Origin of the sequence: Bradyrhizobium genosp. A, assembly GCF_049949275.1 — a bacterium.
Classification (GTDB): domain Bacteria; phylum Pseudomonadota; class Alphaproteobacteria; order Rhizobiales; family Xanthobacteraceae; genus Bradyrhizobium.
Genome location: NZ_CP188196.1, coordinates 2753044 through 2810215, shown reverse-complemented (window position 1 = coordinate 2810215; position 57172 = coordinate 2753044). Strand labels below are relative to the sequence as shown.

The 57172-nt window shown below is 64.2% G+C and carries 54 protein-coding genes (2 of these 54 running past the window's edge); 24 read left to right on the top strand and 30 right to left on the bottom strand.

What is annotated here, in order from left to right:
• Positions 1-1296 carry the 3' portion of an amidase gene (locus ACP2YP_RS13030; protein ID WP_426424572.1) on the top strand. It extends 123 nt beyond the left edge of the window, so only the last 1296 of its 1419 coding nucleotides appear in the window; its start codon lies beyond the left edge, outside the window; it ends in the stop codon at positions 1294-1296.
• 345 nt (positions 1297-1641) lie between these two features.
• Here ACP2YP_RS13030 and ACP2YP_RS13025 read toward each other — a convergent pair whose 3' ends face one another.
• On the bottom strand, positions 1642-2748 hold the full coding sequence (locus tag ACP2YP_RS13025) for an amino acid ABC transporter permease (protein WP_426424571.1): 1107 nt from the start codon (positions 2746-2748) through the stop codon (positions 1642-1644).
• Positions 2749-2750: 2 nt separating this feature from the next.
• Positions 2751-3938 (bottom strand): amino acid ABC transporter permease, encoded by a 1188-nt coding sequence (locus tag ACP2YP_RS13020; RefSeq protein ID WP_426424570.1) that lies wholly within the window; start codon positions 3936-3938, stop codon positions 2751-2753.
• An 87-nt stretch (positions 3939-4025) separates the two neighbouring features.
• Between ACP2YP_RS13020 and ACP2YP_RS13015 the strand changes: the two genes are divergently transcribed.
• The 4 genes from ACP2YP_RS13015 (at position 4026) to ACP2YP_RS13000 (ending at position 8075) form a co-directional block, all read left to right on the top strand.
• Entirely contained in the window at positions 4026-4898 is an 873-nt protein-coding gene (locus ACP2YP_RS13015) for a MurR/RpiR family transcriptional regulator (protein WP_426424569.1), read from the top strand.
• 3 nt (positions 4899-4901) lie between these two features.
• Positions 4902-6251 carry an aspartate aminotransferase family protein gene (locus ACP2YP_RS13010; protein WP_426424568.1) on the top strand — a complete coding sequence of 450 codons (1350 nt, stop codon included), beginning with the start codon at positions 4902-4904 and terminating at the stop codon, positions 6249-6251.
• Positions 6252-6263: 12 nt separating this feature from the next.
• A complete protein-coding gene (locus ACP2YP_RS13005; RefSeq protein WP_426424566.1) occupies positions 6264-7277 on the top strand; it encodes an amino acid ABC transporter substrate-binding protein in 1014 nt (337 codons plus the stop codon).
• A 159-nt stretch (positions 7278-7436) separates the two neighbouring features.
• Positions 7437-8075, top strand: coding sequence for an aspartate/glutamate racemase family protein (locus ACP2YP_RS13000; RefSeq protein WP_426424565.1), 639 nt, complete (start codon positions 7437-7439; stop codon positions 8073-8075).
• Here the strand turns inward: ACP2YP_RS13000 and ACP2YP_RS12995 are convergent.
• The gene (locus ACP2YP_RS12995; RefSeq protein ID WP_426424564.1) at positions 8072-8719 is read right to left on the bottom strand and encodes a TetR/AcrR family transcriptional regulator; all 648 of its coding nucleotides are present in this window, start codon (positions 8717-8719) and stop codon (positions 8072-8074) included. The genes ACP2YP_RS13000 and ACP2YP_RS12995 overlap by 4 nt on opposite strands.
• A 154-nt stretch (positions 8720-8873) precedes the next feature.
• Between ACP2YP_RS12995 and ACP2YP_RS12990 the strand changes: the two genes are divergently transcribed.
• From ACP2YP_RS12990 to ACP2YP_RS12970, 5 genes are all read left to right on the top strand, one after another.
• Entirely contained in the window at positions 8874-9083 is a 210-nt protein-coding gene (locus tag ACP2YP_RS12990) for a ferredoxin (protein WP_426424563.1), read from the top strand.
• A 74-nt stretch (positions 9084-9157) separates the two neighbouring features.
• Positions 9158-10378 (top strand): cytochrome P450, encoded by a 1221-nt coding sequence (locus tag ACP2YP_RS12985; RefSeq protein ID WP_426424562.1) that lies wholly within the window; start codon positions 9158-9160, stop codon positions 10376-10378.
• 33 nt (positions 10379-10411) lie between these two features.
• The gene (locus ACP2YP_RS12980; RefSeq protein WP_426424561.1) at positions 10412-11734 is read left to right on the top strand and encodes an MFS transporter; all 1323 of its coding nucleotides are present in this window, start codon (positions 10412-10414) and stop codon (positions 11732-11734) included.
• Between the two features lie 3 nt (positions 11735-11737).
• A complete protein-coding gene (locus ACP2YP_RS12975; RefSeq protein ID WP_426424560.1) occupies positions 11738-12397 on the top strand; it encodes a sulfite oxidase-like oxidoreductase in 660 nt (219 codons plus the stop codon).
• A 26-nt stretch (positions 12398-12423) separates the two neighbouring features.
• Positions 12424-13647: an alpha/beta fold hydrolase gene (locus ACP2YP_RS12970; protein ID WP_426424559.1), complete on the top strand. Its 1224-nt coding sequence runs from the start codon at positions 12424-12426 to the stop codon at positions 13645-13647.
• A gap of 4 nt (positions 13648-13651) precedes the next feature.
• Here ACP2YP_RS12970 and ACP2YP_RS12965 read toward each other — a convergent pair whose 3' ends face one another.
• On the bottom strand, positions 13652-15082 hold the full coding sequence (locus ACP2YP_RS12965; protein WP_426426132.1) for a PLP-dependent aminotransferase family protein: 1431 nt from the start codon (positions 15080-15082) through the stop codon (positions 13652-13654).
• A 100-nt stretch (positions 15083-15182) separates the two neighbouring features.
• On the opposite strand from ACP2YP_RS12965, the gene ACP2YP_RS12960 reads away from it, so the two are divergent.
• Positions 15183-16100, top strand: coding sequence for a DMT family transporter (locus ACP2YP_RS12960; RefSeq protein WP_426424557.1), 918 nt, complete (start codon positions 15183-15185; stop codon positions 16098-16100).
• Here ACP2YP_RS12960 and ACP2YP_RS12955 read toward each other — a convergent pair.
• From ACP2YP_RS12955 to ACP2YP_RS12880, 16 genes are all read right to left on the bottom strand, one after another.
• Positions 16079-17137, bottom strand: coding sequence for a YeeE/YedE family protein (locus tag ACP2YP_RS12955; RefSeq protein WP_426426131.1), 1059 nt, complete (start codon positions 17135-17137; stop codon positions 16079-16081). The two genes, ACP2YP_RS12960 and ACP2YP_RS12955, sit on opposite strands and share 22 nt — an antisense overlap.
• Positions 17138-17139: 2 nt before the next feature.
• Complete coding sequence (locus tag ACP2YP_RS12950; protein ID WP_426424556.1) at positions 17140-18144, bottom strand: quinone oxidoreductase family protein; 1005 nt, start codon at positions 18142-18144, stop codon at positions 17140-17142.
• A 51-nt stretch (positions 18145-18195) separates the two neighbouring features.
• Complete coding sequence (gene paaK / locus ACP2YP_RS12945) at positions 18196-19527, bottom strand: phenylacetate--CoA ligase PaaK (protein ID WP_426424555.1); 1332 nt, start codon at positions 19525-19527, stop codon at positions 18196-18198.
• Positions 19528-19559: 32 nt separating this feature from the next.
• Positions 19560-20009 carry a hydroxyphenylacetyl-CoA thioesterase PaaI gene (gene paaI, locus ACP2YP_RS12940; RefSeq protein ID WP_426426130.1) on the bottom strand — a complete coding sequence of 150 codons (450 nt, stop codon included), beginning with the start codon at positions 20007-20009 and terminating at the stop codon, positions 19560-19562.
• A 55-nt stretch (positions 20010-20064) separates the two neighbouring features.
• Positions 20065-21147, bottom strand: a complete 1083-nt coding sequence (gene paaE / locus ACP2YP_RS12935; protein WP_426424554.1) for a 1,2-phenylacetyl-CoA epoxidase subunit PaaE — start codon at positions 21145-21147, stop codon at positions 20065-20067.
• Between the two features lie 2 nt (positions 21148-21149).
• Positions 21150-21653, bottom strand: a complete 504-nt coding sequence (gene paaD / locus ACP2YP_RS12930) for a 1,2-phenylacetyl-CoA epoxidase subunit PaaD (protein ID WP_426424553.1) — start codon at positions 21651-21653, stop codon at positions 21150-21152.
• Complete coding sequence (gene paaC / locus ACP2YP_RS12925; RefSeq protein ID WP_426424552.1) at positions 21647-22423, bottom strand: 1,2-phenylacetyl-CoA epoxidase subunit PaaC; 777 nt, start codon at positions 22421-22423, stop codon at positions 21647-21649. Before paaC ends, paaD begins: the two co-directional genes overlap by 7 nt.
• The gene (paaB, locus tag ACP2YP_RS12920) at positions 22423-22710 is read right to left on the bottom strand and encodes a 1,2-phenylacetyl-CoA epoxidase subunit PaaB (RefSeq protein WP_008136594.1); all 288 of its coding nucleotides are present in this window, start codon (positions 22708-22710) and stop codon (positions 22423-22425) included. Before paaB ends, paaC begins: the two co-directional genes overlap by 1 nt.
• A gap of 11 nt (positions 22711-22721) precedes the next feature.
• Positions 22722-23714, bottom strand: coding sequence for a 1,2-phenylacetyl-CoA epoxidase subunit PaaA (paaA, locus tag ACP2YP_RS12915; RefSeq protein WP_426424551.1), 993 nt, complete (start codon positions 23712-23714; stop codon positions 22722-22724).
• 76 nt (positions 23715-23790) lie between these two features.
• Positions 23791-24657, bottom strand: a complete 867-nt coding sequence (gene paaX / locus ACP2YP_RS12910) for a phenylacetic acid degradation operon negative regulatory protein PaaX (RefSeq protein ID WP_426426129.1) — start codon at positions 24655-24657, stop codon at positions 23791-23793.
• A 261-nt stretch (positions 24658-24918) separates the two neighbouring features.
• The gene (locus tag ACP2YP_RS12905; protein ID WP_426424549.1) at positions 24919-25689 is read right to left on the bottom strand and encodes an esterase/lipase family protein; all 771 of its coding nucleotides are present in this window, start codon (positions 25687-25689) and stop codon (positions 24919-24921) included.
• A gap of 203 nt (positions 25690-25892) precedes the next feature.
• Complete coding sequence (locus ACP2YP_RS12900) at positions 25893-27179, bottom strand: DUF445 domain-containing protein (protein ID WP_426424548.1); 1287 nt, start codon at positions 27177-27179, stop codon at positions 25893-25895.
• A gap of 113 nt (positions 27180-27292) precedes the next feature.
• Positions 27293-27748 carry a phasin gene (locus ACP2YP_RS12895; protein WP_426424547.1) on the bottom strand — a complete coding sequence of 152 codons (456 nt, stop codon included), beginning with the start codon at positions 27746-27748 and terminating at the stop codon, positions 27293-27295.
• A gap of 225 nt (positions 27749-27973) precedes the next feature.
• On the bottom strand, positions 27974-28567 hold the full coding sequence (locus tag ACP2YP_RS12890; RefSeq protein WP_426424546.1) for an N-acetyltransferase family protein: 594 nt from the start codon (positions 28565-28567) through the stop codon (positions 27974-27976).
• Positions 28564-29646, bottom strand: coding sequence for an alpha/beta fold hydrolase (locus tag ACP2YP_RS12885; protein WP_426424545.1), 1083 nt, complete (start codon positions 29644-29646; stop codon positions 28564-28566). The genes ACP2YP_RS12890 and ACP2YP_RS12885 overlap by 4 nt, the downstream gene beginning before the upstream one ends.
• Entirely contained in the window at positions 29643-30023 is a 381-nt protein-coding gene (locus tag ACP2YP_RS12880; RefSeq protein WP_426424544.1) for a hypothetical protein, read from the bottom strand. The genes ACP2YP_RS12885 and ACP2YP_RS12880 overlap by 4 nt, the downstream gene beginning before the upstream one ends.
• Positions 30024-30184: 161 nt before the next feature.
• Here ACP2YP_RS12880 and ACP2YP_RS12875 point away from each other — a divergent pair, with 161 nt between their 5' ends.
• Positions 30185-31105, top strand: a complete 921-nt coding sequence (locus tag ACP2YP_RS12875; RefSeq protein WP_426424543.1) for an alpha/beta fold hydrolase — start codon at positions 30185-30187, stop codon at positions 31103-31105.
• Here the strand turns inward: ACP2YP_RS12875 and ACP2YP_RS12870 are convergent.
• From ACP2YP_RS12870 to ACP2YP_RS12845, 6 genes are read right to left on the bottom strand one after another with little or no spacing between them, the layout of a single operon-like run.
• Positions 31102-31776 (bottom strand): spermidine synthase, encoded by a 675-nt coding sequence (locus ACP2YP_RS12870; RefSeq protein ID WP_426424542.1) that lies wholly within the window; start codon positions 31774-31776, stop codon positions 31102-31104. The genes ACP2YP_RS12875 and ACP2YP_RS12870 overlap by 4 nt on opposite strands.
• Positions 31777-31806: 30 nt before the next feature.
• Complete coding sequence (locus tag ACP2YP_RS12865; protein WP_426424541.1) at positions 31807-35043, bottom strand: bifunctional cytochrome P450/NADPH--P450 reductase; 3237 nt, start codon at positions 35041-35043, stop codon at positions 31807-31809.
• 30 nt (positions 35044-35073) lie between these two features.
• Positions 35074-36069, bottom strand: coding sequence for an alpha/beta fold hydrolase (locus tag ACP2YP_RS12860; RefSeq protein WP_426424539.1), 996 nt, complete (start codon positions 36067-36069; stop codon positions 35074-35076).
• Between the two features lie 10 nt (positions 36070-36079).
• Complete coding sequence (locus tag ACP2YP_RS12855) at positions 36080-37630, bottom strand: wax ester/triacylglycerol synthase family O-acyltransferase (protein ID WP_426424538.1); 1551 nt, start codon at positions 37628-37630, stop codon at positions 36080-36082.
• 56 nt (positions 37631-37686) lie between these two features.
• The gene (locus ACP2YP_RS12850; RefSeq protein ID WP_426424537.1) at positions 37687-38487 is read right to left on the bottom strand and encodes an esterase/lipase family protein; all 801 of its coding nucleotides are present in this window, start codon (positions 38485-38487) and stop codon (positions 37687-37689) included.
• Entirely contained in the window at positions 38487-38744 is a 258-nt protein-coding gene (locus ACP2YP_RS12845) for a DUF6489 family protein (protein ID WP_426424536.1), read from the bottom strand. Before ACP2YP_RS12845 ends, ACP2YP_RS12850 begins: the two co-directional genes overlap by 1 nt.
• Positions 38745-39119: 375 nt before the next feature.
• Here ACP2YP_RS12845 and ACP2YP_RS12840 point away from each other — a divergent pair, with 375 nt between their 5' ends.
• The 12 genes from ACP2YP_RS12840 (at position 39120) to ACP2YP_RS12785 (ending at position 52999) form a co-directional block, all read left to right on the top strand.
• Positions 39120-40718, top strand: coding sequence for an ABC transporter substrate-binding protein (locus tag ACP2YP_RS12840; RefSeq protein WP_426424535.1), 1599 nt, complete (start codon positions 39120-39122; stop codon positions 40716-40718).
• Positions 40719-40819: 101 nt separating this feature from the next.
• Entirely contained in the window at positions 40820-41800 is a 981-nt protein-coding gene (locus ACP2YP_RS12835) for an ABC transporter permease (protein WP_426424534.1), read from the top strand.
• A gap of 1 nt (position 41801) precedes the next feature.
• Positions 41802-42764 (top strand): ABC transporter permease, encoded by a 963-nt coding sequence (locus ACP2YP_RS12830; RefSeq protein ID WP_426424533.1) that lies wholly within the window; start codon positions 41802-41804, stop codon positions 42762-42764.
• Positions 42765-42777: 13 nt separating this feature from the next.
• Positions 42778-43764, top strand: coding sequence for an ABC transporter ATP-binding protein (locus ACP2YP_RS12825; protein ID WP_426424532.1), 987 nt, complete (start codon positions 42778-42780; stop codon positions 43762-43764).
• The gene (locus tag ACP2YP_RS12820; RefSeq protein ID WP_426424531.1) at positions 43761-44750 is read left to right on the top strand and encodes an ABC transporter ATP-binding protein; all 990 of its coding nucleotides are present in this window, start codon (positions 43761-43763) and stop codon (positions 44748-44750) included. The genes ACP2YP_RS12825 and ACP2YP_RS12820 overlap by 4 nt, the downstream gene beginning before the upstream one ends.
• Positions 44751-44831: 81 nt before the next feature.
• A complete protein-coding gene (locus tag ACP2YP_RS12815; protein ID WP_426424530.1) occupies positions 44832-46637 on the top strand; it encodes a gamma-glutamyltransferase family protein in 1806 nt (601 codons plus the stop codon).
• Positions 46638-46646: 9 nt separating this feature from the next.
• Positions 46647-47357 carry a DUF1028 domain-containing protein gene (locus ACP2YP_RS12810; protein ID WP_426424528.1) on the top strand — a complete coding sequence of 237 codons (711 nt, stop codon included), beginning with the start codon at positions 46647-46649 and terminating at the stop codon, positions 47355-47357.
• The gene (locus tag ACP2YP_RS12805) at positions 47354-48343 is read left to right on the top strand and encodes an ABC transporter ATP-binding protein (protein ID WP_426424527.1); all 990 of its coding nucleotides are present in this window, start codon (positions 47354-47356) and stop codon (positions 48341-48343) included. The genes ACP2YP_RS12810 and ACP2YP_RS12805 overlap by 4 nt, the downstream gene beginning before the upstream one ends.
• 175 nt (positions 48344-48518) lie before the next feature.
• Complete coding sequence (locus tag ACP2YP_RS12800) at positions 48519-49628, top strand: ABC transporter ATP-binding protein (RefSeq protein WP_426424526.1); 1110 nt, start codon at positions 48519-48521, stop codon at positions 49626-49628.
• 22 nt (positions 49629-49650) lie between these two features.
• Complete coding sequence (locus ACP2YP_RS12795; protein WP_426424525.1) at positions 49651-51159, top strand: ABC transporter substrate-binding protein; 1509 nt, start codon at positions 49651-49653, stop codon at positions 51157-51159.
• Between the two features lie 10 nt (positions 51160-51169).
• Positions 51170-52111, top strand: coding sequence for an ABC transporter permease (locus ACP2YP_RS12790; protein ID WP_426424524.1), 942 nt, complete (start codon positions 51170-51172; stop codon positions 52109-52111).
• A gap of 3 nt (positions 52112-52114) precedes the next feature.
• A complete protein-coding gene (locus ACP2YP_RS12785; RefSeq protein WP_426424523.1) occupies positions 52115-52999 on the top strand; it encodes an ABC transporter permease in 885 nt (294 codons plus the stop codon).
• Here the strand turns inward: ACP2YP_RS12785 and cnbZ are convergent.
• The 4 genes in view from cnbZ to ACP2YP_RS12765 are tightly spaced (at most 9 nt apart) and all read right to left on the bottom strand, a layout consistent with a single transcriptional unit that may run on beyond the window.
• Positions 52996-53742, bottom strand: a complete 747-nt coding sequence (gene cnbZ / locus ACP2YP_RS12780) for a 2-amino-5-chloromuconate deaminase CnbZ (protein WP_426424521.1) — start codon at positions 53740-53742, stop codon at positions 52996-52998. The genes ACP2YP_RS12785 and cnbZ overlap by 4 nt on opposite strands.
• Before the next feature lie 9 nt (positions 53743-53751).
• Entirely contained in the window at positions 53752-55002 is a 1251-nt protein-coding gene (locus ACP2YP_RS12775; protein WP_426424520.1) for an adenylate/guanylate cyclase domain-containing protein, read from the bottom strand.
• The gene (locus tag ACP2YP_RS12770; RefSeq protein WP_426424519.1) at positions 54999-55388 is read right to left on the bottom strand and encodes a response regulator; all 390 of its coding nucleotides are present in this window, start codon (positions 55386-55388) and stop codon (positions 54999-55001) included. Before ACP2YP_RS12770 ends, ACP2YP_RS12775 begins: the two co-directional genes overlap by 4 nt.
• Positions 55385-57172 carry the 3' portion of an ATP-binding protein gene (locus ACP2YP_RS12765; RefSeq protein WP_426424518.1) on the bottom strand. The gene runs 792 nt beyond the window's last position, so only the last 1788 of its 2580 coding nucleotides appear in the window; the start codon falls outside the window, past its right edge; the stop codon is at positions 55385-55387. Before ACP2YP_RS12765 ends, ACP2YP_RS12770 begins: the two co-directional genes overlap by 4 nt.

Below are 57172 nucleotides of genomic sequence, written 5' to 3'. Positions count from 1 at the left end.
GTCAACGCGTTGCCGACGCTGTGCTTCGATCGCGCGCGGACCAACGCGAAGATGCTGATGCAGAAGCCAGCCGGCGCACGTGGGCTGCTGGCCGGCCTGCCGCTGCCGATCAAGGATCTGACCGATGTCGCGGGCGTGCTGAACACCCAGGGCTCGCCGATCTACAAGGACAACATTCCCGCGGCGTCCGACCTCATGGTCGAGAACCTCGAGGCCAATGGCGCAATCGTCTACGCAAAATCCAACACGCCGGAATTCGGCGCCGGCGCCAACACCTTCAACGAAGTGTTCGGCGCGACGCTCAATCCCTGGGATACGTCGAAGTCGGCGGCCGGCTCCTCCGGCGGCGCCGCGGTGGCGCTTGCCACCGGCATGGCCTGGCTCGCGCAGGGCTCGGACATGGGTGGCTCCTTGCGCAGCCCCGCCGCTTTCTGCGGCGTCGTTGGCATGCGGCCGAGCATCGGCCGCGTCGCCCATACTCCCAAATCGGGCATCGATCGCAATCTCGGCGTCGTCGGGCCAATGGCGCGCAATGTCGAGGACCTCGCATTGCTGTTAGATGCCATGAGCGGCGACTATGCGGACGATCCGCTGTCGCTGCCAGCGCCTGCGACCTCTTTCCTGTCGGCGGCACAATCCGGCAAGAGGCCGAAGCGTATCGCCTATTCGCCCGATCTCGGCATCACGCCTGTCGATCCCGAGGTCAAGGCAATCACGCGCAAGGCGGCCCAGCGCTTCGCGGAAGCCGGCGCCATCGTCGAGGAGGCGCATCCCGATTGGCGCGAGGCACACGAATGCTTCCACGTGCTACGCGCCTTCGATTTCGCGATCACCAAGGCGAATCTGCTGCGTACCAAGCGTGACCTGCTCAAGCCCGAGGTGATCTGGAACATCGAAGAGGGCCTCAAGCTCACCGTCGAGCAGCTCGCGCGCTCCGAAGCTCAGCGCGTCGGCATGACCGCACGTGCCATCGAGTTCTTCAAGACGTACGATCTGTTGCTGACACCGACCACGATCGTGCCGCCCTTCCCGATCGAGAACCGCTATGTCGCGGAATGCGCCGGCAAGACATTTGAGAACTACATCGAATGGCTCGGCATCGTCTACGCCATCACGCTGGCCTGCTGCCCATCGCTGTCGCTGCCCTGTGGATTTACGGCCTCAGGCCTGCCGGTCGGCGTGCAGGTCGTCGGCGCACCGCGCGCGGACGCGCAGGTGATTGCGGGCGCGAAGGCGCTGGAGGATATTTTGGGCCTGCGCGGGCAGACGCCGATTGATCCGCGGGTGAAGAAGTAACGCGGCCTACAATACGAACTCCGTACCCTCTCCCCTTGCGGGCTACTTGATTCACACATCTCAGAAACCGACTCTAGATCAATAACTTAGATGACCATCGATGTTCAGATCGCGGGACACAGCGCACAAGCGCCAACGTTGAAAAGACTCACGGTTTTCTCATTGGTAATCGATGCCTGCCGAGATGTGTGCATATCGTAGCCTTGCGGGAGAGGGTGGCTCGACGCGTAGCGGCGAGACGGGTGAGGGGTATCTCTCCGCGCTTGAGCTCGCAGTGGGAGTTCGCTGAAGCAACCCCTCATCCGGCGCTTCGCGCCACCTTCTCCCACAAGGGGAGAAGGAGGTTCACCTCGCGCTCGTCGCCTCAAGGCTCCGGCTATACCTCGACATCGCGAAGCAGAAAACGAAATAGATCGCGGCGACGAAGATGTAGACCTCGACCGAAAACTGCTGCCAGGCAGGATCGATGATCGCGGTCTTGGCCGTCGTCAGCAGATCGAAGATGCCGATGATCAGGACCAGGCTGGTATCCTTGAAGAAGGCGATGAAGGTGTTGACCAGCGGCGGGATGACGTGGCGGATCGCCTGTGGCAGGACGACCAGCCGTTGCTTGCGCCAGTAGGACAGCCCCAGCGCGTCAGCGGCCTCGTATTGCCCGCGCGGCACAGCCTGGAGACCGCCGCGGATCACCTCGGCAAGATAAGCGCCCGCAAACAGGATGATCGCGATCTGCGCACGCAACAGCTTGTCGATGTTGAAGCCGGCAGGCATGAACAGCGGAAACATCACGCTCGCCATGAACAGCAGGCTGACCAGCGGCACGCCGCGGATCAGTTCGACATAGAGCACCGAGAGCGAGCGGATGGCCGGCAGTTTTGAGCGCCGGCCGAGCGCAACCAAAATACCGAGCGGGAAACCGAACGCCAATCCGAACGTCGCCAGGATCAGCGTCACCGGCAGCCCGCCCCAACGATCCTGCGAAACGAAGGACAGCCCGAACAGGCCGCCCCACATCAACACACTGATCAGCGCCAACGCGCCGACCCAGAGATAGGCCAATTCGCGCCGCCATAGCGCGCGGCGCGTGGAGAGGAAGAACAGCGCGATGAACAGGACAACCGACAGCGCCGGCCGCCATTGCTCGTCGAACGGATAGGTGCCGAACAGGATGAAGCCGTATTTTTCGGGAATGATGGCCCAACAGGCGCCGAGGCCGCGCACCGCCTTGCAGGCACTGAAATCGTTCGCCGGCGTGAGCCAGACCGCGTTCGCAATGCCCCACTGCACGAAGCTGATCACGCCTTTCGCCAGCACCGCCAGCAGAACGACCGTCAGAATGCCGTTGGGGATCGACGAGAACAGATTGGTGCGCAGCCAGCGCAGCACCGGGTTGCCGATGTGCGGGCGGCGGGCGGCACGCGGCAGGTCGGGCATGTCAGTGATCGCCGTCATGGTCAGCGCTCCGACAGCGCGATGCGCGCATTGAACCAGTTCATGAAGAAGCTGATGCCAAGACTGATGGTGAGGAACACGGCCATGATCAGTGAGATCGCCTCGATCGCCTGCCCGGTCTGGTTCAGCGTGGTGTTGGCGATCGAGACCACGTCCTGGTAGCCGATCGCGACGGCAAGCGAGGAATTCTTGGTCAAATTGAGATACTGGCTCGTCATCGGCGGCACGATCACGCGCAACGCCTGCGGCAGGATGATCTGCCGCAGCATGAAGCTGCGGCGGAGGCCCAGCGCGCTGGCAGCATCCCACTGCCCGCGCGGCACCGACTGGATGCCGCTGCGCACGATCTCGGCGATGAAGGCCGAGGTGTAGGTGACGAGCGCGATCAGCAACGCAAAGTATTCCGGCGCAAGCGTCAGCCCGCCAATGAAGTTGAAGCCGCGCAGCTCCGGCCATTCGATGGTCCAGGGCACGCCAAGCAACAGCGAGACCGCCGCCGGCAGCACGACAATGAGACCGAGCGCAAAAGGCCAGGCCGGCCGCGGCTTGCCGTCGCGCATCTGCTGAACGACCAGCCATCGCTGAATGACATAGAACGCGACGCAGCCCAGCACGGCGGTGCCGAGCACCCAGAGCTGTGGTGAACCCACCGGGATCGCCGGCAGGATCAGACCGCGGTTAGAGAGGAAGACGCCCTCGACCGGCCGCCACGCCGCACGCGCGGCCGGCAACGCCTGCATCAGCACGTACCAGAACAGCAGCTGAAGCAGCAGCGGGATGTCGCGTAGGACTTCGACATAGACGGCGGCGAGTCGTGACAGCAGCCAGTTCGCCGACAGCCTCGATATGCCGATCAGCGTGCCCAAAATGGTCGCGAGCACGACGCCGATCACGGCGACGCGCAGCGTATTGGCGACGCCGACGACGAACGCCCAGAGGTAGCTGTCTCTCGGATTGTACGCGAGCAGGCTGTCGGCGATCGGCATGCCGGCCTCGCGGCCGAGAAAGGCAAAGCCCGTGGTGATGCGGCGAGCAGAGAGGTTGGTGACGGTGTTGGACCAGAGGAAGACGATGATAGCGACCGCGATGCCGACCACCAGGACCTGCCAGAACAGGCCCTTCAATTCGTTTGGCCCGAGCGCGCCAAAAAAACTGCGGCGCGGCGGCGGTCTGGGGTCATCCGAGGTCACGGCACAAAAATCCTTCCTGAAAACAGCGATTTCCGGCGGCGCACGTCAACTGTTGCACCAATCCAAGAACCGTGCAACAAATGTTTCATGGCCGAGCCCGCGAAATCCTCGCCGCTGAGCGAACTGCGCATTGCACTGCCATCGCTTCCGATGCGGCTGCAGGAAGTCGGGCGTTTTGTCGCGGCCAATGATTACGACGCCACCACCCGCTCGATGCGCGACCTCGCGGCCGAAGCCGGCGCTGACCCCGCCGCATTCACGCGACTTGCGAAAGCGATTGGCTATTCCGGCTGGGACGAGTTGCGCGCTGCGTTAACGGAGGCACGGCGGCCGTCGCAGACCTCGCCTTTCTCGGCGCGCGCCAAAAGCCGCCGCCACGGCCCGAACGCCGATGTCGCGCTTATCTCCGACAAGCTCGAAGCCGAGGCCGCGGGCCTGCCGCGCATCTCTGCCCACGCGATTGCGGACGCGGCCCGCACCCTCCACGATGCAAAACGGATCTGGATCACGGGCTATCGCAGCTGTCGCAGCGTCGCGGAGCTGCTGAATTACGAGTTGCGGCTGTTCCGGCCCGAACAGGTGCAGATCGTCGGCGCATCAGGCCCTGACGATCTCGACCTCGGCGCGTTCCGCCCCGGCGAGGCCGTAATCGTCATCGGCTTCATGCCCTACACCAATGCCAGCGTCCGTGTTGCACAGGCCGCCTATCACGCCGGCGCGACGCTAATCGCAATCGCAGACAGCGTGGCCGCGCCGATGGCCGAGGGTGCCGACCACGTCTTGCTGTTCGAAGCCGCCTCCTCGCCGGGCTTCTTCCCGAGCCTCACCGGCGCGCTCGCGATTGCGCAGTCGCTCGCCGCGGTGACGTTTTCGCTCGGCGGCGCGGCCGCAAAGAAGCGGCTCCAGGATACCGAGGCCCGGCTCGCCGCGGCCTCCACTTACGTCTCAGAGAAAGGTTGACCCATGAGCACCCGCACCAGTCGCGTGCTGCATCGCTCGTTGCGTGAGACGCCCCCCAAGGCGATCGGCGGCGAAGGCGTCTATCTCTTTGCCGAGGACGGACGCCGTGTGATCGACGCCTCCGGCGGCGCGGCCGTCTCCTGCCTCGGCCACCAGCATCCGCGCGTGATCGCGGCGATGGCGAAGCAGGCCTCGACACTCGCCTATGCCCACACCGCCTTCTTCTCCTCCGAGCCGGCGGAAGCACTCGCCGAAACGCTGGTCGGGCATGAGCCCGGCGGTCTCGCCTACGCCTATTTCGTCAGCGGCGGATCGGAGGCGATCGAAGCCAGTATCAAGCTCGCGCGACAATATTTCATCGAGCGCGGCGAACCGCAGCGGCAGCATTTCATCGCGCGGCGGCAGAGCTATCACGGCAACACGCTCGGCGCGCTCGCCGCCGGCGGCAACGCCTGGCGCCGCGCGCCCTATGCGCCGCTGCTCTCGGCCGCATTCAGCCATGTCGCGCCGGCGTTTGCCTATCACGAGAAGCACGATAGTGAATCCGATGCGCAGTTCGTGGCGCGGCTGGCCGTAGAACTCGAGGCCGAGTTTCAGCGCCTTGGCCCCAACACCGTTGCCGCGTTCCTCGCCGAGCCCGTCGTCGGCGCCACCGCTGGTGCGGTGACGGCGCCGGACGGCTACTTCAAGGCCGTGCGCGAAATCTGCGATAAGCACGGTGCGCTGCTCATCCTCGACGAGGTCATGTGCGGCATGGGCCGCACCGGCACCACGCATGCCTGGCAGCAGGAAGGCGTCGCGCCCGACATCCAGGCGATCGCAAAAGGCCTCGGCGGCGGCTATCAGCCGATCGGCGCGATGCTCGCAAGCGGCAAGATCATCGACACCATTCGCTCAGGCTCGGGCGCGTTCCAGCACGGCCATACTTATCTCGCGCATCCCCTCGCCTGCGCGGCCGCGCTTGCGGTGCAGGACGTAATCCGGGAGGACAATCTGCTTGAGCAAGTGAAGCAGCGCGGCAAGCAGCTCGAGCAGCGACTCACCGAGCGCTTCGGCAATCACCGCCATGTCGGCGACATCAGGGGACGCGGGCTGTTCTGGGCGATCGAGCTCGTCGCTGATCGTGCCAGCCGCACCTCGTTCGATCCGGCACTCAAGCTGAACCAGAAGATCAAGGCGGAAGCGTTCGCCAACGGGCTCGGCTGCTATCCGGGCGGCGGCACCGTGGATGGTATCCGCGGCGACCATGTGCTGCTGGCGCCGCCCTATATCGCTTCGGCTGACGAGATCGATCAGATCGTCGACAAGCTCGGCACGGCCGTCGACAATGTGTTGCGTAGTGTCAATCACTGAGGGGAGAGGTGCATGATGAGGACAATGGTTATCGCGGCGGGCGTGCTCGCCGCATCGGCGGCGATCGCGCAGGCGGCGACGCTTGACACGGTCAAGAGCCGCGGCACGCTGGTGTGCGGCGTCAGCGCCGGTTTTGCCGGCTTCTCGGCACCGGACTCGCAAGGCAATTACAAGGGCCTCGACGTCGACTATTGCCGCGCCCTTGCGGCCGGCGTGCTCGGCGATCCCAACAAGGTGCGTTACGTCTCGCTGACCGCGCAGAACCGCTTCACTGCGCTGCAATCGGGCGAGATCGACGTGCTCTACCGCAACTCCACACAGACTTACTTGCGCGGCGTGACGCTGGGCTTGCGGCAGGGACCGATCAACTTCTACGACGGCCAGGGCTTTGTCGTGAAGAAGGACCTCGGCGTGAAGGAGATCAAGGACCTCAAGGGCGCCACCGTCTGCGTTGCGCAGGGCACGACCCATGAGGTGACGCTTGGCGATTACGGCCGCGCCAACGGCATCGACTGGAAGCCGCTGGTGTTCGACCGCGTCGACACCATGTACCAGACCTTCTTCGGCGGCCGCTGCGATGCCATGACCCAGGACGCCTCCGCGCTTGCCGGTGCCGTGACGACAGCGGCGCCGAACCCGGCCGACTACGTCGTGCTGCCGCAAACCATCAGCAAGGAGCCGCTCGGGCCCTTCACCCGCAACGGCGACGAGGTCTGGAGCGACATCATCACCTGGCTGCACTACGGCCTGGTCGAGGCTGAGGAGCTCGGCGTCACCCAAGCCAATGTCGACGAAATGACGAAGTCGCAGACGCCCGCGATCCAGCGCCTGCTCGGCGCCTCCGGCGATCTCGGCTCGCGGCTCGGTCTCGACAACAAATGGCTGGTCACGGCGATCAAGGCCACCGGCAATTACGGCGAGATCTACGAGCGCAATGTCGGCAAGGCGAGCCCGCTCAAGCTCGAGCGCGGTCTCAACGGCCTCTGGACCAAGGGCGGCTTGATGTACGCGGTGCCGTTCAAGTAAACGGCGTTTCACCTCTCCCCGCGTGCGGGGAGAGGTCGGATTGCGCAGCAATCCGGGTGAGGGGGACTCTCCGCGAGTTCTACTCTCACCTCCCCCGCGGAGACTCCCCCTCACCCCGCCCCTCTCCCCGCAAGCGGGGCGAGGGAGAAGAGACACGCCATGCGCATCGCCCTGATCCACGCCCTCAAGCACTCCATCGCCCCGATCGAGGCGGCATTCGCGGCGGCGTGGCCTGAGGCGCGGCTGATGAACCTGCTCGACGACAGCCTGTCGGCGGATCTCGCGCGCGCTGGCGCGCTCAACGATGCCATGACCGAGCGCTTTCTTGCGCTCGGCAATTATGCGGCAGCGACCGGGGCGAACGCGATCCTGTTTACCTGCTCAGCCTTTGGCCCCTGCATCGAGGCTGTCGTCCGGGCGCATGCGCCGATGCCGGTGCTGAAGCCGAACGAAGCCATGATCGAACGAGCCGTGACGATGGGCGGAAAGATCGGCCTGCTCTCGACCTTTCCGCCGACGCTGGTCTCGATGCCGCCGGAGTTCCCGGCCTCCGTCCAGATCGTGCCAAAGCTTGCCGAGGGTGCGCTGGCTGCACTCGACCGCGGCGACCGCGCTACGCATGACCGGCTGATCGTCGAAGCGTCAAAGGATTTGCGCGATTGCGACGTCATCGCGCTGGCCCAGTTCAGCATCGCGGCGACTGCGCCGCTGGTTGCGGAGGCGACCGGCTGCCCCGTCGTGACGACCCCGGATAGCGCAGTCGAAAAGCTGATGAAGCTGCTGAAGGCAAAGGCTTAAGCGCCCGCCTTCTTACGACGCTGCGCATCCTTGATTGCGACGGCGAGCGCCGCCTTCGTTTCGTTCACAAAGTCCTCGACCAGTTCCTCGCGCGTGGCATGTGCGGCCTCGCCGGTGAACAGACCCTGCTCGGCCAGCATCACCACGCCGTGCAGCGCCGCCCAGATCTTGAGTGCCTGCCGCTCGCGCAAATAACCGACCGCAGGCGCTTCCAGCGCTTCAATCACAAGCTCGAACGTCTCGCGCGTGGCCTCGTGCAATTCGCTGCCCTTGGCCGCGCAGGAGACAGTGCGGGACGCGAACATCAAGCGGTAGACACCGTTCCGACGCAGACCGAAGTCGAGCGTCGCCTGCGCCAATCGCGACAGTTTCGATTGCTTTGATGGCTTCGCCATCGCTTCGCGTAACATCGTGCTGAATTGCCGGAATGCCTCTGCCGTCACCGCGGCAAGCAACGCCTCGCGGTCAGCAAAATGACGGTAGGGCGCCGGCTGCGAAACCCCGAGCTGCTTTGCCAGCGCCTTGATGCTGATCGCTTCCGCCCCGCCCTGCTCCGCCTCGCGCAGCGCGGCCTTGATCAAGGCGTCGCGGAGATCGCCATGGTGATAGGTGTTCTCGGGCTTGCGAGCGAGTTGTGAACGCATGTTACGGCGAAGCCTATAAGTTTGCGCTTGACAGGGGAAGCCTGTAGCGAATGTAATAGCATATAACTTAGAATAAGCGGCAAATGCCGCAGACAAGATTGACAAGAGGAAGCGCCGCCCTTCGGGCCACGCGCATACGACCGAGGGAGCCGCAATGGCAGAACGACTGAAAGTTCACGTCGATCCCGACAAATGCCAGGGCCACGCGCGCTGCAAGGCGCTGGCGCCGGAGCTGTTCGAGCTCGACGAATACGGCAATGCCCACGAATCCGGAGACGGCACGGTTCCACCGGGCCTCGAAGACAAGGCCTGGCTTGCCAAATCCAACTGCCCGGAAATCGCGATCGATGTGATCGAGGAGTAGCGCGGCCCTGCCCGCGCCTTCGCGTGCCTTCAGCGAACACGAGCCCCAAGGGGATTTTCAAGGGATTTTCTGCCATGTCCGACGTCAGCCAGCCCGCTACCCATCCGCCCGTGACCGACTGGGTCAACGACTTCGACCACACCGATCCGCAATGGACGGATGATCCCTTCCCGATCTGGGAGGAGCTGCGCGCCGCGAGCCCGGTCGTACATACCGAGCGCTTCCTCGGCTGCTACATGCCGACGACCTATGAGGCAGTGCGCGAGATCGCCAACGACACCGAACATTTTTCGTCGCGCCGCATCATCGTCCGCAACGTGCGCCCAGAGGTCGCCAGGAATGCGGCGCCGCCGATCACCTCCGATCCGCCCGTGCACAAGCCGGCCAAGCAATTGCTGCTGCCGCCGTTCACGCCGGATGCGATGAAGAAGCTCGAGCCGCGGATGCGCGCGATCTGCAACGAGCTGATCGACGGGTTCATCGCCGACGGCAAGGTCGACGCCGCAGCGCAGTACAGCAAATATATCCCGGTTCAGGCCATCGCGCACATGCTCGGCATTCCCGAGAGCGATAGCGATCTCTTCATCAACTGGATCCACATGATCCTGGAGCTCGGCATCAAGGACGAGAATAAGCTGCTCCAAGCCGTGCAGGAGATGAGCGCCTATTTCAGGACGCATATCGAGGAGCGGAGGTCGAAGCCGACTGACGACCTGATCTCCTACCTGATGAATGCCAAGGACAAGGAAGGCCAGCCGCTGGAGGAGTCGCACGTGCTGGGCTCGCTCCGGCTGCTCCTGATCGCCGGCATCGACACCACCTGGAGCGCGATCGGCTCCTCGCTCTGGCATCTCGCCCGGACGCCGGCCGATCGCGAGCGGCTGACCACCGAGCCCGGGTTGATCCCGATCGCCGTGGAGGAACTGCTGCGCGCCTATTCGCCGGTGACCATGGCCCGCGAGGTGGTCAAGGAAACCACGGTCTCGGGCTGCCCCGTCAAGGCGGGCAATATGGTGCTGCTGTCCTTCCCGGCCGCCAACCGCGATCCCAAAATGTTTCCGGACGCTGACAAGGTCGTGATCGACCGGCGGGAGAATCGCCATGCCGCCTTTGGCCTCGGCATTCATCGCTGCGTCGGTTCCAACCTCGCACGCATGGAGATGCAGGTTGCGCTGGAGGAGTGGCTGAAGCGGATTCCGGACTTCCGGCTCGATCCGGCAGGCACCGTGACCTGGTCGCAGGGTACGGTACGAGGTCCCCGCCAGTTGCCATTTTTGCTTGGAAAGGCGATGTAGGCTCCCAGATATAGGATTTCTGGGAGGCCGGACGTGACAGAGCAGGCAATCAAACCGGCCTCCGAGCATTTTGACGTCGCCGACGCCGAGCGCCGGATCAAGGCGATCCTGATCGGCTCGATCGGCAACCTCGTCGAATGGTACGACTTCTACGCCTATACGGCGTTCGCGCTCTATTTCGCTCCGGCCTTCTTTCCCGGCAGCGATCCGGTCGTGCAGCAATTGAACGTGGCCGTGGTGTTCGCGGCGACTTTTCTGATGCGACCGCTGGGCGGCTGGTTGTTCGGCTATATCGCCGACCATTTCGGGCGGCGGATCTCGCTGACGCTTTCGGTCGTCTTCATGTGCTTCGGTTCGTTGATCATCGCGCTGACGCCGACCTATGCGACGATCGGCCTTGCCGCCCCGGTGATCCTGGCGCTGGCCCGCGTGATCGAAGGTCTGAGCCTCGGCGGCGAATATGGCGCCAGCGCCACCTACCTGAGCGAAGTCGCCGATCCCAAGCATCGCGGCTTCTATTCGAGCTTTCAATACGTCACGCTGATCGGCGGCCAGCTCACCGCGATCATCGTGCTGCTGCTCCTGCAAAAGGTCTTCCTCACGCCCGACGAGCTCAAAGCCTGGGGCTGGCGCATCCCGTTCGCGATCGGCGCGGCGCTCGCGATCTTTGCCGCAGTGATGCGGCGCAATCTGCAAGAGACCGAGGCGTTCGAGGAAGCCAAGAAGATCGTGAAGCCGACCGGCTCAATCACCAATTTGCTGCGCTATCCGCGCGAGCTGCTTTTGGTGGTCGGCCTCACCGCCGGCGGTACCGCGGCGTTCTACACCTTCACCACCTACATGCAGACCTTTGTCAAACTGTCGGTCGGGCTGACTGAAGACCAGACCACCTTCGTGATCTTCGGCACGCTGATCTTCGCGACCATCCTACAGCCGATCTATGGCGCGATCTCCGACAGGATCGGCCGCAAGCCTCTGTTGATCTTCTTCGGCGTCGCCGGCACGCTCGCGACCGTGCCGCTTTTGATGACGCTGAAAGAGACCAAATCACCTTTCATGGCGTTCATCCTGATCTGCGCCGCGTGGCTGTTCGTCGCCGGCTACACCTCGATCAACGCGGTGGTGAAGGCCGAGCTGTTCCCGACCAATGTCCGCGCCCTCGGCGTCGGCCTGCCCTATGCGATCACGGTCTCGATCTTCGGCGGCACGGCGCCGGCGATCGCGCTCTATTTCAAGAGCATCGGGCATGAGGAATGGTTTTACTATTATCTCGCCGGCGTCATCTGCTTGTCGCTGATCATCTATTCTACCATGCGCGACACCAAGCATGCCTCCGCGATGCACCGCCACGAGTAGCTCATGGCCGACGAGACACCATCAGACAGCAAGCTGACGCGCACCAAGGAGAAATGGGCGCGCGAAGGCCGCTTCCTCACCGGCAAGATCACGCGTCCGGAAGACCAACGCCTACCGCCGGGCCAGCACCTGACCAAGGATTGGCCGGTGCTCGATCTCGGCGTCATGCCGCCCGTGTCGCGCGATCGCTGGCGGCTCGACGTCTACGGCGCAATCGAGAACCCCGTGTTCTGGACTTTTGCGGAGTTCGCAGCGCAGAAGCAGGACCAGTTCACCTCCGACATCCATTGCGTGACGACATGGTCGCGTTACGACAATGAGTGGGAAGGGCTCGCGACGCGCGAGCTGCTAGCGGCCTGCCAGCCGCGTGACGATGCGCGCTTCGTCGTGCTGCACTCCTATGACGGCTACACCACCAACCTCGCGCTCGAAGACTTTGCCGCAGAGGATGCGCTGCTCGCCCATAGCTGGTCAGGCCAGCCACTATCGGACGAGCATGGCGGCCCTGTGCGACTTGTCGTGCCGCATCTCTATTTCTGGAAGAGCGCAAAGTGGCTGCAGGCCATCGAATTTGTGACCAAGGACGCGCCGGGCTTTTGGGAAGTCCGCGGTTATCATAACCGCGGCGATCCCTGGGCCGAGCAGCGCTATTCAGCCGATTAGGTTCAAGCAAGGACGGGGGGAAGCCCATGCCGACGGAACGTTTTCAGTTTACGGGCGAAGGCGGACACCAACTCGCGGCTGCGTTGGAGCTGCCGGACGGCGAGCCCGCGGCTTTCGCGCTGTTCGCGCACTGCTTCACCTGCGGCAAGGACACGCTGGCCGCCAAGCGGATTTCCGTTGCACTTGCCGCCAAGGGCATCGCGGTGCTGCGCTTCGACTTCACCGGGCTTGGCTCCAGCGGAGGCGATTTCGCCAATTCGACGTTCTCCTCCAACGTCGCAGATCTCGTGCATGCCGCCAATCATCTGCGTGCGACCCGCAAGGCGCCATCAGTCCTGATCGGCCACAGCCTTGGCGGCGCGGCGATCCTGGCGGCGGCTGGAAAGATTCCGGAAGCCAAGGCGGTTGCAACCATCGCGGCGCCATCCGATCCGGCCCACGTCACCGGCCTCTTTAGTGAGCATCTCGACGACATCCGCGCACAAGGCGAGGTCGAAGTTTCGCTCGCGGGCCGCCCGTTCCGGATCAAGCGCGAATTCCTCGACGACATTGTCGAGCACGAGCTGATGAAGGACGTCACCGGTCTCCATAAGGCGCTGCTGGTGATGCATTCGCCTGTCGACGATACCGTCGGCATCGACAATGCAACCAAGATCTTCGTTGCGGCGAAGCACCCCAAGAGCTTCGTCTCGCTCGACCATGCCGATCATCTCCTGACGAAACCAGCGGACGCGCTTTACGCGGCAGACGTGATTGCGGCTTGGGCCAACCGCTATGTCGACACGGCAAAGCCTGCGAAGGCGATGGATCTCGCCGAAGAACCTCGCAAGGTGGTGGTGCAGGAGACCCGCAGGAGCAAGTTCAACCAGATCGTCACCGTCGGGCCGCATCATCTCGTTGCGGACGAACCGGTCGCCGCCGGCGGTGAAGATGCCGGTCCCGGGCCCTATGACTTCCTGCTCGCCGGTCTCGGCGCCTGCACCTCCATGACCATGCGCCTCTATGCCGACCGCAAGTCGCTGCCGCTCGACCGCGTCACCGTCACGCTGAAGCATTCGAAGATCTACGCCAAGGACTGCGCTGAGTGCGAGACGCGCGACGGCATGCTCGACCAGATCGAGCGCGACATCGCGATCGACGGTGCGCTCGATGCCGAGCAACGCAAGAAGCTGATGGAGATCGCCGACAAGTGCCCGGTGCACCGGACTTTGACCTCCGAAATCCGCATCGTGACGAAGGCCGTGGACTAGCGCGCTAGAAGCACGACACCATCGCCCGCACCGCTGCGCTGATCTCGCTCTCGCGCCAGGCCGCAAAGCCGAGCAAGAGACCATGATCGCGCGGCTTTCCCAGCGCCAGGCTGGACAGAGCGCGCGTTTCAACGCCTGCGTTGACCAGCCGCTTCACCGCCGCCTGATCGGCACGACCGCGCTTGAGACGGGCGACGAGCTGGATGCCACCCGACGGCACCTCGACCGCCAGCACCTCACCGAGATGACGCTCCAGTCCCTCGACGAGGTGATCGCGGCGCGCGTGATAGAGCCGACGCATCCGGCGCAGATGCGCCAGAAAATGCCCGTCGGCGATGAACTCGGCGAGCGCTTCCTGGACGTGACTGGAGGCAATCAAGCCGATATGCCGCTGCGCGATCTCAAATGTGCTGACCAGCGCCGGCGGCACGACGAGATAGCCGAGCCGGATATCGGACGTCATCGCCTTCGAGAACGTGCCGACATAGAACACGCGGCCATGGCCATCGAGTCCTTGCAAGGCCGGCACCGGCCTGCTGTCGTAATGAAATTCACCGTCGTAATCGTCCTCGACGATCCAGGTCTTGCCGGGCCTGCTTGACCTGAGAAACTCGGTGCGGCGGGCTAGCGACATCAGCCGTCCGGTCGGATGCTGATGCGACGGCGTCATGAAGACGAGTTTGGGCACGGCCATCCCCGGCATCAGCTGCATGCCCTGCTCATCCAGCCTGATGCCGGTCACGCGCGCGCCGGACGCGCGGAAGGCGGCCGCGGCGCCGGGATAGCCGGGGTCCTCGACCCAGACATCGTCACCGGACGAGACGAGCACAGCTGCAATCAAGGTCAGCGCGGCCTGTGCACTCGGCAGGATCATGATCTGGTTCGCCGTGGCGCCGACGCCTCTGCTGGTCGCGAGATAATGCGCCACCGCCTCGCGCAGGCGTGTGCGGTTGACTGGACCAAGCTCTCGCCTGGCCGCGCGCACGGCGCTGCGGCGCAGGCAGCGCGCCCACACCTCGTTCGGAAACTCCCTGAAATCGCCATGCCCCGGACGCAACGGCTTGAGCGGGGCCTGATAGGACATCGGCCAGTCCGTCTGCTTGAGCTGCGAAGCCCAAGGCGAGAGCTGCGGCCTGGCGGAGCGAACGCGCGAAGCGACGGCGCCCGCTCCTTCGATGCGCTCGGCACCATCGACCGTCACCACAGGACGACGTCCGTGCGACGCCTCCAGATATCCCTCGGCGGCGAGTTGCTCGAACGCGTAGGTGACGGTGTTGCGCGAGACGCCAAGATCGCTCGCAAGCCGGCGGCTCGACGGCAGCGCGCGGCCTTTGCCGAGGCGGCCGGTCGAGATCAGGCTTCGGAGCTGGATGGTCAGCTGGGCCACCAGCCCTTCTTCGTCGGCCCGGTTCAGATCGATCACGCCGGAGATCATGCTTTCCGAAACTGGCACCTTATTCCTTCCTAATCTGGCACTTTTTCCGGTGCCAGCCGAAATGCTATCTCGCAGACCACACCGCTTCAAGGATTCCGCGATGAACTCTTCCCTGTCTCCCCGCACGGCCATCGGCCTGTTCCTCATCGTCGTGCTGGCCTGGGGCGTAAACTGGTCGATAACGAAGCAGCTCGTGCAATTCCTTCCGCCACTGTGGACTTCAGCGATCCGGAGCTGGATCGCACTGGCCGGATTGTTCGTGATCCTCGGACTGAGCAACAATCTGGTGATCCCGGAGCGGCGCGATATTCCAGTGGTCCTGAGTGTGGCGGTGCTGCACATGACGGTGTTCTCGGTCCTGGTTGCGGCCGGCGTGCGCTTCCTGCCGGCGAGCAAGGCCATCGTGCTCGGCTACACCACGCCGCTCTGGGTCGCGATCGCAGCACCCTTGCTCGGGAAGGACACGCTTACGGCGCCAAAACTCGCAGGTGCGCTACTCGGGCTGATCGGCCTTGCCGTGATCCTGAACCCGGCATCGATCGACTGGACCAACACCGACGTTGTTCTCGGCGCCGGCATGGTGATCCTGGCCGCGATCTCCTGGGCCGCAAACATCATCTATATCCGCGCTCATCGCTGGATCGCCTCCCCGCTCCAGCTCCTGATCTGGCAGGTGCTCGTGGCAACGATCGTGCTCACAGGGTCGGCGCTGATCACGGATGGCCTGCCGCACACGGAATGGTCGTGGAGGCTCGTGCTGCTGTTCCTGTATTCCGGCCTGATCGGGACCGCGCTGGCCTATTGGGCGATGTCGATGGTCAACAAGAGCATCTCGGCGCTGACGACCTCGCTCGGCACCACCGGCACGCCGCTCGTCGGCATCGCCAGTGCGGCAATCCTTTTGGGCGAGCCCATCGACATCAGTCTGGCCGTTGCGGCCGGGCTGATCATCGCCGGCATTGGTCTTGCGACGTTGGGCGACCGGCTGCTGCGCCGTCAGGCGACCGCGAGCGGCTGAACACGCAAGCTTCCGCGCAGGCCTGCCGCCGTGCCAAGCAGGATGCCGGCAACCGCAATGAACGAGCCCAGCGCGAGCGTCGACACGCCCGTGAGCCCCTGCCCGATCGAGCAACCGAACGCCATCACGCCGCCGATCCCCATCAGCGCGGCGCCCCCGGCCGATCGCAGCATGTGGCGTGGCGAGGAATAGCCTTCGAGATGGAAGCGGCCCGTGATGAGCGCAGTCACCAGACTGCCGGCAAAGACTCCGGCAACGGTCGCGATGCCGAAGTTGAGCGTCAGGCCGGTCGAGAGCATCGCGTATTGCAGGCTATCGGCGATTGGCGCGATGAAGGTGAGCGATGTCACCGGGACCGGGTTAAAGTCGTCAGCACCGAGATAGCCGGTGACGTACCAGCCGCCGGCGACGAGCAGACCGACGATGGTGCCCGCCGCGATCTGGCCGGGGGAACGGCGGAACGCTGGATGGGCGAAAGCAAACAGGATCAGTGCGACGACGATCGCCGCTGCGGCCAGTGCGCGCGAAACGGCTTCACCGATACCAAGCATCGCCAACAGTGTAGGCAGCGAATTGGCGCTGACAGTCGTTTGAGAAGCCTGGACCAGCGCAATGCGCGCCGGCGCTATCAGGCCCTTGAGCGTCATCTGCGCGGCAATGGCAAGCACGATCACGACGACGAAGGAACGAAGATTGCCGCGGCCGAGCAGCACCAGCGCGCGCGAGCCGCAGCCGTTCGACAGCACCATGCCGTAGCCAAATAGCAGGCCGCCGAGAAACAGCACCGGCGCCGAGAAGGTCTGTTGCAGGTAGATCGACTTGCCGAGATCGATGATGTCATTTGCGGCGAGGAATTGGGTCGCGGCAATCGCCACCGCGACCGCCAACGCATAGCTTCGCACCAGCCGCCCGTCCCCTTCCGCCAGCCATCCGCGCATGCTGCTCATCAGGCAGAAGCCACTGAGCAGTCCGACGGCGCCATAGACGAGGCCGATGACGAGGCCGGCGAGGATGGCGAGTTGGGCGGGAGACTCCATCATTACGGCTTCAGGATCACGCGATCCCGCGAGGAGCCGGCGACCGCAACGTAGGCTTCCTTCGCCCGCTCGAGCGGATAGATCGCATTCGCCTTGATCGGGAACGGCTTCAGCTGGCCGCCTGCAAAGCCCGGCCCGAGATCGTGCAGCACGGCGCCCGTTGCGACCGACGACAGCCCGAGCGTGTCGATGCCGACATAGGTGTGCTGTCCGCGATAGAATTCGAGGATGTTGAACTGCACGATCCGGTCGATCGCGGCGATCAGGATCTGGCGGCCGCGTAGCGCGAGCGATTTGTGCGCGGCCTGGAAATAGGGATCGCCCACCGTATTGAAGACGATGTCGGCGCCTTTGCCGCCGGTCAATTCGCGCATGCGTGTGGCGACGTCGGTTGCGGAAGCGTCGATCACCTCGATCGGCGCATTGCTGTGGCCTTCATAGGCTTCCGCCTTGCGCACCACGCCGACGACGCGCGCGCCCTGCCAGGTCGCGATCTGCACCGCGGCCTGGCCGACCTTGCCGTTGACGCCAAACACCAGCACGGTCTCGCCGGGCTTCGGAATTCCGGCGCGGCGAAAGCCTTCCATGGCCGTGACGAAGGGCACACCGATTCCGGCAGCCTCCTCCCAGGATACGCTCTTCGGCTTCTCCACCACCGCATCAGCTTCGACAACGAGATGGCTCGCGTGCGTGCCGTCGCGGCGGATGCCGAGATCGCCGGAGGAGCCGAACACTTCGCGGCCGACCGTGCCGGCCGGACCGTCGATCACGACGCCTGCATAGTCACGTCCGGGCGTACGGGGGAACACGGCATAGGGCATCAGCCCGGTGGCAGCCTTGACGTCGGAGGGGTTGACGGCCGCAGCCTTCACCTCGATCAGGAGATCGTTCGGGCCGCGCGTGAGCGTATGACGCTCGACGCCAGGTGCAACTGCAGCGGCGTTTTCGGCCTTGGCATTGAGGCGCACGCAGCGTGCTTCAACGGATTTGGTATTGGCTGGCGACATGGAAAGACCCGCGATTTCTCGCGGGCCTTGTCGCCTTTGGGGGCGGTCAAGTCAATCCTTCGGCCGCTTGTCGTAGAGCCGCTTGGCCTTGCCGAGCGAGCGCTCCAGCGTGGCCGGCGCGACCACCTGCACCCTGGAGCTGATGCCTATGGTGTTCTTGATGTGCGTCGAGACCCGATCGGCATGGTCGACAAGACCCCTTCCGTCCCAGCTCTCGGGTCGTGCCTCTGCGATGATGGTCAGCTCGTCCATCCGGCCTTCGCGGGTCAATTCGAGGATAAAGTGGCCGCCGCACCAATCGGTCGCGAGCAGCACCTCCTCGATCTGGGTCGGGAACAGATTGACGCCGCGCAGGATGATCATGTCGTCCGAGCGGCCCGTCACCTTCTCCATCCGCCGCATGCCCGGCCGTGCCGTGCCCGGCAGCAGCCGTGTCAGGTCGCGGGTGCGATAGCGGATCACCGGAAAGGCTTCCTTGGTGAGGGAAGTGAAGACCAGCTCGCCCTTCTCGCCGTCGGGCAGCACTGCGCCGGTCTCGGGGTCGATCACTTCGGGATAAAAATGATCCTCCCAGATATGGAGACCGTCCTTCGTCTCGATGCATTCCTGCGCGACGCCGGGCCCCATGACCTCGGAGAGGCCGTAAATGTCGGTTGCGTCCATCTCAAAGGCGTCTTCGATCTCGGCGCGCATCGCGTTGGTCCAGGGCTCGGCACCAAAAATGCCGACCTTGAGCGAGCATTGGCGCGGATCGAGCCTCTGGCGCTTGAACTCGTCGAGGATCGCCAGCATATAGCTCGGCGTCACCGTGATGATATCAGGGCGGAAGTCGTTGATGAGCTGCACCTGCCGCTCGGTCATGCCACCCGAGATCGGCACCACCGTGCAGCCGAGCTTTTCGGCGCCGTAATGCACGCCCAACCCGCCCGTGAACAGGCCATAGCCATAGGCGTTGTGGATGATCATGCCGGTGCGGCCGCCGGCCGCGCGGATCGAGCGCGCCATCACCTCCGACCAAGTGTCGATGTCGCGCTGGGTATAGCCCACGACGATCGGCTTGCCCGTCGTGCCGGAGGACGCGTGTATGCGCACCAGCTTTTCACGTGGCACCGCGAACATGTTGAAAGGATAATTGTCGCGAAGATCCGTCTTCACCGAGAACGGAAATTTCGCGAGATCAGACAGCTCACGAAAATCAGACGGATGCACGCCGGCCTTGTCAAAAGCCTTGCGATAATGCGCGACGTTGTCATAGGCGTGCTTCAGCGACCAGGCCAGCCGCTGCGTCTGCAACGCCATGATCTCGTCGCGTGACGCGCGCTCATGCGCGTCCAACTCGGCCCTATAGACGTGGCCGCCATCCTTCAGCTTCGTCGAAGCCATTCTCGTTTCCCCACATTGATTCGTTCTTGTCTTTATTGATCTTGCGTCGGCAGCCACGTGCCGGGAATGACACGCGAATGCCCACGAAATTCGGCGATAACGATCTCGCCGACGGTGACGCGCACGTCGTACATACCGGAGCGGCCGCCACGGGTGACTTCCGTCGCTTTTGCGACGAGGCGATCGCCGAGCTTGCCCGGCTTGATGAACGTGATCTGGCCCTGTGCGGCCACCACACGATCGTTATGTGAGTTGCAGGCAAAGGCGAAGGCGGAATCGGCGAGCGTGAAGATGAAACCACCGTGGGCGATGCGCTGGCCGTTGACCATGTCCGGCCGCACCGTCATGGCGAGCGTCGCGAAACCCGGACCGACCTCGACAATCTCCATGCCGAGACCTTTGGAGGCATCGTCCTCCGCCCACATCGCATCGGCGCAGGCTCGGGCAACATTTTCAGGCGACAGGGCGGCTTTGACGTTCACGCGCTTCTCCCGGCGAAATGCTTGTTCACGATGTTCTGCTGGTTGGCCAACACTGTCAAACGTGGTCGTAATCGACAACGACCCGCTCCGACGATGGCTTGGCCTGGCAGGTGAGAACAAACCCCGCTTTCAGCTCCCAGGGCTCCAGCGAATAGTTGAGGTCCATCGGCGCCTCGCCCTCGACCAGTTTTGCGCGGCAGGTCGAGCACATGCCGCCCTTGCAGGCGAAGGGCAGATCGACGCCAGCGCGCAGCGCTGCATCGAGGATCGCCTCGTCCTCGGCCACCGGCACGTCGCGGCGCTTGCCGTCGATGATCAGGGAGGCGATCGCCTTCGGCGGCGCATCGAGCGCAACGGCTTTCTTCGGCCGCGGCTTGCCGCCGAACTCGGAGACAAAGCGCTCGACATGAATGCGATCATCGGCAATGCCAATGTCACGGCAAGTCGCCTCGATCTCCTCGCTCATGCCTGACGGACCGCAGATGAAGACGTGGTCGACGCTTGTCGCAGGCACCAGCGAACGCAGCAGCACCCTCACCTTGTCGCCGTCGAGCCGGCCATGCAGGATCGGGATGTCCTGCTCCTCACCGGAGATGACGTGGAAGATCGAGAGGCGGTCGATGAAACGGTCCTTCAGCTCCTCGAGCGCCTCGAGGAACATGATGTTGTCAGTCGCGCGGTTGCCGTAGAACAGGAAGAAGCGGCTGTCGGGCTCACGCGCCAGCACACCCTTGACGATCGACAGGATCGGCGTGATGCCGGAGCCTGCAGCAAAGCCGACATGGATGCGCCCCGCTTCGGCCGGCGGGACCACGCCAAAACGTCCCGTCGGCGTCATCACATCAAGCTCGTCGCCGCGCTTCAACTCGTCGGCCGCCCAGCTCGAGAACGCGCCGCCGTCGACCTTCTTCACGGCGATGCGGATTTCGCCGTCATCGGGGCCGGAGCAGATGGAATAGGAGCGGCGCACTTCCTCGCCGTCGAGCATGGTGCGGAGCGTGAGATACTGGCCAGGACTGAAAGCATAGTCGTCGGCAAGTTCGCGCGGGATGGCAAAGGTCATTGAAACGGCATCCGACGCCTCGCGGCGGAGATCGTCGACGGCCAGGCGATGGAAGCGCGGAGCAGCTGCTGACATAGTCAATGACACTTGAAATAATCGAAGGGTTCGCGGCAGGCTTTGCAGCGCCACAGCGCCTTGCAGGAGGTCGAGCCGAATTCGGACAGCAGCTCAGTCTCTCTTGAATTGCATTGCGGGCACGTGACGGCCTGCTCGCCGAACAGCGCGCGGCGCGAGTGCGAGGATTGCGGCGGCGCGATGCCGTAGGCGTGCAGCTTCCGGCGTCCCGCTTCACTCATCCAGTCGGTGGTCCAGGCCGGCGACAGAACGGTGCGCACTTTTGGCTCGCGGAAGCCAGCGCGCTCCAGCGCGATCTCGATTTCGAGCGCGATCATGTTCATGGCCGGGCAGCCCGAATAGGTTGGCGTGATCGCGACCTCGACGTGGTCGCCGTCGAGAACGACATCGCGGAGTACACCGAGATCGGCGATGGTCAGCACCGGAATTTCGGGGTCGACAACGCTCGCTGCCGCGTCCCAGGCGCGCCGGCGCAGCTCGCTGTCACGCTCCAATACCGTCACCATGTCTGCCCCGGAAAGGTGCGCTGCATCGATTGCAGCTCGGACAGGAGGTGACCGAGATGCTCGCTGTGGCGGCCTGCGCGGCCGCCCTGTTGCATCCAGTCGTTTTGCGGCAAAGCCAGCGTGGCCTCGTCGACAACATCAGAGAGCGTCGTCATCCAGCGGCCACGCAGGGTGCCGGGATCGACAGCGATACCCGCATGGATCAGCGCGCGTTCACCTTCATCGACGGCAAACATCTCTCCCGTGAAGGCCCAGAGGTGATCGATGGCGGCCTGCCCCCGTTGATGGCTCTCGTCCGTGCCGTCGCCGAGCCGGATGATCCATTCCGAGGCGTGGCGCAGATGATAGGCGCTTTCCTTCTCCGACTTCGCGGCGATCGCCGCGAGCGTCGCGTCGCGCGAGGTCATCATGGCGCGCCAGTAGAGATCGACGAAGGCGGAATAGAAGAACTGCCGCACCAGGGTCTGGGCGAAGTCGCCATTGGGCTGCTCGACCAGCAGCAGATTGCGGTACTGCCTGACGTCGCGCAGGTAAGCGAGCTTGTCCTCGTCGTTGTCCTTGCCTTCGGTCTGGGCGGCGTAGGTGTAGAGCTCGCGCGCCTGGCCGATGAGGTCGAGCGCGATGTTGGAGAGCGCCATATCCTCTTCCATCATCGGCGCGTGCCCGCACCATTCCGACAGCCGGTGGCCGAGGATCAGCGCATCGTCGGCGCGACGCAGCGCGTAGAGCACCAGTGGTGTTTCCGAGACCTGGATGTTGGCGGCGGGCATCACATGTGCCCCACTTCTTCCGGCACCTCATAGAATGTCGGATGCCGGTAGATTTTGGACTCAGCCGGCTCGAACATCATGCCTTTCTCGGCGGGATCGCTTGCGGTGATCGCGGTCGACGGCACGACCCAAATCGACAGGCCCTCGCCGCGGCGGGTGTAGATGTCGCGGGCCGCTTGCAGCGCCATGGTGGCATCGCTCGCATGCAGAGAGCCGACATGCTTGTGCGCGAGCCCGTTGCGGCTGCGAATGAAGACTTCCCACAGCGGCGTGTTCGGCGTGGCCATTCTTGATCTCCCTATTCCGCAGCCTGGGCGGTCTGACGCTGCGCGCGCTTCGCCGCATAGGCGGCAGCGGCCTCGCGCACCCAGGCACCCTCGTCGTGCGACTTGCGTCGCGCGGCCATCCGGTCTCGGTTGCATGGGCCGTTGCCGGCGAGCACCTGCTTGAACTCGGTCCAGTCGATCTCGCTGTAGCGCCAGTGACCTTCCGCATCCTGGGTCATGCCGGGATCGGGGATGGTGAGGCCGAGATATTGCGCCTGCGGCACGGTGGCATCGACGAACTTCTGGCGCAGCTCGTCATTGGAGAAACGCTTGATCTTCCACTTCGTCGACGTGTCGCTGTGCTGGCTGGTGGCATCCGGCGGGCCAAACATCATCAGCACCGGCCACCACCAACGATCCAGCGCATCCTGCGCCATCGCCTTCTGCTCGTCCGAGCCGCGGCACAGTGTCAGCATGATCTCGTAGCCCTGGCGCTGGTGGAACGACTCCTCCTTGCAGACGCGGATCATCGCGCGCGCATAGGGGCCATAGGAGCAGCGGCACAGCGGGATCTGGTTCATGATGGCAGCGCCATCGACCAGCCAGCCGATGGTGCCGATGTCGGCCCAGGTCAGCGTCGGATAGTTGAAGATCGAGGAATATTTCGCTTTGCCTGCGAGCATGGCGTCGACCAGCTCTTCGCGCGAGGTGCCGAGCGTCTCGGCCGCGGCATAGAGATAGAGCCCGTGGCCGCACTCATCCTGCACCTTGGCGAGCAGCGCGGCCTTGCGGCGCAGTGTCGGTGCGCGCGTGATCCAATTGCCTTCGGGCAGCATGCCGACGATTTCGGAATGGGCGTGCTGGGAGATCTGGCGGGTGAGCGTCTTGCGATACGCCGCCGGCATCCAGTCGTTCGGCTCGATCCGCTCTTCGGCATCGATGCGGGCCTGGAACTGCGCGGACTTGGCCGTGTCCTCAAGACAACGATCATCGGTCTCGGCCGTGTTCAGCGCCTGGGTATACATGCGCATCCTCCCGTTTGATTGGGAGATAATATATAACAGAAATTACTTCATGCAAGATATTTCTGTAACATATAGATCAGGTGCCAAATCTCCTTTCCAGCAGCTTCCGCGCCGGCGGCAACGCCCCCTTCTCGTTGGTTCCATGGCTATCAAGCCATTGTTCGGACGGCGCAAGCAGTGCGCGATAGATCTCACCGCAGAGTTCTCGCGCGGCCCTGCCCGGCCAGTCGGCCGGCAGCAGGCTCTCGGGCAGCAGCGGATCGCGCAGCACGACGCGGCGGTAGTCGTGGATCAGCAGGATGCGCGCGGTGAAGGCATCGGCCTCGGACAGCTCCGTGCCGCGCGCAAGCGCGGCGCGCAGCGGCTCGAACGTCTTCATGAACTTCAGATAGGCGTCCGCGGTGCGCTCAAGCGGCCAGCTCGCGCTGAGCAGGCGACGGCCACTGTCATCCTCAGCCGAAACTTCAAGTCGGATGACACCTGCAGCTTGCTCCGGCACCGGAACACCTGACGGAGCGACCCAGACACCCGGCAGCGGGCTGCCGAAGCCGGCATTACGCAAGGCTTCGCGCGAAGCGTCGCGGTCCTCGCCATTGCCGATCAGCAGCAGCTCGAAGCGGCCGGTCCAATCCGACGGTGGCGGATCGTAGATGTGGCGCGTTGCGGCCTCGAACGTTTCTCGGCCCTTCTCGGCAAGACGATAAAAGCTGTTGCGGCCGACCTTTTCGCGCGTCAGCCAGCCATCGGCAGCGAGGCGCGACATCGCGGTGCGCACCACGCCGGCATCGATGTCGAGACTCTCGAAGAACGCCAGCAGCGTGCCGAGCCACACCGAACCGCCGCGCGGCACGATGGCATCGCCGAACATGGTGATGACGATGGAGCCGGTGCGTGACGGCTCACGCTTGAGCTGGTCGATGATGCGAGACAACGGATGCGCCATGCGCGAGGCATAGCGCGATTTGTGCGGGCGCGACAATGGACGGGAACGACAATGCGAGAGCCGGGCTCGATCCTTCGAGACGGCGCTTCGCGCCTGCTTTTCCTCTTCTCCCTCTCCCCGTTCCTACGGGGAGAGGGTTGGGGTGAGGGGCTGCTTCAGCAATGACAGTAACAGAAGGACTCGCGGAGACTCCCCCTCACCCGGACCGCATCTCCGATGCGATCCGACCTCTCCCCGCAAGCGGGGCGAGGTGAAGAAAAATCACCGATGCGGATCGGGATAGGCCAGGCTGCGCCAGCCGCCGCGGTCGAACGGCTGCCACGCGCCTTCCTTCTGCGCAAGCCGATCGGCCACCGCATAGACCGCGGCCGGATGATGACCCATGCCGCAATGGCTGCTGTCGACCTCGATGCTCTCGGTTTGCGCGCCGGTCTTCTCCATGCAGCCCTGCCAGGCGCAGACACCGTCGGTGCGGCTGAAGATGGCGGTAGTCGGCACCGGCGGGGGGGCGGCGAGGTCGCCGCCGAACTGCGGATCGACCTCGTCGGACTTCCGGCCGCTCGCCCATTCATAGACGCGCCAGGCATTGGTCGAGCGGGGATCGCCGGCAAAAGGACTACCGAGCGTGATCACCTGGCGCACGCGCTCGGGCATCATCTTGGCGAGCTGGCGTGCATAGAGGCCGCCAAGGCTCCAGCCGACCAGGCTGATCTTGCGGCCGTGCTTGTCGCTGAGCTCCTCGACCAGATCGACCATCGCATGCTGCACGCCCTCACGCAGGCCGTAGTTGCGGCCCTGGCGCCAGCCGCTCGCCGCATAGCCTTTGCTGGTCAGAAACGAGCGCAGTACGCGCGTGGATTCGTCGGAGGCCACCAGGCCCGGCAGCACCAGCACCGGATGCCCGTCGCCGCGCGGCGCGAGGCTCAGCAGCGGTAGCGCGCCGAGGAATGCGCCGAACTCGTGGATCGCGCGCCCTTCCAAAAACATCAGAGTACGGGATGGCGGACGCAGCGTCTGGGAAGTAGCGGTCATCAATAGATCCCCTGGGCAAAAATTCCTGGAAAGCCCGCCGGCCGCGAAGCCGGTAAGTGGGCATGAATTCCAATACGCCGGCTTCTTGAACGTTCCGCAGCGCAACATGAATCAGCTAGGCGGCCGGTTCCGCACATTCAAGCGGGAGAGACGCAAGGCGACAATAGGCCCGCACGCTAATGCTAACGAGCGTGACGCAAAAGTCACAGCAATCGGAGCAGGAATTCTACGGAGTAGAGCACAAGACCGGCGAGGCCGCCGATCAGCGAGCCGTTGAAGCGGATGTATTGCAGGTCGCGGCCGATGTTGATTTCGATCAGCGAAATCAGCTGCGCCATGTCCCATGCCTTGACCTGGTCGGAGATGAAAGTGGAGACGCCACTCTTCTGATCGGCAACGAAGCTGCGCAGCACCGTCACCAGACCCTTGTTGATCTCGCCACGCAGCTCGGCATCGCCGGCGAGCGCATCGCCCGCCGAAACGAACATTCCGGCGAGATGATGCTGAAGCACCTGCGTCTCGCCGGACGCACTGCGCTCGATGAACGAGCGCGTGTTGGCCCAGACGGTGCGGGCGAGATCGGCAAGCTCGGGACGAGCCAACAGATCGCGCTTCAATCCGTCGATACGGTCGATATAGGCCTGGTCGGTGCCGAGCCGGTCGACGAAGCTCAGCACCATGCGGTCGAACTCGCCGCGGAACGGATGCCTGGGGTCGCTGCGCACCTCATTGAAGAACGCGGTGGCGGACGACACGATCTTGTTCACCAGAAACTTATCGGCGCGGTAGAGCCTGAGCAGGGTCGGCAATTCCGCGCGCACCTTCTCGCGGATCATCGCCATCGTCTCTTTCTGGTTCAGCGTCTCGTGCATCACGCGCAGCAGATCGTCGAACAGGATCTGGTGCCGTCCCTCCGCCACGAAGCCGCGCAGCGTGCCGGCGGCGAGCGGCGCGAGGTCGACCGCCTGCAGCTGCGAGGACATGCGGCGGATGATGAAGGTCATCAGGCCCGAGCTTTCGGTTGCCGAGACCGCCTCCGGCAGCAAGCGCAGCGCGAAGCGCGCAAGGTCATCGCTGCGCTTGCGGTCGCGCAGCCAGTCGGCGACGAAGGAGCCGAAATCGATCTCATTCAGCTTGGCCTCGACGGGACCTGGCTCGAGGAAATGGACCTGGATGAACTCGCCGAGCTTGTCGGCGATGCGGGCCTGGTTGCTCTGGATGATCGCAGTATGCGGGATCGGCAGGCCCAGCGGCCGCTTGAACAGCGCCACCACGGCATACCAGTCGGCGAGCCCGCCGATGGTTGCGGCCTCGGCGAAGGCGGCGATGAAGCCGAACGCGGGATGCAAGGGCAGCAGCCACTTCGCGACGATGAACAGCAGAAGGGTCGAGGCCAGCACCAGCGTCGCCAGCACCTTGACGCGGCGCAGCTCGGCCGCGCGTTCGGCATCGCCAGGAGTGTCGAAGGCAAAGGTGGCGGGTGGAGTCATCACTGCATCAACCTACTCGTCATTGCGAACGAAGCGAAGCAATGACGCCAGCGCAAAAACAAAAGGCCCGCCGAAGCGGGCCTCAAATTTCAGTTTGTACTCAGGGCGCCAGATCAGGCGGTCTTGTTGTAGACCTTGGCAAAGTTGTCCTGAGCGGACTTCGCACCGTTGGTGGCGAGCTTGCCGAAATAGTCGGCGGTCGCCTTGGCGCGCGAGACGAACGTTTCGCCGCGGGCGCGGAGCAGGCTCGCCTGGATTTCGACGGCTTCGCTGACCGACTTGGCGGACGCGAGCTTGTCGATGCCCGAGAAGAACGCCTCGGCGTCCTCGTAGATCGCCTGCTGGATGTTGCGGCTGATCTTGCCGGCTTCAGTGACGGACTCGGTCACCGCGCTCTCGACGGCGGCGGTCACGCGCTCGGAGCCAGCGAACACCTCGGCAGCACGGTCCTTGGCGGTGTTGGCAGTCTTCTTGACGAATTCGCGGGCAGCTTCGGGAACTTCCAGGTTCTGGATGTTCTTGAAAGCGTCTTTGAAGCCCTCGAAAGCGGGGTTGGTTTCGGTGGTCATTGGGGGGTCTCTCCATCCTCATTGCGTTGAGCTATGGGCTCACCCCGTCCGGTTGTGGCCCGGGGCACGGCTTATATGGCATAGTTAATTGTGCGATGCAACATCTTAGTGCACTGCATCATCACGAAATAGTGAAGTGCCTTTATGGCGGGCAACCTGCCGCTTTTGCGGTCCGCCTACTGTGCATGGGGTTGAATTGCACTTTTTGGTGCGGGCCGGCATCGCTCAGTGCTGAACGGCGCCAGGCAGCCCATAGGCCTCCATCTGGGCCTCGACCTGCGCGATGTTGTGGCCGAGCACGACGATGTCGTGGGTCTTGCCGTCGACGTCTCGGACATGCTCCCGCAGCAGCGCCTCGGCTTTGAAGCCGAGGCTCTCGAACAGCGCGATCGCCGCCTGCTGATCGACCGTCATCTGGACCGAGAGCTTTTCCAGCCCCGCCCCTAGTGCGAGCGCAAAGGTCTCCTGCGACAGCGCCTTCCCCACCCCCTTCCCGCGCTGGTCCTGCGACACCACCATGCGGATCTCGCCGACATGGGGCGACCAGGAATGCGGGTCGCGCACCAGCGTGCCGCAACCCACGACCTTGCCGTCCCTCACCGCAAGCAGGCTCGTGATCGCGCCGCGCTCGATCTCCTTGACCCAGGCGGACAGCACCTTTGGCTCACTGATATTGCGCGGCAGGAACAACAGGTCGTGGGTCGGCAGGCCCTTGCCGAAGGCGAGCACTGCGGCTTCGTCTGCAGGCGACATCAAGCGGATCTCGATATCGCCCGCCTCGGTCTTGATGTGACGCGGATAGGCACGCTGCTCACTCATGTCGATCTTGTCCCCAGCCAGGAATCCAGTTTCGGCCATAACCGCTTCACCGCGTTGGCGCCGGCGACCAGCGAGACGTGACCGCCTTTCAGCATCACTTCTTCCTTGTCGTCAGATCCGATCTTCGCGATCAGATGCTTTGCGGCCTCATACGGCACGATGTGATCGTGCTCGGCGACCGCGTGCAGCATCGGCACCTTGATGTTCTCGAGCTTAGCAGGCCGCCCGCCAACCGACATGGTATCGTTGTAGAGCTTGTTATCCCACATCAGGTCCTTGGTGATGGTGCGGAAATACTCGCCCGCCAGCGGCAGCGTGTCGGTCGCCCAGCGGTCGAACATCCGGTACGACTTCACGAACTCGTCGTTCCAGATGTTTTCCCAGAGCTGGATCTGGCTGACCGTGCGCGAAGCCGGGCGCAGCATCTCGAACGACGACAGGATCATCTCAGGCGGCACGTTGCCGACGCTGTCAACGAGACGGTCGACGTCGAAATAGCGGCGGTCTGAGAAATTGGAGAACAGCTTCATCTCGCGGAAGTCGATCGGCGTGGTGAAGCAGATCAAATTCTTCATCGGCCCGTCCGGGAAGATCGAGCCGTAGAGCAGCGACAAGACGCCGCCAAAACAATAGCCGATGACCGAGACGTCCTGCTCGCCGGAATCGGCCTGCACGCGGCGGACGCAATCCGGGATGAAGTCGAGGACATAGTCCTCCATCCGCAGGCTCTTCTCCTCCGGCCGCGGCGCGCTCCAGTCGAGCATGTAGACGTCGTAGCCGCGCGTGAGCAGGAACTCGATAAAACTCTGGCCCGGCACGAGATCGAGGATGTAACCGCGGTTCGTGGTCGCCATGACGACCAGCACCGGCACGCGGTAGATCTCGTCCGACATCGGCCGATAGTGGTAGAGGCTCATCGTGCCGCGCGAGTGCAGCACGTCCTTCGGCGTCGATCCGAGCGTAGGACCGGAGGTCGAGAAATATTCGACGCCCTTGATGCTGCGCTGGATCGCGCGCTGCACTTCGGACTGGATGCGCTCCGGGATGGCTGCGAAATCAAGTCCCGCGGGCGCGTTCATTTTTGCGCTCCGCCCTCGGATGGCGGACGTTTTGTGCGCGGCGGCCGCGGTGCGGCGCCGATTGGCGATCCACTTGAATTAGCCGACATCTGGCTCAGCATCGTCCTGATCTCGCCGAGCTGCCCCTCGATCGACTGCAGCCGTTCGGCAATGCCGGTCATCTGCTCGCGACTGGGCAGGTTCATGGAGAGCAGGTACTTCTCCATGAGTTCGCTGAACTGTTTCTGAGCACCCGCAGCAGCGCCGCCGGCGCGATTCATGGCTTGCGAGAATTCAGGCGTCTCCATCGCCTTGGTGGCGAAGGAGTTGAACCCCTTCTCCATGTCGCCGATCATCTTCTGCCACAAGGCGACTGGATCTGTGATCTTGTCGGTCATCAGCGTCCTCCCGATGTGGAGGGCTTGTGCCCTTCTTTTCCCGCCATACCACACCGTTGCGGGGTGCCGGTCAACCGGCAAGCGGCGGTCGGGCACATGGCTTCTTCACAAGAGGAAACCGTGCGATACAGCAATGATCAAGAGATCGAGGGAACACGCCCGTGACCGCCTCCGCCCATCAGCCGCCCCGGACCCTCCGCGCCAACGGCATCGACATCTGCTACGAGATTTTCGGCAACGACAATGCCGAGCCGCTGCTGCTGATCATGGGACTCGGGGCGCAGATGATCCATTGGGACGATGCGTTCTGCGAGCAGCTCGCCGCACGCGGCTTTCGCGTGATCCGGTTCGACAATCGCGACATCGGCAAGTCGAGCCATCTCGCTGGCGGCAAGCGGCTGACACCGCTCGAACTGCTCAAGCTTCGCTTCCTCAGGATTCCTGTTGCCGCCACCTATAAGCTGATCGACATGGCCAAGGACACGGTCAGCCTGATGGACGCGCTCGGCATCAAGTCGGCGCACCTGGTCGGGGCGTCCATGGGCGGCATGATCGCGCAGGAGGCGGCACTGTCGTTTCCGCAGCGCGTACGCTCGCTGACCTCGATCATGTCGACCACCGGCAATCCGCGCGTGCCGCCGCCGACGCGGGAGGCCGCGGCCATGCTGATGGCGCCGCCGCCGCGCAGCAAGGAGGAGTTCATCACCCGCTTCGGCCAGACCTGGAAGGTTTTGCGCGCCGGCTCCTTTCCGGAGGAGGAAGCGCTCGATCCAGGCCGCGCCGAACGTGTCTTCGCCCGCGGGCTCAATCCGGCCGGCGTCGGCCGGCAGCTCCGCGCCGTGCTCGCCTCCGGCAGCCGCAAGGAACGGTTGCATGGCGTGAGGACGCCGACGCTTGTGATTCACGGCACCGTCGATCCGCTGGTGCATCCCGAGGGTGGCAAGGACACGGCTGAGTCAATTCCGGGTGCAAAGCTGCTGATGATCGAGGGCATGGGCCACGCGCTGCCGATGCGGTTCTGGCCGGAAATCGTCGGCGCCATCGACAAGCATGCACATGGTGCGGCGGCGAAAGCAGCTTAGGCCTTCTTCGCGATCCAGATCACGTGGCGCGCGCCGCCGCCCCTGCCGGTGGCGCGCACATTGATCTCGTTGACGTCGAAACCGGCGCTGCCGAGGCGCTTGGTGAATGCGGGGTTCGGTCCCGACGACCAGACAGCGAGCACGCCGCCCGGCCGCAGCGCCGTCTTCGCCGCCTTCAACCCGTTCGCACTGTAGAGTGCGTCATTGCCCTTTCTTGTCAGCCCCTCCGGCCCGTTGTCGACGTCAAGGAGAATGGCGTCGAAGGCCGAGCTCTTCGCCCGGACGATTTCGCCAACGTCGGTCTCCCGAATGCTCACCCTGGCATCATCGAGACTGTCGCCGAAGACCTCCGCCATCGGGCCTCGCGCCCAGCCGACGACCGCCGGCACGAGCTCGGCGACCACGACCTTCGCCTTGCTTCCTAGCACGGTGAGCGCCGCGCGCAGAGTAAAGCCCATGCCGAGGCCGCCGATGAGGACGACGGGCTTGGCAACCGCCTCGATCTGCTTCGCCGCAAGCGTTGCCAGCGCGGCTTCAGAGCCCGACAGGCGGTTGTTCATCAGCTCGTTGGTGCCGAGCTTGATGGAGAACTCCTTGCCCCGCCGCATCAGGCGGAGCTCCTCGTCGGAGCCGGGGATTTTGGCGGTGTCGATCTTTTCCCAGGGAATCATGCGACAGCTTTAGCACGACCGGACGAACAATCAGCCACCCGCCCAAACGTCCAGCACATAGCGGTTCTTCGCGCCCATCTCCTCGATCCAGCGCGTCCCCGCAGCCGCATCGCTGCCGCTCTTCTCGCGATGGATCGCAACCAGCGCCGCCTTCACATCTGGCTCCATCTTGCTGCCATCGCCGCAGACATAGATGATCGCGCCTTTCTCGATCAGCGGCCAGACCTTGTCCTTCTGCGCGGCGAGGACGTGCTGCACATAGGTCTTCGGTCCGTCCGCGCGCGAGAACGCGGTGAAGAGCTCCGTGATGCCGCTGGCTGACAGCGTCTTCAGTTCATCCGCATAGAGATAATCCTGGTCGGGATGGCGGCAGCCGAAGAACAGCATCGCCGGCCCAAGGACAGCACCCTTGGCCTTGCGCGCGGAGCGCTCCTGAAGGAAGCCGCGGAACGGAGCCAATCCCGTACCCGGACCGATCATGATGATCGGCACGGATGGATCATCCGGGAGCCGGAAGCCGGCCTTGGTCTCGCGCACCGTCGCGTAGACCGTATCGCCCGTGCGGCGGTTGGCGAGATAGTTCGAGCAAATCCCCTTGTAGACGCCGCGCCCAGAGGCGGCCGGCCCTTCTACCACGCCGACCGTGACGCTACAGCGCGTCGGATCGACCGATGGCGAGGACGAGATCGAGTAGTAGCGCGGCGCCAGCAACGAGAGCATCTCCAGATAGATGTGGAACGGCAATTCGCAGGCCGGATATTCGAGCAGCAGGTCGAACACGGATTTGCGCCTGGCCAAAATCTCGCTGCGATAGCGCTCGAGCGGCCCGGCCTCCTCGCCGACAAAGGCCAGCAGCTTCGGCTTGGTGACCGGGCAGCGCGTGTGCTCGGCCATGATCTGGGTCTGCTTTCGTGTCGCGACCTGCTGCAACTCGACGAACTCGCTGAGCAGGCGGCCGACCGACACGGCATCGCCGACCGGCAACTGCGCGCGGCGGCCCTCAGTGACCCGAAGCCTGATCTGGTCGGCCGGCAGGAAACCGAACCGGCGGGCCACTGAATCCACCAGCGTCGGATCGTTGCGTGGAACCACGCTCAAATGATCGCCGACCCGGTAGGTGACATGAGACGGAAGCTGCACCTCGATATGACGGGTCGAGCGCTCGGACGGATTGGCGCCGGACTTGTTCTGGAGCTCGTCATTGACCAGCATCTTCATCGCCACAGCGCCACCCTGGGCAACGATGGTGTTGACGGCGGTCACCGCCACCGGCTCGATCGCGTAGAGCGGATCGTCCTCCGCAGTGCGGGTGAAGTTCCAGTCGATGCCGAATTCCTTGGTCGCGACCTGGGCGGCGGCCGGGAACCACTTCTGGAATTGTCCGTCGAGATCGCTGCGCGCATCGCCCTCGCCGCGCGGATAGATCGCGCGCGCGCCATGCGCCGACAATTTCTCGTCGATGAAGCGCGGCACCGATTGATAGGTCGCGGCCCAATCGCTGTTGCCGCAGCCGAACACGGCGTAGCGGACATTGGCGAAGGCATCCTTTGGCAAGTCGTCGCCGAGCCATTTGACGAACTGCGTCGCATTGTCAGGCGGCGCGCCGTTGTAGGAGGCGCAGATGATCAACACGCCGCCCTCTTGCGGCAGCTTGCCGACGTAGTCATCGAGCGGTCCGAGATGCACGGCAAAGCCGTTGATCTCCGCGAGGTCGGCCATGCGCGTCGCGAGCTCCTCGGCCGTGCCGAGGTTGGAGCCGTAAAGAACCAGCATCGGCGTGTTGTGGCCGGGCCGCGTGGTTGGCTGACGTGGTGCCTTCGGTGCCGAAGCCGCGGCCGCAACGGGCCCGCCATAAGCGCCGCGCTCGCGATCCGCACGCGGCCGCACCTTGATCTTGAAGCCCTCCGGCTTCATCGTCAGCGTTTCCTTGAGGTGTATCTGGTAGCGCTGGTGATCGATCAGCTTGAAGCGCTGGAGGATCATGCCGAGCGCGAGTGCAGCCTCGTGCATGGCGAAGCCGCGGCCGATGCAGGCGCGCTGGCCGTTGCCGAACGGCTTCCAGGCATTGACCGGCCGCTTGGCTTCCGCCTCGCGGCTGAAGTTTTCGGGATCGAAAGCGTCGGGATTGGGCCCCCAGACGCTGGGGTCGCGATGCAGCGCCGTCACCAGGATCGTGGTGAATGTCCCTTTCCTGAGCTTGTACTTGCCGCCGCCGAGGGTCTCGTCGTTCAGAGGCGAGATGCCGTAGGCCGGCGCCGGCGGCCACAGCCGCAGCGCCTCCTTCAGGATCTGCGTGATGTAGGTGAGCTGCGTCACCTGCTGATAGGTCGGCTTGGCATTGACGTCCGGGCCGAAGACGCGGTCGACCTCGTCATAGGCCTTCCTAAGAATGTCCGGATGCTTGAGCAACGCATAGAGCGTGTAGGACAACAAGCCGCTGGTGGTCTCGTGGCCTGCGATCAGAAACGTGTTGATCTGGTAGCGGATGTTGACGTCGTCGAGCTGCTCGCCGGTCGAGCGATCGACGCCGGTCATCATCGCAGCCAGCATGTCCTTCTTGTCGTCAATCCCTTCGGCGCTCTTGCGGCGCTCGGCGATGATCTCGTCGACCATCTTGTTCATGAAGGCGACGTCTTCGCCCAACGTCTTCCGGCGCTTCTGCATCCAGAGCTGCTCGAACGGCAGGCCGCGCGTCATCATGATGGTTTCGAGCGAGCGCACCAGCGACTCGACGAAGGGATGGTAATCGCGCCGGTAGAATGAGTTGAAGCGATAGTCGAAACCGCACAGGCCGATCGTGTCGAGCGTCAGCGCCGTCATGTCGTGGACGACGTCGATTTCGTCGTCGGCGTTGAGCCGCTCCCATTTGTTGACGAGCTGTTCGGCGATATCGACCATGCTCGGGTGGTAGGACTGCATGGCGCGGTTGCCGAACGGCTGCAGCAGGATGTTGTGCGCCTTGCTCCAGTTCGGCTCCCTGGTGTCGGCCGTGAACAGACCGTCGCCGCCGACCGCGCGCACGCGGCGCAGTGCACCGCGCACCGTCTTGTCGAAGCGCTTCTCATCGGAGAGCTCGTCGACGAGATCATGGCCGGAGACGACGACGATCGGCGACCCCATCATGTCGAGCCAGAAGATCGGGCCGAGCTCCTTGGCTAGCCGCGTCAGGTGCTGCACCGGCGCGGCCGAGTCCAGCGACAGCATGTTGCCGACCACCGGCTTGGTCGGCGGATGCGGAATCGGACCCAGACGGTTCTTCGATGACATTGCCAGCTTCCCCCCGCTCGCAATGACGAGCTAGCCAAACCGCCTTCGACGCCATTCGATCAGCTTGGCGCTGACCTCTTCCGGCTTCTCCTGCTGCGTCCAATGGCCGCTGTCCTTGACCAGATATTTCTCCAGATCGGGTATGAGCTTCTCCATGCCGTCCGCCGACGACGGCGGCAGCACCGCGTCGTTCTCGGCCATGATCATCAGCGACGGCACCCGCACGGTGTGATCGAGGCCCTCCGAGCGCGCCCAGTTGCGCGACATGTTGCGGTACCAGTTGATGCCGCCCGTGAAACCGGTCTTCGTGAAAGTGTCGACGAACACCTGCTTTTCCTCCGCCGACAAGATCGGCGTGCGCGGATCGTGCTTGGCGTCATAGCCGGCGATCATCTGCGGAAACGCCAGATTGACCCGCGGCGAGGCCCCGACACCCGCGACCACATCCTCTGCCGGCGCATCAGCCGGACGTGGCGCCGGCTTGCGCATGAAGGCGTCGAAGGTCTGCTCGACGCGACTGCCAAAGATCCTGTCAGGCTCGTGCGCCGGATCCTGAAACTGCACGATGTACATCTTTTCGCCGAAGCGCGTGCGCAACAGCTCGATCGGATCGGCCCAGGCGCGGTTGGTATGGGGGGTGTTGATGCCGACCACGCCGGCGACCCGGTCGATGTGGCGCAGCGGCATCTGCCAGACGACGAAGCCGCCCCAGTCGTGGCCGACAAAGATCGCCTTGTCGATTTTCAGATGATCAAGGAGCCCGACTAGATCGCCGGTCAGATGCTCGATGTCATAGGCCTCGACCGGCTCGGGTCGCTCCGTCGCGCCATAGCCGCGTTGGTCCGGCGCGATCACGCGGATGCCGGCCTCGCTCAGTGCCTTGATCTGGTGGCGCCAGGAGAAGGCGAGCTCCGGCCAGCCGTGACACAGCACCATCGGCGGCTTGTCGGTGACTGGGCCTGCCTCGTAGTAGCCCATGCGGATTCCGTTCGTCTGCACGAACTTCAGCGGCGGCATGTCAATCATGGCAGAATTCCTACTCAGCAGCGCCCTTGATGTCGGCCGCGGGTGGCGCATAGGCCGCTTCGAGCGCGGCAAACTCCCCCGGCAGCATGTCGCACATCACCTGTACGTGCGGAATGATGTTGGCGCCGACGATGAAGCCGAAATCGAGCTGGTCGCGGTAGCTCTGCACGGTGATGTTCAGCGCCTGCCCATGTGTCGAGATCGACACCGGGAAGATGTGCAGCAGCTCGGCGCCGGCGGCATAGAGCGTCTGCCGCGGCCCCGGCACGTTGGACACCGTGATGTTCGCAGCCGGCGGCAGCACATCCGACAGGTCTGAGCGACTGTAAAGCAGCGCCATGATCTGCACGATGATCGGCGCGCCCAGCATCGAGATGTTGGAAACCTGCGGCATCAGGGCCCGCAGCGGATGCGACATCTCCTTGGACTTGGTCGACTGTGCGATGATGGCTTCGAGTCGTGCCTTGGGGTCCTCGATGTTGGTCGCGATCGAGCAGATCATGCCGAAGACCTGGTTGTTGGCCTCGGTGTTGCCCTCCTCACGCAGCGAGATCGGCACGGCAGCGGTCAGCGATTTCGCCGGCAGCGTACCATATTGCTTGAGGTAGCGCCGGACCACGCCGGAGGCGAGCGCCAGCACCACATCGTTGAGCTTGCCGCCGGCCTGCTTGGCCAGCGCCTTGGATCGCGACAGCGAAATCGACACGCCGGCAAAACTCCGCTCCGACGAAATCGACTTGTTGAGCATGGTCGGCGGCGACACCATGCTGGCGAGGCTCTCGCGCGACTTCGGATCGGAAATCTTGCCAAGCACGTCGGAGACGCTCTTGACCATGGTCGGGATATTGCCGGCAAAGCGCACCGCGCTCTCGATCTGGTACATCGCGTTGTCGAACAGGATCGAGCCGATGTCGCTCTTGCCGGTGCGCGGCAGTTGCAGGTTCTTCGCAGCCGCCGAGGCATCGAGCGGCTGGGTGAAGAGCTGCTGATACGAGTCGAGCAGATTGGCGGCGATGTCGCGCGGCTCCTGCCCGGGCTTCGACCCGGCCGTCGGCGGCTCGACCTTTCGCGGGATCGGCGAGATGTCGTAGATCATGTTGGTCAAGGCCGCGCCGGCGCCGCCGTCGATGGCGGCGTGGTGCATCTTGGAATAGAGCCCGACCTCGTTGTCCTTCATGCCCTCGAATACATAGAACTCCCAGAGCGGGCGGGCGCGGTTCAGGAGCTTGGCATGCATCCAGCCGACGATGCGCTCGAGCGTGGCGCGGTCGCGCGGCGCCGGCAGGCTGGCGCGGAAGATGTGACGGTCGATGTCGAACTGGTCGTCCTCGACCCAGGTCGGATGATCGATGTCGAGCGGCGCCTTCTCTAGGCGCGCCTTGAGGATCGGCGCGATATGCAGCCGCGAGACGATCATCGCCTTGAAGTCTTCGAAGAAATCGCCCTTGTAGTCGTCGGGCAGGCGAAAGATCGCCATGCTGCCGACATGCATCGGCATCTCCGGCGTTTCCAGATAGAGAAACGACGCGTCCAGCGACGACAGCTTCTTACCGTCAGCCATAGTTCCCTCCGCTCAAATTCGACGGGTGCCTTTGACTGGCACTTCTCGTCAGGTCGTCAGGGCGATACTGCCCGCTCCGGCGGGGCATATGCAATGGCAAACGGACCAGCCCGGTCAAATGGCCAAAACTCCCCCTCCGGTTGCGCCAGGCGATCCGCCACGGCCCACAACGCAGCCGGGTTCACCCCGAGCCCGATATGGCTTGCGAAATGCACCTCGATATTCTCGGCCCGGTCGGAGGGGTGCAGCAGGCAAGTCCGCCAATTCACGACGCCGTCTGTGCGCGAATAGATCGACGTCGCCGGCACCGGAAGATCGCCGGCGATCGCTTCGCGCGCTTCCGCGAAATCCTCGACCCGCTCGCCGGACAACGCCTCAAAGAGCGCCGTCGCGTTGGTGGCCCGCACATCATTGGCAAAGGGGCTGCCGAGCGTGATGACAGAGCGGACCATGTCGGGCGCCTGGAGCGCGAGATCGCGGGCATAGACGCCGCCGAGGCTCCATCCGACCAGGCTGACCTTCCGTCCGCTTGCAGCGTGGATTTCGGTGAGGCGAGTGTGCAGGGCTTCCCGCATCCGCGCCAGTCCGCCGAGATTGCGGCCCATCCGCCAGGCATGCGCCTGATAGCCGAGTTCGCTGAGATAACGCCGCATCGGTGCCATCGAGAGATCGCTGGCGAGAAAGCCCGGCAGCGCCAGCACCGGATGACCATCCCCTCTGGGCGCGCGCATCAACAGCGGCGACAGCAGGACGCTGGCGTTGAATTCGAACAGGCTGCGCGCCTCCGCGAGCAGCAGGCCAAGGGCCGGCGGACGAAGCCGGGCCGAGCCTAGCGCCCCGTCGCGCGTGGTCGGCATTATTTCTTCTTGTCGCCGCTGCGCGGGCTACCGAGACCGGCCATGGTGACGAACATGTCCTGAAACCGCTCTGCGAGCTTCGGATCGAAAGTGAACCAGCTCTGGATCAACGATTCCGGTGAGACCTTGTCGATATTGCTCAAGACCTGCTGCTGTAGCTTCTCCATAACGGCAACCTGCATCGGCGAGACGTCCGGCAATCCGAAGAACTGGCGGGCCTCGAGGGGGGTGCAGTCGATTTCGATATTAACTTTCATGTCCCCTCCGGATGAGATTCGAGCGGCGTCACACAGTATCGCCGCGACATGGCGTGCGACGCAAGCGACCTGAGACGTGGGGCCGGACACGGGCGTCCGCAATCGGCGGATATGGTCAATCGAATTGTCGGCGCGAATGGGCCCCGGCGGGCCGTTTCCGCCCTCATTCCCGGGACCCGGCTGGCCGAAAGTCCAATGTCGCCCACGTGCCCCCCGCCCCTAAATTGCCGGTCAGCATTGCTGCACAGCGGTGCAACTTGGCGCGTTCCTTGCTGGAATGGCGCTTGCACGGGTCGAGAACTCTGGGCAACATGGATCGATCAGCCCCGCCGAACAATCAAAAATCACGGTGCGGGCGAGTGGAGAGGGTCAAGAATGTCAGTCGGACGAAGTCTGTTTGCGGCGACGCTCGCCGGTGTGCTGGCGTTGGCGGTTTCGCCTGTGTCGGGCCAGACGCTGCGCTACGCCAACCAGGGTGAGCTGAAGTCGCTCGACCCCTACACGCTGAACGAGTCGACCACCAGTGCGCATCTCGGCCATGTCTATGAAGGCCTGGTCGCCCGCGGCAAGGACCTGAAGATCATCCCGGCGCTCGCCGAAAGCTGGGAGACGCCGGAGCCGACGCGCTGGCGCTTTCACCTGCGCAAGGGCGTGAAATTCCACAACGGTGACCCCTTCACCGCCGATGACGTGGTGTTCTCGGCCGAGCGCGTGCGAGCGAAAGGTTCGAACTTCCAGAGCCGCATTCCCGCCGATGCAAAGGTCGTCAAGGTCGACGATTACACCGTCGATTTCATCCTGACCTCGCCCAATCCCATCCTGACGGCGCTGTGGGCGACCTGGTACATCATGGACAAAAAATGGGCAGAGGCGAACGATGCGGTGGCACCGACGCCGGCCGCCGCGACGACCCCGAGCTATGCCTCGCTCCATGAAAACGGCACCGGCGCCTTTACCATCGAGAGCCATCAGCCAGGCGTGAAGACCGTCTTCAAGGCCAATCCGAACTGGTGGCGCAAGCCGGAGCATAATCTGAAGGAGATCGTCTTTACGCCGATCGCAAACCCGGCCACGCGTGTCGCGGCGCTGTTATCGGGCGAGGTCGACGTGATCGAGCCGGTTCCGGTCCAGGACATCGAGCGCGTCAAAGCAAGCCCCAACGCCACGGTGCTGACGGGACCCGAGCTCCGCACCATCTTCGTTGGCATGGATCAGGCGCGTGACGAACTCCTGTATTCCAACATCAAGGGCAAGAACCCATTCAAGGACGTTCGCGTCCGCGAAGCCGTCTACCGGGCGATCGACGTCGACCTGATCAAGAATCGCGTGATGCGCGGCCTCTCCACACCGTCCGCATTGATGGTGGCCCCGGAGATCTTTCCCTCGAAGGATTTCACCCGGCCGAAGTTCGATCCCGACGCCGCCAAGAAGCTTCTGGCAGACGCCGGCTATGCGGACGGTTTCGAAGTGACGATGGACTGCCCGAATGATCGTTACGTCAATGACGCCGCGATCTGTCAGGCCATCGTTGGGATGCTCGCCCGCATCAACATCAAGGTAGACCTGCTGGCGCAACCCAAGGCCCAGTATTTCGCCAAGGTGCTGAAGCCCGGCGGCTACAAGACCTCGCTGTTCATGCTGGGCTGGACCCCGGATACGCTCGACTCCCAGAACGTGCTCCACGACATCATGGGCTGCCGGGACGACCCCAAGGACCCCAACCGCGGTGAAGCCAATCTCGCCGGCTATTGCAACAAGCAGTTCGACGAACTCGCCGACAAGGTTCTCGTGGAATCCGATACGGCCAAGCGCGATCAGCTGATCAAGCAGGCCTTCGAGATTTCGATGAAGGACTGGGCATACGTGCCGCTGCACCAGCAGGCGCTCGCCTGGGGCGTGTCGAAGAAGGTGAAGCTGACCCAGCGTGCGGACAACATGGTCATGCTCTACTGGGCGACCAAGCAGGACGAGTAGGTGTCGACATCTTGTGAAGTCCCGGAAGCGATGACTTCCGGGCCTTGCCGTTTCGGGCTAACGCGATGATGCGTGCTGCTGAAGACATGTGAAAGGAACAGATGCTCGCTTTCACACTGCGCCGAGCCATCCAGGCCATCGGTGTCATGATCGCCGTCGGGATCATTTCGTTCTCGATGTTCCGCTTTGCCGGCGATCCCGTGAACCAGATGGTCGGGATGGACACCTCGGGCGCCGAGCGCGCCGCGATCCGAAAATCGCTCGGCCTCGACGATCCCGTGATCGTGCAATTCGGCCGCTATGTCGGCAACGCCGCGCAATTCAAGTTCGGCGTGTCGTACCAGTTCCGCCTGCCTGTCACCAACCTGCTGATGGAGCGGATGCCCGCGACGCTGGAACTCGCGATCTGCGCCACCATCTTCGCGATGATCAGTGGCATCCTGATGGGGGTCTATTCGGCGCTGCGCCGTGACAGCTGGCTCGCGCACATCTTCCAGGCCGTCTCGCTAATCGGCATCTCGCTGCCGACCTTCCTGATCGGCATTCTCATGATCTACCTGTTCTCGGTGACGCTCGGCTGGCTGCCCTCGTTCGGCCGCGGCGACGTCGTGCATATCGGCTGGTGGACGACAGGCCTTCTGACGCTGTCAGGCCTGAAGGCGCTGATCATGCCTTCGATCACGCTCGGCCTGTTCCAGATGACGCTGATCATGCGGCTGGTCCGCGCGGAGATGCTGGAAGTGCTGCGCACCGACTACATCCGCTTCGCCCGCGCGCGCGGGCTGACCACGCGGGCCATCCATTTCGGCCACGCGCTGCGCAGCACACTGGTTCCCGTGATTACCGTCGCCGGCCTGCAATTTGGCTCGGTCATTGCGTTCGCAATCATCACCGAGACCGTGTTCCAGTGGCCGGGCATGGGACTCCTGTTCGTGCAGGCGGTTCAGAACGTCGATATCCCGATCATGGCGGCCTATCTGATGATGGTGTCCCTGATCTTCGTCACCATCAATCTCGTGGTTGATATCCTCTACACCATCGTCGATCCGCGGCTGCGCTCGACGGTCAGCCGGGCGCACTGACATGAGCGAGGCCGTCGTTCCACACAGCACTGAGAAGCGCGCTGGCGCCGCACCCGGCTGGTCCAGGCGCGCGCTCGACAGTGACCTGTTCTATTCGTTCCGCCGCTCCAAGATCACCATGATCGCGGCCGCAGTGACGCTGTTGTTCTTCCTTATCGCGATCTTTGCCTCAGTGCTGTCGGTGCAGAATCCGTTCGACCCGGCGCAGCTCCAGCTGATGAATTCGCGCATCTCGCCGCTCTGGACCGCCGACGGCCAGAGCCCGTTCCTGCTCGGCACCGACGAGCAGGGCCGCGACGTGCTGTCAGCGATCCTCTACGGCCTGCGCATCTCGCTTCTCGTCGGCGTGCTCGGCGTGGTCCTCTCCGGCGCTCTCGGCATCCTGCTCGGGCTGACGGCCGGCTATTTCGGCGGCGCCGTCGACGGGCTGATCATGCGCATCGCCGACGTGCAGCTTTCTTTTCCGGCGATCCTGATCGCGCTCTTGATCAACGGCATCGCCAAATCGGTCTTCGGCAACAAGCTCGACGAGATGAGCATGTTGGCGGTCCTGGTCTTCGCGATCGGCCTGAGTTTTTGGGTTCAGTACGCGCGCACGGTGCGTGGCTCGGTCCTGGTCGAGAAGAACAAGGATTATGTCGCAGCCGCGCAATTGATTGGCCTGCCTGCCCCCGTGATCATGCTGCGCCACGTGCTGCCGAACACCACGGGGCCGATCCTCGTGATCGCCACCATCAACCTCGCGCTCGCCATCATCACCGAGGCAACACTGTCGTTCCTTGGCTCGGGCATGCCCGAGACCATGCCGTCGCTCGGCACGCTGATCCGCATCGGCAACGGCTATCTGTTCGCAGGCGAATGGTGGATCGTCGCGTTCCCCGGAATCGCTCTCGCGGCGCTGATCCTGTCCATCAACCTGCTCGGCGACTGGCTGCGCGACGCGCTCAACCCGAAACTCCGATGAGTATATACCGCTCATGACTGAACCAGTCCTCTCCGTGCGCAATCTTCAAGTCGAGTTCGCCTCCCGCCGCGGCGCGCTGCGCGCCATCGACGGCGTCTCCTTCGACATCGCCAAGGGCGAAGTGCTCGGCGTGGTCGGCGAATCCGGCGCCGGCAAATCCGTCACCGGCCTTTCGGTGATCGGGCTGATCGATCCGCCCGGCCGCATCGCCGGCGGCGAAATTCACCTCGCGGGCTTGCGCATCGACAACCTGCCTCCGGAGGAGATGCGCCGTATCAGGGGAAAGCGCATCGGCATGATCTTCCAGGATCCGCTCACCTCGCTCAATCCGCTGTACAAGGTCGGCGACCAGATCGTGGAGACGATCCGGACCCACCTCAATCTCTCCGAACAGGCCGCCCGCCGCCGTGCCATCGACCTCCTCGCGGAAGTCGGAATCCCTGCGCCGGAGAAACGCATCGACGGCTACCCGCACGAATTCTCCGGCGGCATGCGCCAGCGCGTGGTGATTGCGCTGGCGATCTGCGCCGAGCCGGAACTGATCATCGCGGACGAGCCGACCACCGCGCTCGACGTCTCCGTGCAGGCGCAGATCATCTCGCTGATCAAGCGGCTCGGCCGAGACCACGGCACTGCGGTGATGCTGGTTACGCACGACATGGGCGTGATCGCCGAGACCTCGGACCGCGTCGCGGTGATGTATGCCGGCCGCGTGGCCGAGATCGGCCCGGTGCAGGACGTCGTGAGGAACCCGCTGCATCCCTATGCCAAGGGCCTGATGGGCGCGATCCCGACGCTTGCCGGCGACGACAAGCGTCTGGTGCAGATTCCGGGCTCGATGCCGCGGCTGTCGGCGATCCCGCGCGGCTGCTCGTTCAACCCGCGCTGCGCGTTCGCCTTCGATCGCTGCCGGGGCGACCGGCCAGAGCCGCTGGCGCGCGGCACACAATCAGTTGCCTGCCATCTCTATGACAGCATGCCGGCGGAGAGCGCGGCATGAGCGCGCCTTTCGTCCAAGCCACAAATCTCCGCCGCGTCTTTGATGTCTCGAAACCCTGGCTCAACCGCGTGCTGGAGGGCGGGCATCTCGAATATCTCAAAGCAGTCGATCACGTCACCTTCGACATCAAGAAAGGCGAGACCTTCGCACTGGTCGGAGAGTCCGGTTCGGGCAAGACCACGGTGGCGCGGATGGTGGTCGGCCTCTTGCCGCCGAGCTCCGGCAACGTCCTGATCGACGGCATCTCGATGACCGATCCCCGGCAGGCGCAGGCGCGACGAAAACTGCGCCGCCGCATCCAGATGATCTTCCAGGACCCGTATGCGAGCCTGAACCCGCGCTTCCGGGTCGACGCCATCATCTCCGAACCGATTCGCGCCTTCGACCTGATCCAGGGCGAGCGCGACATCCAGGCGCGCGTCGGCGAGCTGCTCAGCCTCGTCGGCTTGCATCCCGACGACCGGCTGAAGTTCCCGCATGAATTCTCCGGCGGCCAGCGCCAGCGCATCGCGATCGCGCGAGCGCTCGCTTCCGACGCCGAGTTCATCGTTTGCGACGAGCCGACCTCGGCGCTCGACGTCTCCGTGCAGGCGCAGATCCTGAACCTGATGCGCGACCTCCAGGACAAGTTTGGCCTGACCTACATGTTCATCAGCCACAACCTCGCCGTGGTCCGCCACATGGCGAGCCGCGTCGGCGTGATGTATCTCGGCCGGATCGTCGAGATCGCGGAAGGGCGCGAGCTGTTCGCCCGCCCGCGCATGCCCTACACCAAGATGCTGCTGGGCGCCGTGCCCGATCTCGCCATGAGCGGCCGCCAGCGCATTCCGGTGAAGGGCGAGATCCCGAACCCGATCAATCCGCCGCCCGGCTGCGCCTTCAATCCACGCTGTCCGCTGGCGTTCGATCTCTGCCGCAAGGAAGCGCCGGAACTGATCAATGGCGTCGCCTGCCACGCGGTGAACACCGCGCCGGTCCTGGCGTGACGCGCGCGTGCCATGCTAGCAGCGCATTGGCGGCGCGGCATCGCCTGTGATCAATTGCGCGCGCCGCAAATGAGGTAACCCATGGCCAGCATCGTCAATCCCGATCCCTTCACGACGCGCCCCGAGATCGAGGGCACGTTCGGGGTCGTCGCCTCTACGCACTGGATCGCGACCGCCGTCGGCATGGCCATCCTCGAAAAAGGCGGCAATGCCTTCGACGCCGGTGTCGCCACCGCCTTCACGCTTCAGGTCGTCGAGCCGCATCTGAACGGCCCCGGCGGCGACGTGCCTGTGATCGTCCATGACGTGAAGCGCGGCCGCACCGAGGTGATCTGCGGTCAGGGGCCGGCCCCGGCACGCGCCACCATCGCGCATTACAAGAGCGAGGGCCTGGACATGGTGCCCGGCACGGGCCTGCTTGCGGCCTGCGTTCCCGGCACCTTCGAATCCTGGATGATGTTGCTGCGCGACTACGGCACGATGCGTGTCCGCGACGTGCTGGAGCCTGCGATCTCCTATGCCCGCGACGGCTATCCGCTGGTCGAGCGCGCCTGCGCCACGATCCAGACTGTCGAGCAATTGTTCCGCAAGCACTGGCCGACCTCGGCCGCTGTCTACCTGCCGAACGGCGAAGTGCCGAAGCCGGGCACGCTCTTCACCAACGAGACGCTGGCCGCGACCTACGCCCGAATTTTGAACGAGGCCGAGAGCGGCAATGGTGGCCGCGATGCCGAGATCGAGCGTGCACGAAAGGCCTGGTCCCAGGGTTTCGTCGCGGACGCCATCGACAAGTTCTGCCGAACCCAGGAGGTGATGGACGTCAGCGGCTCGCCGCATCGCGGCGTGCTGTCGGCCGACGACATGGCACGCTGGCAGCCGACGGTCGAGGCGCCGCTCACCTACGACTATGGCCGCTACACCGTCTGCAAGGCCGGCGTCTGGAGCCAGGGTCCGGTAACGCTGCAACAGCTCGCGCTGTTGAAAGGCTTTGCGCTCGACGGGCTCGATCCGACCGGGCCGGAGTTCATCCATCTCCAGATTGAATGCGCAAAACTCGCCTTCGCGGACCGCGAAAAGTTCTACGGCGATCCCAAATTCAGCGAAATCCCGATCGCGACACTGCTGTCGGACACCTATAACGACGAACGCCGCAAGCTCGTCACCGACAAGGCCTCGCTCGATTTCCGGCCCGGCGCGGTCGAAGGCTTTGGCGGCGTGGTCAAGCTGCGCCGTGCCGAGGGCCAACGCGAAGCGGTCGGCGCGCTCGGCGCCGGCGAGCCGACGGTGGGGCGTTTCGGCGAGATGCGCGGCGACACCGTGCACTTCGACATCATCGACAAGGCCGGCAACATGGTGTCATCGACGCCGTCGGGCGGCTGGCTGCAATCCTCGCCGATCATTCCCGAGCTCGGCTTTTGTCTGGGCAGCCGCGCGCAGATGTTCTGGCTGGAGGAAGACCATCCGGCCGCGCTCGCGCCGGGCAAGCGGCCCCGCACGACGCTGTCGCCGACCATGGCGCTGCGCGACGGCGAGCCGTATCTGGCCTGGGGCTCGCCCGGCGGCGACCAGCAGGATCAGTGGATCACGCAATTCTTCCTGCGCCACGTCCATTGCAATCTCAACCTTCAGGAGGCGATCGACGCGCCGGCCTGGCACTCCGAGCATTTCCCGATCTCGTTCTGGCCCCGCACCGCACGTCCAGGCGTGCTCGTGGTCGAGAACCGGGTGCCCAAGGCGACGATCGAGAACCTTCGCGAGCGCGGGCATATCGTGGAAGTCGGCCCCGACTGGTCCGAGGGCCGCCTCACCGCGGCCTCGCGCGTCGGTGTGCGCCGGCGCGCCGCCGCCAATCCGCGGGGCATGCAGGGCTACGCCGCAGGACGCTGAAGGCAGCACATGACCTGGTCGATCATCGCGCGAGATTCTGCCACCGGCCAGTTCGGCATCGCCGTTGCGACCCGCTTCTTCGCCGTCGGCGCACGTGTGCCCTACATCGCGGCGGGCCTCGGGGCCATTGCAACGCAAGCCTTCGTCAATCCCTATTACGGGATCGATGGCGTCAAGCTGCTGCGCGAAGGCCTGAACGCGCATGACGCCCTCGCCGCCTTGCTCGCAACCGACGACGGCCGCGAGAGCCGGCAGATCCACGTCATGGACGCGAGTGGCGCGATCGCTGCGCATACCGGGCGCGACTGCGTCGACTGGTGCGGGCACATCGCCGGCAGCGGCTTTTCGATCGCAGGCAACATGCTCGCCGGCGCCGACGTGCTCGACGAGACGGCCAAGACTTATATCGCCAATGACAGCCTGCCCTTCCCGCGCCGGCTGCTTGCGGCCATGCGTGCCGGCGAAGCCGCCGGCGGCGACAAGCGCGGCAAGCAGTCCGCGGCACTGCTGATCCACGGCGAAGAGGAATGGCCGGCGCTGGACATTCGCGCCGACGATCACCCTGATCCGCTCGGCGAGCTCGAACGGCTCGAACGGGTCAGCCACGAACTCTGGGTCCACTTCCGCGCTTCCATGCCGACCCGGCAGAACCCGGCCGGCAACACCGACCGCAGCGTCATCGACGCCAGCATCGCCGCGGCACGGGCAAGACAGGCATGAGCGCAAGCCCTCTCATCGAGATCAGGGACCTGCGCATTCGCTTTCACGGCGACGATGGTCGCGTCACCCACGCTGTCGACAGCGTCGATCTCAGCGTAGCCAATGGCGCCACCCTTGGCCTCGTCGGCGAGTCCGGCTGCGGCAAGAGCGTGACCTCGCTGGCGATCATGGGGCTCTTGCCGAAGCAGACGACCGAGATATCGGGCGCAATCCGTTTCGACGGTTTCGACCTGCTGAAGACTCCGGACCAGACGCTGCGCGACCTGCGCGGCAACCGGCTCGCGATGATTTTCCAGGAGCCGATGACGTCGCTCAATCCGAGCTTCACCATCGGCGACCAGATCATCGAGACCATTTTGCGCCACCGCGGCGGTTCGCGCCGCGGCGCACGGGACCGCGCGATCGAGCTGTTGCGCCGCGTGCACATCCCTTCGCCCGAGCGTCGGATCGACGAATATCCGCACAAGCTCTCCGGCGGCATGCGCCAGCGAGTCATGATCGCGATGGCGCTCGCCTGCGATCCGCAGCTCCTGATCGCCGACGAGCCGACCACTGCACTCGACGTCACCCTGCAGGCGCAGATCCTGGAACTGATGCGCGAGTTGAAGGCCGCGAGCGGCGCCGCGATCATTCTGATCACCCACGATCTCGGCGTGGTCGCCGAAGTCTGCGACGAGGTCGCGGTGATGTATGCCGGCGAGATCGTCGAGCGCGCGCCGGTCGACGAACTGTTCTCCGCGCCACAGCACCCCTACACGGTCGGACTAATCGGCTCGATCCCGCGGCTCGATCACCGCGCCGAACAGCTTGCGACGATCGAAGGCATGGTGCCGAACATGGCGCAGCTGCCCGCCGGCTGCCGCTTCGCCGCACGCTGTCCCTTCGTGCTGGATGCCTGCACCAAAACGCCGCCGCCACTGGTGGAAGTCGGCCCCGGTCACCTCTCGCGCTGCATCCGCGCGCCGCTCGAACTTTTGGTGTCGTGATGGCGCTGCTTTCTTCCCTCTTGCCCCGGGCGCAGCGCAGCACAAGCGAAGCGCAGTGGTGCGCTGCAGAACCGGGGCCCATGCGGCGGCAATCTGGGTCCCGGTTCAGCGTCGCAACACTTCGTGCTGCGCCGCGCCCGGGACACGAGACCGGATTTCGCGGGGAGCGCAGACGATGACCGCTCTCCTCGAGGTCAAAGGCCTGGTCAAGCATTTCGTCGCCCAGCGCTCGCTGTTCGGCCGGGCGCTGGCCCATGTCAAAGCGGTCGATGGTGTCAGCTTCACACTCGAAGCCGGCAAGACCCTCGCCTTGGTCGGTGAATCCGGTTGCGGCAAATCCACCGTCAGCCGCCTGGTGCTGCGACTGATCGAACCCGATGCGGGCAGCGTACGCTTCGACGGCCGCGATCTGCTCTCCCTCGATGCGGATGCGCTCCGCAAATTCCGCCGCGAGGCGCAGATCATCTTTCAGGACCCCTACGCCTCGCTCAATCCGCGCATGACGGTCGGCCAGATCCTGACCGAGCCGCTGGCGCTGCACGATCTCGTGCCGTCAGCACAACGGCGCGAGCGTGTCGCGGAGCTATTGCGGCTGGTCGGGCTCGAGCCGCGATTGGCCCGGCGCTATCCGCACGAGTTCTCCGGCGGCCAGCGCCAGCGCATCGCCATCGCGCGCGCGCTTGCGGTCGAGCCGAAATTGATCATCTGCGATGAGCCGGTCTCCGCGCTCGACGTCTCGATCCGCTCGCAGATACTGAACCTGCTGCGCGAGCTCCAGGATCGACTTGGTCTGGCCTATATCTTCGTTTCGCATGATCTCGCGGTGGTCAAGCACATCGCCGACCGGGTCGCGGTGATGAATCTCGGCAGCATCGTCGAAGAAGCCGATGCGGATGCGCTGTTCGTCGACCCACGTCATCCGTACAGCCGCGCCCTATTGTCCGCGATCCCGCTGCCCCAACCTCGCGCCAAGCGGGCGAAGGTCGTGCTGCAAGGCGAGATCCCGAGCGCATTCAATCCGCCGGCCGGTTGTCGCTTCCACACCCGCTGTCCCTTCGTGATCGACCGCTGCCGCACCGAGGCGCCCGCGTTGGTAGCAGACGAGGCAGGCCACGCCACCGCCTGCCATCGCGTCAGCGAGCTGCCTCCGGCGGGGAGCATCCTGCCCACGGAGGGCGGATTCACGCCGGAATTGGCAAAATTGGTCGCGGCCTTCAGCCGAAAGACGGAAGGCGCGAGCCCGGTCGGGGTTGGTATACAGAGTGCAAGGCCTACGACGAATTAGCCGGAGCAATGGGGACTGTCCGATGAAGACGTTTCGCCTGGCGGCAACGGCCGCTGCCTTCCTGCTGTCGCTTGGGGCCGCCCAGGCGCAGACCACGCTGCGCGTCGGCCTTGCCGAGGATCCCGATATCCTCGATCCCTCGATGGCGCGCACCTATGTCGGCCGCATCGTGTTCGCCGCATTCTGCGACAAGCTGTTCGACATCGACGAGAAGCTCAACATCGTGCCCCAGCTCGCACTGTCGAGCGAGACCGTCGATGACGGCAGGGGCCTCGTCATCAAGCTCCGGCCCGGCGTGAAATTCCACGACGGTGAGCCGTTCGATGCGGAGGCCGCCAAATTCTCGCTGGAGCGTCACCTGACCCTCCCCGGCTCGTTCCGCAAGCCGGAGCTTGCCTCGGTCGACCACATCGATGTCGTCGATCCCCTCACCATCAAGCTGGTGCTGAAATCGCCGTTCTCGCCGCTGCTTGCCCAGCTCACAGATCGCGCCGGCATGATGATGTCGCCGAAAGCAGCGAAGGCAGCCGGCGACAAGTTCGGCCTGCACCCGGTCTGCGCTGGTCCCTACAAATTCGTCGAGCGCGTGCAGCAGGACCGGATCGTGTTCGAGAAATTCGCGGACTACTGGAACAAGGAGAACGTCTTCATCGACCGGATCGTGTTCCAGCCCATCGTCGACGCCACCGTGCGGCTGGCGAACCTGAAATCCGGCGGCCTCGATCTGATCGAGCGCGTGCTCGCCACCGACCTCAAGGAGGTGCGCGCCGATTCACGGCTGAAGGTCGCCACCGCCATCGAGCTCGGCTATCAGGGCATCACGCTCAATATCGGCAAGGACAAGGCCAAGGGACCGCTGAGCCAATCCGCCAAGGTGCGGCAGGCGCTCGACCTTGCCATCGACCGCGAAGCGGTCAATCAGGTCGTATTCAACGGCGAGTTTCAGGTCGGCAATCAATGGGTCAATCCTGATCATCCCTACTATCAGAAGAGCCTGCCGGTCCGCGCCCGCGACGTAGAGAAGGCCAAGGCGCTGCTGAAGGAAGCCGGCGTGACGCCGCCGGTCAACGTCGACTTCCTGGTGCCGAAGGGCGCGGAGACGGAGACGCCGGCGCAGGTGATCCAGTCGATGGCCGCAGAAGCTGGTTTCGACATGAAGATCCGCGTCACCGAATTCGCAACCGGGCTCAAGCAGGCCGAGGCCGGGGATTACCAGGCCTTCATGCTCGCCTGGAGCGGCCGCGTCGACCCTGACGGCAACACCTTCATCTTCCTGCATAGCGGCGCTCCTCAGAACTACGGCGACTGGAACAATACGCAGGCCGACAAGGCGCTGGAAGACGCACGGCTCGTGACCGACCTCGCCAAGCGCAAGGCCAGCTACGAAGTGCTAGCGAAGCTGGTCCAGGATGATGAGCCGCTGCTTTATCTCTATCACCGCCGCATCATCATTGCGCATACGACCAAGCTCGAGGGCTACAAGCAGATGCCCGACGGCCTCGTGCGCGTCATCGGCCTCAAGCTGAAGTGACGCCGCGGGGATGCTGAACTTTCTTGCCCACCGCATCGCACAGATCGTGCCGACACTGTTCTTCGTGTCGGTGTTGATTTTCTCGCTGCAGCAATTGCTGCCGGGCGATCCCGCACTGGTGATGGCGGGCGAAGAGCGCGATCCGGCGGTGATCGAGCAGATCCGTCATCAATACCGGCTCGATCAACCGGTCCCCGTGCAGTACGCCTACTGGATGAAGGGCGTGCTGTCAGGCGATTTCGGCGAGTCCCTGCGCAATAAGATGCCGGTGCGCGAGCTGATTGCGCAAAAGCTGCCGGTGACGCTGCAGCTCGGTTCGATGGCGATCATTATCGCCTTCCTGATCGGCATTCCCGCCGGGATCGTCGCCGCGGTGAAGAAGGGAACGGCCTGGGACTACGGCGCTAATTTCTTCGCGCTGTGGGGCATCTCGACACCGAACTTCTGGCTCGGCATCATGCTGATCTTCCTGTTCTCGATCGAGCTCGGCTGGCTGCCGGCCTCCGGCTACGTGCCGCTCACCGAAAACTGGCGTGCGAGCCTGGCTGCGACCATCATGCCCGCCTTCGTTCTCGGCAACGCGATTGCCGCGGTCCTGATGCGGCATACCCGCAGCGCCATGCTCCAGGTGCTGGAAAGCGATTACGTCCGCACCGCGCGGGCCAAGGGCCTCTCCGAGCGTTCCGTGATCCTGAAGCATGCCATGCGCAACGCGCTGACGCCGATCATCACGCTCGGCGCGCTCGAGCTCGGCACGCTGCTGTCGGGCGCCGTGCTGACCGAACAGATCTTCTCCATCCCCGGCTTCGGCAAGCTGATCGTCGACGCCGTGTTCAACCGCGACTATGCCGTCGTACAGGGCGTGGTGCTGGTGACCGCCACGGTCTACATCACCCTCAATCTGGTTGCCGACGTCGCCTACATCCTCGTCAATCCGCGGCTGAGGGGCTAGGCCATGACCGACGCCGCCCTGTCCGGCCCCCTTGTGCAAGCCGACGAGCTGGATAGCCCGGCGCGCCGCGCACGGCGCCGCCTGTTCAAGCGCAAGGCAGCGGTTGCGGGCCTCGTGGTCCTCACCATCTTCATCCTGCTCGCGCTGCTCGCACCTCTGATCGTGCCCTACGACCCCATCGCGACGAGCTGGAGCCTGGTGCGCAAGCCGCCCACAATGACGCACTGGTTCGGCACTGACGAGCTTGGCCGCGATACCTTGAGCCGTGTCGTCTACGGCGCACGGGCCTCGCTGCTTGCCGGTCTGATCTCGGTCGCGATCGCGCTCGGCATCGGCGTGCCGCTCGGCCTTCTCGCCGGCTATCGCGGCGGATTCGTCGATGCGCTGATCAGCCGGATCACCGATGCGATGCTGGCCTGCCCGTTCCTGATCCTGGCGATCACGCTGGCGGCGTTCCTGGGCCCAAGCCTCGGCAACGCGATGATCGCGATCGGCATCTCGGCAACGCCCATCTTCATCCGCCTAACCCGCGGCCAGGTGCTGAGCGTCAAGGCCGAGGACTATGTCGAAGCGGCGCGCGCACTCGGCAATCCGCCCTGGCGCATCGCAGTCTCGCACATCCTGCCGAACATCCTGCCCGCGCTGCTGGTCCAGGCGACGCTCTCGATCGCAGCCGCCATCATCGCTGAAGCCGCGCTATCGTTCCTCGGCCTCGGCCAGCAGCCGCCGGCGCCATCCTGGGGCAGCATGCTTAACGCAGCGCAACGCTTCCTGACCCAGGCGCCCTGGATGGCGATCTGGCCGGGGCTGGCCATCTTCCTCGTGGTGCTGTCGCTGAACCTGCTCGGCGACGGCTTGCGCGACGCCCTCGACCCGCGGCAGCGTTAGATCACCACCTCGCGCATCACGCGGCGGCAATCCATCTCATATTCGAGATCGACCACCGGCGGCCGCGCAAAGTGCCAGGTGAGTCCCGAGCGCAGGGCGCCGCGCCGAACCAGTTCGTCGACCAGCGCGTGGTGGAAGTCGTGCACGGAATAGGCCTGCACGCCGGTCGTGTCCTTCCAGCCGAATCCGAACGCCGTCATCCGGTTCTCCATCTGGGTCGTCGTGGTGAAACGGACCTTCTCGCGCAAACCCTCCGGGCTGAGGTCGCGGTAGCGCACCGTACGCTCGACATAGGTGCCGCCACCCTCGCGGGCTTCGGCACCGCCAGCAATGACGAAGGACGGCGCTTTGGAGTTTGTCGGGCGCGTGAAGGAGAACGCGTAGAACGACGGCTCGGACGGCGGATCGAGTTCAGGACAGACATTGCTGCGCGCCACCGGATTGGTGGTGCCGTCGAAGATGCCCCATTCCGACAGCGTCTTGACGTAGTGCAAGTTGAATGCGCGGAAGCCCTCCTCGCTGAAGGCGGCCGGCGAGCGCAGCTCGCAGGCACAGAAGGCCATCAACGGACGCCCTGCCTCCTGGATGAACTTTGCCGCAAGCGCAAACCCCTCGGCCAGAGGCACGAGGCGATCGAACCGGACGCGCTCGATCTCATAGCCGTCATCGGCAGCCGCACCAGCCGAATACTGGAACACGGAGGGAATGAACCGATAGTTGCCGGCGGAGAATTCACGCGTCATGACGAACTCCTATTCAAATTGAATGCGGATGCCCTTTCCGCCGTTGAGCAGGCGCCTCAAGTGAAATCCGGCGAGAGGATCGTCGGCGTGCGTGCCGACCAGCGCGGCAAAGGCCGGCATGGCCGCGGCATCACCGGCTTCCATCTTGGCGAAGGCCTCGGAATACTGCGCCGTCTCGTGCGCCTCGAACCTTTCATGCGACAGCGGCTCGAACGCGCGCAGCGGCTCACTGCGTCCACGCAGCATCAGATCACCCACGGGACGCCCCTGGAAGTTCTTGGCCGCCGCAGCGACGCTGGAGCTGACGCAGATTCGGGTGCCGAGCTGCTTGTTGGCGGCCTCCAGCCGCGCCGCGATGTTGATCGTGTCCCCATAGGCGGTGTAGTCGAAGAAGCGGTTGCCGCCGAAATTGCCGACCAGTGCGGACCCCGCGTGAATGCCGATGCGGGTTGCGCCGAAATCCACGCCTCGATCGCTTTGGCGCGCGCAAAAATCCTGTGCCCAGGCATCCAGATCATGGGCGCATGCCACCGCACGCGTCGCATAGTCCGGCTGATCGCCGGGCGCATTGAACAGCACCTGGATCGCGTCGCCGATGATTTTCGCGACCGTTCCGTCATGCGCAAAGACGACTTCGGTCATCCCGCCCACATATTCGTTGAGGAGCGCGCCCAGCGTCTCGGGCGGCGCGGTCTCGACCAGCGAGGTGAAGCCGGTGATATCGGTGAAAATGGTCGCGACATCGCGCCACTGCACCTCGATCCCCTCACCCTCGCCGCCCGCCGCCAGACGCCTGGCAAGCTCTGGTGAGAAATGACGCGACAATGCGGCGTGGGCCCGCTCGGCCTCCGCCTGACGGCGCCTCACCTCGCGCAACATCCCGATGTGGCGAAGGGTCTTCTCGATCGTGGTTTCCAGGTCGGCGAAGTCGATCGGTTTGGTCAGGAAGTCGAACGCACCGCGGTTCATGGCGGTGCGGATATTGCTCATGTCGCCATAGGCCGAGACGATGATGGTCGACTTCTTGTCCTCGGCTTCCTGCAGCTTCTGCAACAGCGACAACCCGTCCATCCTGGGCATGTTGATGTCGGAGACCACCATGTCGACTTGCGGGTTCTGCTCGAGCGATTCCAGCGCCTCCAAGCCGTCGCGTGCGAATATGATAGCGACAAGCCCGTCGCGGATCTGCCTGCGGAATTTTTGCAGGACCAGCGCCTCGAGGTCGGGCTCGTCGTCGACGAAGAGAATGGTCGGGGTCATGCCGCCTGCTCGAGCCTTGTGTCGATCTGCTGGCGCAGCAGCGCAAAATCGATCGGCTTGGTAAGGAGCCCTGTAGCGCCGCGCTCGATCGCCTTGCGACGCGTCTCGGCATCGCCGTACGCCGTGATCATGATGACCGGAACATGCGGATGCTCGGCGCGCACCTTGGGCAGCATGTCGAGCCCGCTCATGCCGGGCATGTTGATATCGGACAGGATCAGGATCAACGAGGGGTCGCGAACCTCGGCCGCGAGCCTCAGCGCATCGGACGCCGAGGGTGCGAATTCCATCTGGAAACGGCCGGCACGCAGGTCACGCCGGAATTGCTGCCGGAACAGCGCCTCGACATCGGGCTCGTCATCGACGACCAGGATGTAAACGTTCACGTCTTGCCTCCGGAAGGACCGCCTGTCGCCATGACGCGCGGCAGGGTGATGATGAATTCAGTGTAGATACCGGGCTCGGTGTTCACGTCGATCGTGCCGCCGTGCTGTTTCACGACGATGTCATGGCTCATGGACAGGCCAAGCCCGGTGCCCTCGCCGGCCGGCTTGGTGGTGAAGAAGGGATTGAACATCTTCTCCTTCACGTCCTGCGGAATGCCCGTGCCGTTGTCGCGGATCCGGATCTCGACCCTGCCGCCGAGATTCTTCGTCGCGGCGGTCAAGGTCGGCTCAAAACCGTCCGCAGCGCTCTCCTTGCGCTTGGTCGCAGCGTAGAAGCCGTTCGAGATCAGATTGAGGAAGACGCGGGTGATCTCCTGCGGATAGACGTCAGCCATCCCGGCGTTCGGGTCGAGGTCCCGCTCGAGCGTCACGTTGAATGATGGCCTGTCGGCACGCGCGCCGTGATAGGCGAGGTTGAGGCTCTCCTCCACGATCGCATTGATGTCGGCGGGGCGATGCTCGCCGGAGCCCTCGCGCGAGTGCAGCAGCATGTTCTTGACGATGGAGTCGGCGCGCTTGCCGTGCTGCACCACCTTCTCGAGGTTGCCCTTGAGCATATGGGTGAGCTCGTCGACCTCTTCCTTCGTCTTGCCGTCGAGCGACGCCGTTTGCAGGACCTCATTGAGCTCGTCGATCAGCTCGGTCGAGATCGAAGAGAAATTATTGACGAAGTTGAGCGGGTTCTTGATCTCGTGGGCGATGCCAGCCGTGAGCTGGCCGAGCGAGGCAAGCTTTTCGGTCTGGACCAGGCGATCCTGCGCGGTGCGCAGCTCGTCGAGAGATTGAGAGAGCTCACGCGTACGCTCCTGAAGCTCATTGAACAGGCGCGCGTTCTCGATCGCGATCAGAGCCTGGTCGGCGAAGGTGCGAACGACTTCGATTTCGCGAGGCGTAAATGAGCCGGGAGTTGTTCGTCCCAGCCCGAATACGCCTTCAACGTGCCCATTTTGCACCAGGGGAACTCCAAGGACAGCCCGATATCCGCCCATTTGGGCGGCTCCAGGAAAATTGTAGTCGGCGTCCTCAAGGACGTCCGGTAGATGGACGATTTCGGCGGTCAGAAAAGCACGCCCGATGAAGCGGCCACGCTCGGCTTTCGCAGGTCGCTCTTGAAGGAATTTGTGAAATTCCTCGGACAATCCCGTCTGCGCACGGACCCGCAGCACCTCACCATCCCGCAGGTAGATGCTCGCTGAATCGGTGTGCAACAATTGACGCGCCGAATTGACCAGTGTTTGCAGCACCGATTGCAGATCAAATGCCGAGCGGCTGATCACCTTCAGCACCTCGGCGGTGGCCGTCTGTTGCTGGAGGGCTTCCCGCAGTTCCGCCGTGCGCTGCTCGACCTTGTTTTCCAGGTCGGCATAGGATTCCTGCAAGCGCGCGCCCATGTCGTTGAATTGGTTGGCGAGCCCCTCGAGCTCGTCCCCGGTCCTGATCGAGATGTGCTGCGAGAAATCGCCGCCGCCGATGCGCGCCGCGCCGGCACGCAGCTCCTGGATCGGGCCGACCATGCGCCGCGCCAGGAAGATCCCCGCGAGCACCGCGAAGATCGACGCTGCGAGCAGCACGATCGAGAGCCGCTGCAGCGAGGCATAGAGCGAGGCGTAGGCCTCCTCGACCGGCAGCTCCACGAACATGGTCCATCCCAGCGGCTCGATCGGGGCCGACGCAGTCAGAACCTTCTGCCCCTGGATGTTGGTTGCCTCCTGGAGCGCATCGGG

Coding starts and splice junctions, on each gene's coding strand:
- ACP2YP_RS13025 (WP_426424571.1), bottom strand. CDS start 2,748: ATGACGGCGATCACTGACATGCCCGACCTGCCGCGTGCCGCCCGCCGC.
- ACP2YP_RS13015 (WP_426424569.1), top strand. CDS start 4,026: ATGGCCGAGCCCGCGAAATCCTCGCCGCTGAGCGAACTGCGCATTGCA.
- ACP2YP_RS13010 (WP_426424568.1), top strand. CDS start 4,902: ATGAGCACCCGCACCAGTCGCGTGCTGCATCGCTCGTTGCGTGAGACG.
- ACP2YP_RS13005 (WP_426424566.1), top strand. CDS start 6,264: ATGATGAGGACAATGGTTATCGCGGCGGGCGTGCTCGCCGCATCGGCG.
- ACP2YP_RS13000 (WP_426424565.1), top strand. CDS start 7,437: ATGCGCATCGCCCTGATCCACGCCCTCAAGCACTCCATCGCCCCGATC.
- ACP2YP_RS12995 (WP_426424564.1), bottom strand. CDS start 8,719: ATGCGTTCACAACTCGCTCGCAAGCCCGAGAACACCTATCACCATGGC.
- ACP2YP_RS12990 (WP_426424563.1), top strand. CDS start 8,874: ATGGCAGAACGACTGAAAGTTCACGTCGATCCCGACAAATGCCAGGGC.
- ACP2YP_RS12985 (WP_426424562.1), top strand. CDS start 9,158: ATGTCCGACGTCAGCCAGCCCGCTACCCATCCGCCCGTGACCGACTGG.
- ACP2YP_RS12975 (WP_426424560.1), top strand. CDS start 11,738: ATGGCCGACGAGACACCATCAGACAGCAAGCTGACGCGCACCAAGGAG.
- ACP2YP_RS12970 (WP_426424559.1), top strand. CDS start 12,424: ATGCCGACGGAACGTTTTCAGTTTACGGGCGAAGGCGGACACCAACTC.
- ACP2YP_RS12965 (WP_426426132.1), bottom strand. CDS start 15,082: ATGATCTCCGGCGTGATCGATCTGAACCGGGCCGACGAAGAAGGGCTG.
- ACP2YP_RS12960 (WP_426424557.1), top strand. CDS start 15,183: ATGAACTCTTCCCTGTCTCCCCGCACGGCCATCGGCCTGTTCCTCATC.
- ACP2YP_RS12955 (WP_426426131.1), bottom strand. CDS start 17,137: ATGGAGTCTCCCGCCCAACTCGCCATCCTCGCCGGCCTCGTCATCGGC.
- ACP2YP_RS12950 (WP_426424556.1), bottom strand. CDS start 18,144: ATGTCGCCAGCCAATACCAAATCCGTTGAAGCACGCTGCGTGCGCCTC.
- paaK (WP_426424555.1), bottom strand. CDS start 19,527: ATGGCTTCGACGAAGCTGAAGGATGGCGGCCACGTCTATAGGGCCGAG.
- paaE (WP_426424554.1), bottom strand. CDS start 21,147: ATGTCAGCAGCTGCTCCGCGCTTCCATCGCCTGGCCGTCGACGATCTC.
- paaD (WP_426424553.1), bottom strand. CDS start 21,653: ATGGTGACGGTATTGGAGCGTGACAGCGAGCTGCGCCGGCGCGCCTGG.
- paaC (WP_426424552.1), bottom strand. CDS start 22,423: ATGCCCGCCGCCAACATCCAGGTCTCGGAAACACCACTGGTGCTCTAC.
- paaB (WP_008136594.1), bottom strand. CDS start 22,710: ATGGCCACGCCGAACACGCCGCTGTGGGAAGTCTTCATTCGCAGCCGC.
- paaA (WP_426424551.1), bottom strand. CDS start 23,714: ATGTATACCCAGGCGCTGAACACGGCCGAGACCGATGATCGTTGTCTT.
- paaX (WP_426426129.1), bottom strand. CDS start 24,657: ATGGCGCATCCGTTGTCTCGCATCATCGACCAGCTCAAGCGTGAGCCG.
- ACP2YP_RS12905 (WP_426424549.1), bottom strand. CDS start 25,689: ATGACCGCTACTTCCCAGACGCTGCGTCCGCCATCCCGTACTCTGATG.
- ACP2YP_RS12900 (WP_426424548.1), bottom strand. CDS start 27,179: ATGACTCCACCCGCCACCTTTGCCTTCGACACTCCTGGCGATGCCGAA.
- ACP2YP_RS12895 (WP_426424547.1), bottom strand. CDS start 27,748: ATGACCACCGAAACCAACCCCGCTTTCGAGGGCTTCAAAGACGCTTTC.
- ACP2YP_RS12890 (WP_426424546.1), bottom strand. CDS start 28,567: ATGAGTGAGCAGCGTGCCTATCCGCGTCACATCAAGACCGAGGCGGGC.
- ACP2YP_RS12885 (WP_426424545.1), bottom strand. CDS start 29,646: ATGAACGCGCCCGCGGGACTTGATTTCGCAGCCATCCCGGAGCGCATC.
- ACP2YP_RS12880 (WP_426424544.1), bottom strand. CDS start 30,023: ATGACCGACAAGATCACAGATCCAGTCGCCTTGTGGCAGAAGATGATC.
- ACP2YP_RS12870 (WP_426424542.1), bottom strand. CDS start 31,776: ATGATTCCCTGGGAAAAGATCGACACCGCCAAAATCCCCGGCTCCGAC.
- ACP2YP_RS12865 (WP_426424541.1), bottom strand. CDS start 35,043: ATGTCATCGAAGAACCGTCTGGGTCCGATTCCGCATCCGCCGACCAAG.
- ACP2YP_RS12860 (WP_426424539.1), bottom strand. CDS start 36,069: ATGATTGACATGCCGCCGCTGAAGTTCGTGCAGACGAACGGAATCCGC.
- ACP2YP_RS12855 (WP_426424538.1), bottom strand. CDS start 37,630: ATGGCTGACGGTAAGAAGCTGTCGTCGCTGGACGCGTCGTTTCTCTAT.
- ACP2YP_RS12850 (WP_426424537.1), bottom strand. CDS start 38,487: ATGCCGACCACGCGCGACGGGGCGCTAGGCTCGGCCCGGCTTCGTCCG.
- ACP2YP_RS12845 (WP_426424536.1), bottom strand. CDS start 38,744: ATGAAAGTTAATATCGAAATCGACTGCACCCCCCTCGAGGCCCGCCAG.
- ACP2YP_RS12840 (WP_426424535.1), top strand. CDS start 39,120: ATGTCAGTCGGACGAAGTCTGTTTGCGGCGACGCTCGCCGGTGTGCTG.
- ACP2YP_RS12835 (WP_426424534.1), top strand. CDS start 40,820: ATGCTCGCTTTCACACTGCGCCGAGCCATCCAGGCCATCGGTGTCATG.
- ACP2YP_RS12830 (WP_426424533.1), top strand. CDS start 41,802: ATGAGCGAGGCCGTCGTTCCACACAGCACTGAGAAGCGCGCTGGCGCC.
- ACP2YP_RS12825 (WP_426424532.1), top strand. CDS start 42,778: ATGACTGAACCAGTCCTCTCCGTGCGCAATCTTCAAGTCGAGTTCGCC.
- ACP2YP_RS12820 (WP_426424531.1), top strand. CDS start 43,761: ATGAGCGCGCCTTTCGTCCAAGCCACAAATCTCCGCCGCGTCTTTGAT.
- ACP2YP_RS12815 (WP_426424530.1), top strand. CDS start 44,832: ATGGCCAGCATCGTCAATCCCGATCCCTTCACGACGCGCCCCGAGATC.
- ACP2YP_RS12810 (WP_426424528.1), top strand. CDS start 46,647: ATGACCTGGTCGATCATCGCGCGAGATTCTGCCACCGGCCAGTTCGGC.
- ACP2YP_RS12805 (WP_426424527.1), top strand. CDS start 47,354: ATGAGCGCAAGCCCTCTCATCGAGATCAGGGACCTGCGCATTCGCTTT.
- ACP2YP_RS12800 (WP_426424526.1), top strand. CDS start 48,519: ATGACCGCTCTCCTCGAGGTCAAAGGCCTGGTCAAGCATTTCGTCGCC.
- ACP2YP_RS12795 (WP_426424525.1), top strand. CDS start 49,651: ATGAAGACGTTTCGCCTGGCGGCAACGGCCGCTGCCTTCCTGCTGTCG.
- ACP2YP_RS12790 (WP_426424524.1), top strand. CDS start 51,170: ATGCTGAACTTTCTTGCCCACCGCATCGCACAGATCGTGCCGACACTG.
- ACP2YP_RS12785 (WP_426424523.1), top strand. CDS start 52,115: ATGACCGACGCCGCCCTGTCCGGCCCCCTTGTGCAAGCCGACGAGCTG.
- cnbZ (WP_426424521.1), bottom strand. CDS start 53,742: ATGACGCGTGAATTCTCCGCCGGCAACTATCGGTTCATTCCCTCCGTG.
- ACP2YP_RS12775 (WP_426424520.1), bottom strand. CDS start 55,002: ATGACCCCGACCATTCTCTTCGTCGACGACGAGCCCGACCTCGAGGCG.